The organism is Streptomyces sp. NPDC046939, assembly GCF_040644575.1.
GTDB lineage: Bacteria > Actinomycetota > Actinomycetes > Streptomycetales > Streptomycetaceae > Streptomyces.
Genome location: NZ_JBEYWV010000036.1, coordinates 56,927 through 100,085, shown reverse-complemented (window position 1 = coordinate 100,085; position 43,159 = coordinate 56,927). Strand labels below are relative to the sequence as shown.

At 69.9% G+C, this 43,159-nt stretch carries 40 protein-coding genes and 1 pseudogene (1 of these 41 only partly in view); 13 read left to right on the top strand and 28 right to left on the bottom strand.

The genetic code is table 11. From position 1 onward, the window contains the following. Nucleotides 1-231 (top strand): annotated as a pseudogene (locus tag ABZ877_RS31950) (alkaline phosphatase family protein); the annotation flags it as partial. 15 nt (nucleotides 232-246) lie between these two features. Here ABZ877_RS31950 and ABZ877_RS31945 read toward each other — a convergent pair. Then, entirely contained in the window at nucleotides 247-735 is a 489-nt protein-coding gene (locus ABZ877_RS31945; RefSeq protein WP_361078374.1) for a PhzA/PhzB family protein, read from the bottom strand. A 182-nt stretch (nucleotides 736-917) separates the two neighbouring features. On the opposite strand from ABZ877_RS31945, the gene ABZ877_RS31940 reads away from it, so the two are divergent. After that, on the top strand, nucleotides 918-1,922 hold the full coding sequence (locus tag ABZ877_RS31940) for a methyltransferase (RefSeq protein ID WP_361078372.1): 1,005 nt from the start codon (nucleotides 918-920) through the stop codon (nucleotides 1,920-1,922). Here the strand turns inward: ABZ877_RS31940 and ABZ877_RS31935 are convergent, their stop codons facing one another. The 3 genes from ABZ877_RS31935 to ABZ877_RS31925 are packed head-to-tail and all read right to left on the bottom strand — an operon-like array spanning nucleotide 1,923 to nucleotide 4,713. Then, the gene (locus ABZ877_RS31935; protein ID WP_361078369.1) at nucleotides 1,923-3,860 is read right to left on the bottom strand and encodes an anthranilate synthase family protein; all 1,938 of its coding nucleotides are present in this window, start codon (nucleotides 3,858-3,860) and stop codon (nucleotides 1,923-1,925) included. It abuts the gene before it with no gap. Continuing rightward, nucleotides 3,857-4,480, bottom strand: a complete 624-nt coding sequence (locus ABZ877_RS31930; RefSeq protein WP_361078366.1) for an isochorismatase family protein — start codon at nucleotides 4,478-4,480, stop codon at nucleotides 3,857-3,859. The genes ABZ877_RS31935 and ABZ877_RS31930 overlap by 4 nt, the downstream gene beginning before the upstream one ends. A 35-nt stretch (nucleotides 4,481-4,515) precedes the next feature. Beyond that, entirely contained in the window at nucleotides 4,516-4,713 is a 198-nt protein-coding gene (locus ABZ877_RS31925) for a hypothetical protein (RefSeq protein WP_361078364.1), read from the bottom strand. A 307-nt stretch (nucleotides 4,714-5,020) separates the two neighbouring features. On the opposite strand from ABZ877_RS31925, the gene ABZ877_RS31920 reads away from it, so the two are divergent. Further along, on the top strand, nucleotides 5,021-5,995 hold the full coding sequence (locus tag ABZ877_RS31920; RefSeq protein ID WP_361078362.1) for an AfsR/SARP family transcriptional regulator: 975 nt from the start codon (nucleotides 5,021-5,023) through the stop codon (nucleotides 5,993-5,995). Between the two features lie 6 nt (nucleotides 5,996-6,001). Here the strand turns inward: ABZ877_RS31920 and ABZ877_RS31915 are convergent, their stop codons facing one another. From ABZ877_RS31915 to ABZ877_RS31880, 8 genes are all read right to left on the bottom strand, one after another. Then, a complete protein-coding gene (locus ABZ877_RS31915; protein ID WP_361078359.1) occupies nucleotides 6,002-7,114 on the bottom strand; it encodes a ParB N-terminal domain-containing protein in 1,113 nt (370 codons plus the stop codon). Nucleotides 7,115-7,344: 230 nt separating this feature from the next. Then, nucleotides 7,345-7,749 carry a GNAT family N-acetyltransferase gene (locus tag ABZ877_RS31910; protein ID WP_361078356.1) on the bottom strand — a complete coding sequence of 135 codons (405 nt, stop codon included), beginning with the start codon at nucleotides 7,747-7,749 and terminating at the stop codon, nucleotides 7,345-7,347. Further along, entirely contained in the window at nucleotides 7,733-9,019 is a 1,287-nt protein-coding gene (purB, locus tag ABZ877_RS31905; RefSeq protein WP_361078353.1) for an adenylosuccinate lyase, read from the bottom strand. Before purB ends, ABZ877_RS31910 begins: the two co-directional genes overlap by 17 nt. A gap of 52 nt (nucleotides 9,020-9,071) precedes the next feature. After that, the gene (locus tag ABZ877_RS31900) at nucleotides 9,072-10,571 is read right to left on the bottom strand and encodes a glutamine synthetase family protein (protein WP_361078350.1); all 1,500 of its coding nucleotides are present in this window, start codon (nucleotides 10,569-10,571) and stop codon (nucleotides 9,072-9,074) included. 3 nt (nucleotides 10,572-10,574) lie between these two features. Continuing rightward, entirely contained in the window at nucleotides 10,575-11,978 is a 1,404-nt protein-coding gene (locus ABZ877_RS31895; RefSeq protein ID WP_361078347.1) for an amidase family protein, read from the bottom strand. After that, the gene (locus ABZ877_RS31890) at nucleotides 11,975-13,909 is read right to left on the bottom strand and encodes a hypothetical protein (protein ID WP_361078344.1); all 1,935 of its coding nucleotides are present in this window, start codon (nucleotides 13,907-13,909) and stop codon (nucleotides 11,975-11,977) included. Before ABZ877_RS31890 ends, ABZ877_RS31895 begins: the two co-directional genes overlap by 4 nt. Further along, on the bottom strand, nucleotides 13,909-14,235 hold the full coding sequence (locus ABZ877_RS31885; protein WP_361078341.1) for a 4Fe-4S ferredoxin: 327 nt from the start codon (nucleotides 14,233-14,235) through the stop codon (nucleotides 13,909-13,911). Before ABZ877_RS31885 ends, ABZ877_RS31890 begins: the two co-directional genes overlap by 1 nt. A gap of 210 nt (nucleotides 14,236-14,445) precedes the next feature. After that, nucleotides 14,446-15,267, bottom strand: a complete 822-nt coding sequence (locus ABZ877_RS31880) for an AfsR/SARP family transcriptional regulator (protein WP_361078338.1) — start codon at nucleotides 15,265-15,267, stop codon at nucleotides 14,446-14,448. A gap of 674 nt (nucleotides 15,268-15,941) precedes the next feature. On the opposite strand from ABZ877_RS31880, the gene rfbB reads away from it, so the two are divergent. The 4 genes from rfbB to ABZ877_RS31860 are packed head-to-tail and all read left to right on the top strand — an operon-like array spanning nucleotide 15,942 to nucleotide 20,777. Then, nucleotides 15,942-16,958 carry a dTDP-glucose 4,6-dehydratase gene (rfbB, locus tag ABZ877_RS31875; RefSeq protein ID WP_361078335.1) on the top strand — a complete coding sequence of 339 codons (1,017 nt, stop codon included), beginning with the start codon at nucleotides 15,942-15,944 and terminating at the stop codon, nucleotides 16,956-16,958. Further along, the gene (gene rfbH / locus ABZ877_RS31870) at nucleotides 16,955-18,259 is read left to right on the top strand and encodes a lipopolysaccharide biosynthesis protein RfbH (protein WP_361078332.1); all 1,305 of its coding nucleotides are present in this window, start codon (nucleotides 16,955-16,957) and stop codon (nucleotides 18,257-18,259) included. The genes rfbB and rfbH overlap by 4 nt, the downstream gene beginning before the upstream one ends. Then, a complete protein-coding gene (locus ABZ877_RS31865) occupies nucleotides 18,256-19,635 on the top strand; it encodes an NDP-hexose 2,3-dehydratase family protein (protein WP_361078329.1) in 1,380 nt (459 codons plus the stop codon). Before rfbH ends, ABZ877_RS31865 begins: the two co-directional genes overlap by 4 nt. Nucleotides 19,636-19,691: 56 nt before the next feature. Continuing rightward, entirely contained in the window at nucleotides 19,692-20,777 is a 1,086-nt protein-coding gene (locus ABZ877_RS31860) for a methyltransferase (RefSeq protein ID WP_361078326.1), read from the top strand. A 73-nt stretch (nucleotides 20,778-20,850) separates the two neighbouring features. Here ABZ877_RS31860 and ABZ877_RS31855 read toward each other — a convergent pair whose 3' ends face one another. The 10 genes from ABZ877_RS31855 to ABZ877_RS31810 all read right to left on the bottom strand — a co-directional run bounded on the left by ABZ877_RS31855 (nucleotide 20,851) and on the right by ABZ877_RS31810 (nucleotide 31,316). After that, the gene (locus ABZ877_RS31855) at nucleotides 20,851-22,368 is read right to left on the bottom strand and encodes an FAD-dependent monooxygenase (RefSeq protein ID WP_361078324.1); all 1,518 of its coding nucleotides are present in this window, start codon (nucleotides 22,366-22,368) and stop codon (nucleotides 20,851-20,853) included. Between the two features lie 71 nt (nucleotides 22,369-22,439). Further along, nucleotides 22,440-23,921 (bottom strand): FAD-dependent oxidoreductase, encoded by a 1,482-nt coding sequence (locus ABZ877_RS31850; RefSeq protein ID WP_361078321.1) that lies wholly within the window; start codon nucleotides 23,919-23,921, stop codon nucleotides 22,440-22,442. Nucleotides 23,922-23,923: 2 nt separating this feature from the next. Next, a complete protein-coding gene (locus ABZ877_RS31845; RefSeq protein WP_361078318.1) occupies nucleotides 23,924-24,865 on the bottom strand; it encodes an aromatase/cyclase in 942 nt (313 codons plus the stop codon). Nucleotides 24,866-24,958: 93 nt separating this feature from the next. Next, nucleotides 24,959-25,744 (bottom strand): SDR family NAD(P)-dependent oxidoreductase, encoded by a 786-nt coding sequence (locus tag ABZ877_RS31840; RefSeq protein ID WP_361078315.1) that lies wholly within the window; start codon nucleotides 25,742-25,744, stop codon nucleotides 24,959-24,961. A gap of 11 nt (nucleotides 25,745-25,755) precedes the next feature. Beyond that, nucleotides 25,756-26,025 (bottom strand): acyl carrier protein, encoded by a 270-nt coding sequence (locus ABZ877_RS31835; RefSeq protein WP_361078312.1) that lies wholly within the window; start codon nucleotides 26,023-26,025, stop codon nucleotides 25,756-25,758. A 40-nt stretch (nucleotides 26,026-26,065) separates the two neighbouring features. Beyond that, on the bottom strand, nucleotides 26,066-27,280 hold the full coding sequence (locus tag ABZ877_RS31830; RefSeq protein WP_361078309.1) for a ketosynthase chain-length factor: 1,215 nt from the start codon (nucleotides 27,278-27,280) through the stop codon (nucleotides 26,066-26,068). Next, nucleotides 27,277-28,548, bottom strand: coding sequence for a beta-ketoacyl-[acyl-carrier-protein] synthase family protein (locus ABZ877_RS31825; RefSeq protein WP_361078306.1), 1,272 nt, complete (start codon nucleotides 28,546-28,548; stop codon nucleotides 27,277-27,279). The genes ABZ877_RS31830 and ABZ877_RS31825 overlap by 4 nt, the downstream gene beginning before the upstream one ends. Next, the gene (locus tag ABZ877_RS31820) at nucleotides 28,545-28,874 is read right to left on the bottom strand and encodes a TcmI family type II polyketide cyclase (protein WP_361078304.1); all 330 of its coding nucleotides are present in this window, start codon (nucleotides 28,872-28,874) and stop codon (nucleotides 28,545-28,547) included. The genes ABZ877_RS31825 and ABZ877_RS31820 overlap by 4 nt, the downstream gene beginning before the upstream one ends. 223 nt (nucleotides 28,875-29,097) lie before the next feature. Next, nucleotides 29,098-29,793, bottom strand: coding sequence for an antibiotic biosynthesis monooxygenase family protein (locus ABZ877_RS31815; RefSeq protein WP_361078302.1), 696 nt, complete (start codon nucleotides 29,791-29,793; stop codon nucleotides 29,098-29,100). A gap of 53 nt (nucleotides 29,794-29,846) precedes the next feature. Beyond that, nucleotides 29,847-31,316, bottom strand: a complete 1,470-nt coding sequence (locus ABZ877_RS31810; protein WP_361078299.1) for an FAD-dependent monooxygenase — start codon at nucleotides 31,314-31,316, stop codon at nucleotides 29,847-29,849. 126 nt (nucleotides 31,317-31,442) lie between these two features. Between ABZ877_RS31810 and ABZ877_RS31805 the strand changes: the two genes are divergently transcribed. Then, complete coding sequence (locus tag ABZ877_RS31805) at nucleotides 31,443-31,922, top strand: nuclear transport factor 2 family protein (RefSeq protein ID WP_361078297.1); 480 nt, start codon at nucleotides 31,443-31,445, stop codon at nucleotides 31,920-31,922. Nucleotides 31,923-31,936: 14 nt separating this feature from the next. Here ABZ877_RS31805 and ABZ877_RS31800 read toward each other — a convergent pair whose 3' ends face one another. Then, a complete protein-coding gene (locus ABZ877_RS31800) occupies nucleotides 31,937-32,260 on the bottom strand; it encodes a pyridoxamine 5'-phosphate oxidase family protein (protein WP_361078385.1) in 324 nt (107 codons plus the stop codon). Between the two features lie 541 nt (nucleotides 32,261-32,801). On the opposite strand from ABZ877_RS31800, the gene ABZ877_RS31795 reads away from it, so the two are divergent. Beyond that, nucleotides 32,802-33,680 carry a sigma-70 family RNA polymerase sigma factor gene (locus ABZ877_RS31795; RefSeq protein ID WP_361078294.1) on the top strand — a complete coding sequence of 293 codons (879 nt, stop codon included), beginning with the start codon at nucleotides 32,802-32,804 and terminating at the stop codon, nucleotides 33,678-33,680. A 51-nt stretch (nucleotides 33,681-33,731) separates the two neighbouring features. Here ABZ877_RS31795 and ABZ877_RS31790 read toward each other — a convergent pair whose 3' ends face one another. Continuing rightward, nucleotides 33,732-34,421: a type 1 glutamine amidotransferase gene (locus ABZ877_RS31790; protein WP_361078291.1), complete on the bottom strand. Its 690-nt coding sequence runs from the start codon at nucleotides 34,419-34,421 to the stop codon at nucleotides 33,732-33,734. A 207-nt stretch (nucleotides 34,422-34,628) separates the two neighbouring features. On the opposite strand from ABZ877_RS31790, the gene ABZ877_RS31785 reads away from it, so the two are divergent. After that, nucleotides 34,629-35,786 carry a nucleotide disphospho-sugar-binding domain-containing protein gene (locus ABZ877_RS31785; protein WP_361078288.1) on the top strand — a complete coding sequence of 386 codons (1,158 nt, stop codon included), beginning with the start codon at nucleotides 34,629-34,631 and terminating at the stop codon, nucleotides 35,784-35,786. Nucleotides 35,787-35,830: 44 nt separating this feature from the next. On the opposite strand, the gene ABZ877_RS31780 is transcribed toward ABZ877_RS31785, so the two are convergent. Further along, complete coding sequence (locus ABZ877_RS31780; RefSeq protein WP_361078285.1) at nucleotides 35,831-36,745, bottom strand: alpha/beta hydrolase; 915 nt, start codon at nucleotides 36,743-36,745, stop codon at nucleotides 35,831-35,833. A 179-nt stretch (nucleotides 36,746-36,924) separates the two neighbouring features. Between ABZ877_RS31780 and ABZ877_RS31775 the strand changes: the two genes are divergently transcribed. Beyond that, nucleotides 36,925-37,689 carry an SDR family oxidoreductase gene (locus ABZ877_RS31775; protein WP_361078282.1) on the top strand — a complete coding sequence of 255 codons (765 nt, stop codon included), beginning with the start codon at nucleotides 36,925-36,927 and terminating at the stop codon, nucleotides 37,687-37,689. Between the two features lie 59 nt (nucleotides 37,690-37,748). Here ABZ877_RS31775 and ABZ877_RS31770 read toward each other — a convergent pair whose 3' ends face one another. Both ABZ877_RS31770 and ABZ877_RS31765 read right to left on the bottom strand, forming a co-directional pair. After that, the gene (locus ABZ877_RS31770) at nucleotides 37,749-39,224 is read right to left on the bottom strand and encodes an FAD-dependent monooxygenase (protein WP_361078279.1); all 1,476 of its coding nucleotides are present in this window, start codon (nucleotides 39,222-39,224) and stop codon (nucleotides 37,749-37,751) included. A gap of 76 nt (nucleotides 39,225-39,300) precedes the next feature. Then, complete coding sequence (locus tag ABZ877_RS31765) at nucleotides 39,301-40,791, bottom strand: FAD-dependent monooxygenase (RefSeq protein ID WP_361078276.1); 1,491 nt, start codon at nucleotides 40,789-40,791, stop codon at nucleotides 39,301-39,303. A gap of 282 nt (nucleotides 40,792-41,073) precedes the next feature. Here ABZ877_RS31765 and ABZ877_RS31760 point away from each other — a divergent pair, with 282 nt between their 5' ends. Next, a complete protein-coding gene (locus ABZ877_RS31760; protein ID WP_361078273.1) occupies nucleotides 41,074-41,493 on the top strand; it encodes a TIGR03618 family F420-dependent PPOX class oxidoreductase in 420 nt (139 codons plus the stop codon). A 40-nt stretch (nucleotides 41,494-41,533) separates the two neighbouring features. Next, nucleotides 41,534-42,481, top strand: coding sequence for an aromatase/cyclase (locus ABZ877_RS31755; protein WP_361078270.1), 948 nt, complete (start codon nucleotides 41,534-41,536; stop codon nucleotides 42,479-42,481). A 72-nt stretch (nucleotides 42,482-42,553) separates the two neighbouring features. On the opposite strand, the gene metF is transcribed toward ABZ877_RS31755, so the two are convergent. Then, nucleotides 42,554-43,159: the 3' portion of a methylenetetrahydrofolate reductase [NAD(P)H] gene (gene metF, locus ABZ877_RS31750; protein WP_361078267.1), read on the bottom strand. The gene runs 288 nt beyond the window's last position; only the last 606 of its 894 coding nucleotides appear in the window; its start codon lies beyond the right edge, outside the window — the gene reads right to left on this strand; its stop codon occupies nucleotides 42,554-42,556.

Here is a 43,159-nt window from a genome sequence, read left to right as displayed (position 1 = left end):
TACGTCAAGGTCAAGGCCGCGTCCGCGCTCGCCCGCAAGAAGCTCGGCATGCGCTACCGCATGGCGGTCGTACCGCTCGACCCCTCACCTATTCGAGGCAGCCACGGCCGCCTCCCCACGAGCGACGACGAAGGCCCGGTGCTTCTGTGCTCACGGCCCGGCACGGGCACCGGCCGGATCGCGGCGACCGAAGTGAAGGCTTTGCTGCTGCGACTCGCGGGGGTGGACTGAGGCCGTCCTCTCAAGTCAGGCGGGAATGCCCTCCCGCCTGATCTCCGGGACGGGGATCCCGAGCGCTCGCAACTGCTGGAACGGGTTCATGAACTCGCGGTTCTGAACGATCCTTCCGTCCTCCAGCGCGAAGGAGTGCAGGAAGTGGTTCTCGTACTGCCCCTCGGGATAGCCGGGGAAGAGAATCCTGCCGTGTCCGTCGCACTCCACCCAGAAGAAGTTCGGGTCCTGCGTCTCGAAGACCTGGATGTTGTACCACTCCCAGTCGGGAAACATCTTCAGTGACCAGACGCCGTGCTCGGCCAGCCGGTCGCGGCCCTTGATGACGATGGGTTCCCCGGTGTCACTGGTCCACAGGCCGCCGCTGCCGTGCTCGACGAACAGCTCGTGCCGGCGCAGGCGCGCCGGCCCCTTCGTGTCCGCCAGATACTTCTCGACCGTGGCACGGTTCTTGCGCCGCAGAGCGGCGGCGTCCGTGAATCCGTGCGGTGCGCCGTCGGCCATGGTGTCCCCTCAGCAAAGTGGTCGGGCTGTCCAGCCGCATCGTCGGACGTGCTGCTCGGGGCCGGGTCGAGCAAGGTTCGAGGCCGCCGCGACGGCCCGTGCACACGCTGTCGACGCATGCCGGACCCGTGCATCCTCCGTGCACCATGGGCCTCGTACGGCATGGGAGAGGACCCTTACCGATGGCAGACGTTCACCACGAGGAGTTGCTGGAACTCGCCCTCGGATACGTGTACTCGGCGGCCCTGCACGCCGCGGCGCGCTTCGGCGTGGCCGACCACCTGGAAGGCGGCCCGCGGACGGCCGACGAGGTGGCCGAAGCGGCGGAAGCCGACGGCTCGTACATGTACCGGCTGCTGCGTTTCCTCGCCTCCAGGGGTGTCTTCCGCGAGGACGGGTCGGGCCGCTTCCACCTGACGCCGCTCGCCGAGCCGCTGCGCACACACGCCGAGCGTTCCTTGCGCGACTACATCATGGTGCGCGGTGAGCCCGCGTTCTGGGATTCGGCGGGCCGCCTCCACGAAGCCGTCCGTACGGGCACCACCGCCTTCGAGACCATGCACGGGATTCCGTTCTACGACCATGTCGCGGCGGACACGGGGTTCGGCCGGGCGTTCAACTCGAGCATGGCCGCGTTCTCGGAGGCTCTGAGCAATGATGTCGCCGCGGTCTGCGCGTTCCCCGATGCCAGGAGCGTCGTCGACGTGGGCGGCGGGCGCGGCGGCCTCTTGCGTGCGGTGCTGCGCCGCAATCCGCACCTGACAGGCACGCTGTTCGATCTGGAGAACGTCGTCCGCGGACATGTTCTCGACGTGCCCGACCTGGCCGGCCGGTGGAGCGCCGTGTCCGGTGACTTCTTCGTCACCGTCCCGGCCGGCGCCGACGTCTACCTGCTCAAGCATGTGCTGGCCAGCTGGCCGGACGACCAGTGTGTGCGGCTTTTGCGCACGTGCCGGGCCGCCATGCCCGCCCACGGGCGGCTCCTCGTCATCAACGCGATGATCCCGGCGGGCAACGAGCCGCACCCGGGGAAGACCATCGACATGCTGATGATGACGGTCCTGAACGGCAGGAGCCGTACCCGGGCGGAGTACGAGGCGCTGCTGACGGATGCGGGCTTCGCCGTCGCACGCTTCGTGGAACCGTCGCCGCACGCCTCGCTCCTGGAGGCGGTTGTGGCCGCCTGATCAGGCAGCGGCGCTCGGGGCGGTGGACGCGGTCAGCAGGCCGGACAGGGCCGTCGCGAAGATGCGGGGGCCCTCGCGGGTGAGCACGGACTCGGCGTGGAACTGGACGGACGCGAAGCCGTCGCCGCGCAGCGCGTGCACCTCGCCGGTGGCGGCGTCCCTGCTCACGCGGACCGGGCCGACCGTGTCCGGATGTGCGGGAACCACCAGTTCGTCTTCGCTGACCAGGGCGAAGGTGTTGTAGAAGCCGACCTGTTCGCGAGTTCCGAACAGGTCGATCTCCTTGCGCACGCCCTGGTGCGGCACCGTCCTGCGGCGCAGGGGCAGACCGAGGTGCAGACCCAGGACCTGGTGGCTGAGGCACACGGCGAAGAACGGACGCCGCTCGCGCAGCAAGGTGTCGACGGCGGCGTGCAGGTACCGCATCTTGGGCTGTGTGACCTCTCGCGGGTCCCCCGGCCCCGGCCCCATCACGACCAGGTCATAGGCGTCGACGTCGTACTCCTCGTCGTACCGGCGCACCGTCACCCGCGGTCCCAGGGAGCGCAGTTGGTGGTCGATCATGGAGGTGAAGGTGTCCTCGGCGTCGACGACGAGGACGTGGCGCCCGGACAGTTCGCCGGGCGTGGTGGCACGGGCCGCCGGACCCGACAGCCAGAAGTCGGCGACGGCGTCGTTGCGCCGATCCAGCGCCCGGCGCACGCGCGGATGTCCGCAGAAGCGGCTCGCCGGGTGCTCGGCGGGGCGGTTCGCACCGGCCCCGCCGAGGGCGGTGACGAGCCCTGCGGCCTTGGTCCGGGTCTCCGCGGCCTCGGAGGCCGGATCGGAGTGGCGCACGATCGTGGCGCCGGTGCTGATGCCGAGACGTCCCTCGGGGCTGATGTCGGCGGTGCGGATGAGGATCGTGGAGTCCAGGGTCCTCTGCCCGTCGGCGTCACGCCCGATGAGCGCGGCGACGCCGCTGTAGTAGCCTCGCCCGTCCGGCTCGTACCGCTGGACGGCGCGGCAGGCGCTCTCCAGCGGGCTGCCGGTGACGGTGGGCGCGAACATCGTCTCGCGCAGGATGTCCCGCACATCGTGCCGGGTGTGCCCCTCGATGTAGTACTCGGTGTGAGCGAGCCTGGCCATCTCCTTGAGGTACGGACCGACGACGCGGCCGCCGTCGTGGCAGATGCGGGCCATCATCTTCAGTTCCTCGTCGAGCACCATGTAGAGCTCGTCGGTCTCCTTGCGGTCGCCGAGGAAGCCGAGGACGCCCGACAGGGTGGGGCCTGCGGGCGGGTAGCGGTAGGTGCCGCTGATGGGGTTCATCACGACCGTGCCGCTTTGCAGGCTCACGTGCCGTTCCGGTGAGGCGCCGACCAGGACGCGCGTGCCGGTGTGGATGAGGAAGATCCAGTGGGCCCCGCGCTCGCGCTCCAGCAGCCTGCGGAAGAGGGCCGGGGCGCTGTGCGGCCCGTAGTCGGTGAGGTCGGCGGCGAAGGTCCGCTTGATGACGAGGTTCGCACCCTCCCCGGTGCCGATCATCTCCTTGACGGCGCGGCGCACCAGCTCCGCGTAGGCGGCGTCGTCGATGTCGAACGCTCCACCGGTCATGGAGGCCGGCAGGTCGGGCAGGCGTGCGTGCATCTCGCTCAAGGGCAGTTGTTGCTGCCCGGTCACCGCCATGGCCACCAGCGGCGTCCTGTCGTCGGCGCAGGCGAAGCCGCGCTCGGTGAGCTGCCGGTACGGCAGGACGGCCAGTACGTCATGGCAGGCGCCGGGGTGGCCCGGTTCGGGCAGCGGGATGTCGGCGAGCGTGGCGGGCTGGGACACCGGCCCCGTCAGGACGTCCACGAGCGCCCCGGCCCCGTCCGTGCCGGGCCGGTGCAGCAGGGCGTACGACGTGAACTCTCCCCGCAGCGCCCGCGCCAGCAGATCGGGCCTGCCGGGGCTCACGCGAACACTTCCTTCGCCGTGGTGACACGGGCACAGCGCCCGGCGGCGTACGTCAGGGCAGAACGGTGGTGGGCGTGCGAGAAGTCTGCCGTGGCGTCGGCGACGAGGAACGGCTGGATGTCGTTGGTGAACGCCTCGACCACGGTGGCGAGGACACCGATGTGGGCGTAGACGCCGCAGACGACGAGCTGGTCACGACCCTCGGTGCGCATCCATCGCAACAGATCGGTGCGGAAGAACGCGCTGTAGCGCCACTTGGTGAGGACGTGGTCCTCGGGGCCCGGCGCCAGCTCGTCGACCACGGCGCGGTCCTCGGGGGTCGTGCGCATGCCGGGTCCCCAGAAGTCGTTGAGCAGGCCGCGCTGTTCCTCGCTCATCCCGCCCGGCTGGGCGGTGAAGGCGACCGGGACGCCCAGCGTTGTGCAGCGCTCGCGCAGGAGTGCGGTGTTGTGCACGAGCTCCGTGCGGAGCTGGCCGGGGAACGGTTCGAGGAAGTACCGCTGCATGTCGTGGACGAGAAGGACCGCCCGCTCGGGCTCGGCGGTCCAGTGCACCACGGGTGCCGGGAGGTCGCCCTGTGCGGGCAAAGGGTAGGAACTGATGCGGGGTATGCCGGTCATGGCTCCACTTCCTGGTGGCGCAGCGCGGGGTGCCGTCACGGCGCTGCCGTGCAGGGCGTCCCCGAGTGGGCCGCGTACACCGTGACGAACACCGCGAGCCCCAGGGCGCCGCTGGCGCCGGGGCCCGGAGCGGTGAACGGGACGGGCTGTGTGCGGTTGGCGAGGAGCGCACCGTACGTGCGCAGGGCGGCGGCGACGAGTTCGTACGACGGTCGCGGTGGCTGAATCGGCATGGCGGCGCTCCTCCACCGGCCGGAACGCTAGCTGGGTCCGTCCCGGTCGGACAATCGGTCGTGACGATCAGGCGGCCCCATTCGAGTGGTTGTCGAGGACGCCGCGACCGTCTCTCACCGCGGTCGCGAGGGGCGCGGGCTTCGGTGCCCCCGCAGGCTGCACTCTGGCCGCTCGCGCTCGAAGCGCCCTTGAGCGCGCACCGACGGAGTCACGCATGCCGCTGAGGAAAACGGCGCTGCCGCCGTGGAGTCCCTATCGTCCAGTTCTCCGCGGCACGTTCATCGAAGCTCTCGAAGGGAGGGCGAGATGGAGTTTCGGATCCTTGGTTCTGTGCAGATCTGCGATGACCAGACCGGTATGCGGGTCATGCCGTCGGGCGCCAAACAGCGGGCGCTGCTCGGTGCCCTGGTGGTGTGCGTCGGCCAGGAGGTGCCCTCGGGGCGGCTGGTCGAGGAGTTGTGGGGCGACCGCCCTCCGCTCGGCGCGGCCAACGCCCTGCAGGCGCATGTGGCCCGCCTGCGACGGCTGTTGCTGTCGTCCAGCGGCAGGGGCGCGCACCACGACTGGCTGGTGACGCAGCCGACCGGCTACGCCCTGCGGGCCGACACCTCGGCCACGGATGCCCAGCGCTTCCACCGGCTTGTCTCCGAGGGACGGGAAGCGGCGACGGTGGACCCGGACCGCTCGGTGCGGTTGCTGCGCTCCGCACTCGGTCTGTGGCGTGGCCGGGCCTTCGAGGGCAGCGAGCGCGGGCCCATCTGCGCGACGGAGGCGTCGATACTCGAAGAGGCCCGGATGGTGGCGCTCGAGCTGCTGTACGACGCCAGCTTGCGCGCGGGCCAGCATGAGCGCATCACGGGCGAGCTGGAGGGGCTGACCGTCAGTCATCCGTTGCGGGAACAGTTCCACGAGCTGTTGATGATCGCCCAGTACCGGTGCGGGCGGCGGGCCGAGGCACTGGGGACGTACGAGCGGTTGCACCGCAGGCTGATCCGCGACCTCGGGGTGGAGCCCGGACCTTCCCTGCGTCGCTGCCGGGATGCGATCCTGTACCACTTCGATCCCCACCCCGGCCGGGAGGCAGTGGTGGGTCCGTCCCACGGGTCGGCGGCGCCGCACCCGCCCGCGCTCGGTCACCGGCCCGACGACGAGGTGCGCATGCGTCTGCTGGCACACGAGATCGCCCTGCTGCGCGGCCGGGTAGAGGAGCTGTACCAGGAGCACCGGGCCCTCGCCGTCAGGCTCAGCGGTTCCCGGGCCCTTTCGCTCCCGCCGCCGTGAGCGGTTCTAGGCACCGGTGCGGTACCTGTCCATCTCGGTGCTCCCGGCGCTCTCCTGCTCCTCCTCGTAGGCGCGCAGTTCTTCGGCGAAGACGCGCCACAACTGGGAGTAGCCGCCGGCCAGCGCCGCCATCTGACCGGTGCAGTGAGGCGGGAGACTGGAGATGATCTGGCGCCGCTCCCGCGCCATCAGGGAGCAGGCCTCCAGCATGCGCAGTATGTTGCGGCCGGCCTCCGTCAACCGCAGCGAGGGGTCCCGGCGCAGCGACTCGAAGATGGTGAAGAGTTCTCCGGGTGAGCGGGTCTCGGGGCTCTCCTGCGGTGCGGGCCGTTCGGCCCGGGCGTCCCGCTGGACGGCCTGGCCGCGCTGGCGCGGTGTGACGGGGTCGTCGCCGCGCAGGATCCGCTTGCGCACGTCCGCGACGGTGACCGGGGAGATGCCCGCCCTGCGGGCCACCGCACGCAGCGACGCGTTGGGGTCGGCCCGCAGCAGCTCACCGGCCAGCTCACGGCCGCGCACACTGTTGAGCGGCCGGAGCCGGCCGTCCAGACCTATGCGCCGCTCGCCCCGCGAGGGGTCGACGGAGCGCCGCCGGATCTCGGAGACCTTCTTGGCCGACAGACCGGCGATGACGGCGATGGCCCGGTCCGACCAGTAGGGGTGGGTGGTGACGATCCGTTCCACCGCGGCTGCCCGGTCCGACTGCGTCAGCGGACGCCCCTGGACGATGTTCATCGCCACGGCCAGCAGCGCCGCGTCCTGGACGGAGCCTTCGAAGTAGCGGACCTTGATGTGCTCCCTGCCTTGCAGTTGTGCCGCCCGCAGCCGGTGCAGTCCGTCGATCACACTCATGGTGTCCCGGTGCACGACGATCGGCGGCAGCTCCGTCTCCAGTTCGGCGAGGGTGAGGGCCCACTTCCCGTCGATGCCCTGGGTCCGGGGGGTGTCGCTGACCCGCACATCGGTCAGCCGTACCTGCTCGACGGGCCCTTCGTGCAGCATGGTGTCGCGCAGGGCGAGTAAGGTGTCGGAACTCGTGTCGGACGTGGCGCCGGCCCCCGCACCGTCGAACTCTGTGCGCCCGGGCACGGGCAGGGGCACGACCTGATTGCTTCTCACCGCGACTCCTCGTCATTGGCGGGCGTGGTCCGAGTGACCCGTCCGCAGACCGGACGAGCCGTCGAGGACACTCCCAACCCGAGCTGACAGGGCACTGACGCGGCACTGACACACACCCGCCGACACCGTGCTCGCAGGGCACTGCGTGGCAGCAAGTCACGACAACGCTCCCGGTCGCGGCGGTTCGAGTGGTGCTCCAGCGACCTCACGAGCCGCTTGTGGCCCGGCGGTCAGGGGTTGAGGACCCAGGCCGAGTTGTGCGCCGTGAAGCCGATGTGGGGGTAGTACTCCGTGGCGGCGGGCGCGGACAACAGCACGATCTTCGCCGTGGGCGCCTCCTCGCGCGTGGCGTCGATCAGCGCGCGGCCGACACCCGTGCCCTGGTGGGCCCGGACAACGGCGATGTCCGACAGGTAGGTGACGTAGGAGAAGTCCGAGATGCTGCGCGCGATGCCGATCAATGTGCCTGCTTCGTCCCGCGCGACGACGACGAGATTGGCCTGACGCACCATGTCCGCCATGCGTTGCCGGTCGTCGGCCGGGCGCCGTTCGCCCAGCCCCGAATCCCGGAAGACGGCGAGCACGTCGTCCAGGTCCAGGTCTGCACCCGGGGTACGGTCAATCGTCCAGGACACTGAGTTCCTCCAGTCGGCTACGGATCACGTCGTGGTTGGTGAGGAAACGCCGCGGCTCGAGCCGGTCCAGGGTGACCCCGGCCCCGGCGAGCGAGTCGGCGAAGTGCTCGCCCGTGGCGGTCGTGCGGTTCGCCGCCGCCTGCACGCTGCGGTACGCCTGTTCCCGCGGCACGCCCCGGCCGAGGAGTTCGGCAAGGACCGACGAGCTGTAGACGAGCCCGTCGGTCTGGTCGATGTGGGCCCGCATGCGTTCGGCGTCGACCTCCAGGTGGGTGATGAGGTCGATGGCCGCCTCGGCCTGGAAGTGACCGACGGACAGGGCGTCGGGCAGGATGACCCGTTCGACGGACTGGTGTGCCAGATCGCGTTCGTGCCACAGCGCGACGTCCTCCAGGGCCGCGGTGGCATAGCCGCGCAGCAGCCGGGCCAGACCGCACAGCCGCTCGCTGGTGGTCGGGTTGCGCTTGTGCGGCATGGCGCTGGAGCCCTGGTAGGCGCTGCTGCGCCGCTCCTCGACCTCGCGGACCTCGGTGCGCTGCAGGAGCCTCATCTCCAGCGCGATCTGCTCGACGCAGGCACCGAGAGTGGCGACGGCCTGCAGGAGCTGGGCGTGCCGGTCACGGGCCACGACCTGGCTGGGTGCGGGTTCGACCCCGAGCCCGAGCGCCTCGCACACATGGGTCTCCACGAACGGATCGATCAGGGCGTATGTGCCGACGGAACCCGAGACGGTGCCGACGGCGACGGCGTCGCGCGCCGCTGCCAGACGCGTCGCGCAGCGGTCGATCGCGAAGGCGTGCCCGGCGAGTTTGTGCCCGAACGTGGTGGGTTCGGCATGGACTCCGTGGGTGCGCCCCACCATGACCGACTCCCAGTGCTCCAGCGCCCGCCGTACGAGAACGCGGCGCAGACGCCGGGCCGAGCCGTGCAGCAGTTCTGCCGCCCGGCCGAGCGTGTGGCCGAGTGCGGTGTCGACGAGGTCGTAGCTGGTCATGCCGAGATGCACCCAGACGGCGGAGGTCTCGGGCATCTCCTCGCAGAACGCGGCCAGGAAGGACAACACCTCGTGGTCGCGTTCCTTCTCGATCTCCGCGACCCGCCCCGGCAGCGGCACCTTGGCCCGTCGCATGTCCTCGACGGCCTCCTCGGGGACAATGCCGAGTCGCATCTGCGCCTCGGACGCGAGTATCTCCACGCGGGCCCAGAGCGCGTAGCGGTTCTGGTCGGAGAACAGCTCGGCCATCGCGGGCAGCGTGTAACGAGGAATCATGACACTGCTTTCGTCGGTGAAGGGGCGGGGCCCCGGGGTCGGCGGGCCGGCATCAGTAGGCGCCGAAGTACTCGCGCTGCTCCCACTGCGTCGTCCTGTCCGGCCGGGAGGAGTTCTGCGCGCACCAGGTCTCGTACCGGCTCACTTCGCTTTCCTTGAGCTTGGTCAGGCATGCCGTCAGCGGTGTTCCCAGGAGTTGTGCCGCGCGCCCTGCGCGGAACGCCTCCAGTGACTGCCGCAGCGACTGCGGCACCAGCAGCTCTCCGGGGGCCGGGGCGTCTCCTGCGGCTCCGCCGGCCAGACCCTGGAGGCCGGCGAAGAGCTGCGCCGCGATGTTCAGGTACGGGTTGGCGCACGGTTCGCCCACCCGGTTCTCGATGTGTGCGCCCGCCCCGGTGCCGACTATGCGCAGCATCGCGCTGCGGTCCTCCACGCGCCAGCCGATGCGGGTGGGCGCCAGGGTGTGATGGGCGGCCAGCCGACGGTAGCCGTTGACCGTGGGTACCGACAGCATGAACAGGTCGCGGGCCCAGTCCAGCAGGCTGTCCGCGTATGCCTTCCCCTCGGGGGACATGCTTCCGGAGGGCCCCTCGGCCTCGAACAGGTTGCGCCCCGTGGCGCGTTCGATGACCGACTGGTTCAGGTGCCAGCCGCTGGGGTCCGCGCTGTCGAGGGCGGGGTGGGACATGAAGGACGCGTGGTGGCCCCGTGCGGCACAGAACTGCTTGGTGACGGTCCGGAACAACAGCATCGCGTCGGCCGCGTCCAGCGCGGTCATGGGGCTGAAGGTGGTCTCGACCTGACCGGGGCCGGACTCGTGCTCCATGGAACGCAGTGGCAGGCCGAGCTCGAGCAGGCGCAGCGCCAGCGGGTCCGTGAGGGGGGCGATCGTGTCGTACTGGGCATCGAGGTTGAACTGGTAGCCGGCGTTCATCGCGGCGACACGGGGGGCCTGTCCCTGCAGCCCGAAACCGTTGCCGGTGTTGCCCGGTTCGTCGTCGAGGCGACGGGTGAGGTACCACTCGACCTCCAGGCCCACCGCGGGGGCCAGCCCCCGGCTTTCGTACTCCGCCAGGACGCGGCGCAGCACACCACGCGAGGACAGCGGATGCGGTGTGCCGTCCCGCAGGTACTCATCGGCGAGGACCCATGCCGTGCGCGGTGCACGGTCCGGCAGGATCTGGAAGGTGAGGGGGTCGGGCACCGCGACGAAATTGCCCGCTCCGACGAGCTCGTCGACGCCGACGCCCGGATCGTCGCCGAGGAAGTCCACGGCGACGGCGTGGCCGGTGTCGAAGAGGAAGGGGCCGGGGCTGAAGTTCATGCCGTTGCGCAGCACGGCACGGAAGGCGTCGGCTGTGAGCGTCTTGGAGCGGGCCAGGCCGTGCGGGTCGCCGAACACCAGCCGTACGAGGTCGACGTGTGCGAGTTCGGCCTCGACGCGGTCGGCAGCGGCGAGGCGGTCGTCGTCCCACAGCTCGTGGTCAGCGACGAACGAGGGGCGCCCTACGCTGCCCTGTTCGGACAACGGGGTCCAAGGCCGGATGCGCATGGTTCAGGGCGTCCTTTCGCCGGAGAGCGGAGCAGGTGTGGTCGCGGGCGGGTGGAGCGGGCCGCCCAGTTCCGCCTCGATCTGTCGGGCCGCGGTCAGCACGAGTGCGTCGGCGCCGACGGGACCGACGAGCTGCACGGCGGCCGGCAGGCCGGACCGTGTCAGTCCGGCCGGGAGGGAGAGCGCGGGCTGGCCGGTCATGTTGAACGGGTAGGCCGCCGGCGCCCAGGCCAGCCACTTGAGGTCGCGCGGATCGGCGGCCCAGTCGGGCGCTATGGCGTTCGCCTGAAGCGGCTCGACGGGAACGGTGGTCATGGCGAGCAGGTCGTAGCGGTTCATGACGGCACGCATGCGGGCCCTGAGCGACTGTCGGACGCCCTCGGCGCGCATGACGTCCTCGCCGCTCAGCGTCCGCCCGTGACGGACGATCTCCAACCGGCCTGCATCGCACCACTGTTCGGCCCAGAGCGGGGTGTCGGCGGCCTCGGCCGCCGCGAGGATGTCGATCAGCGCGGGATAGGGGTCCTCATAGGGTGCCGCGATGGACTCCACCTGATGGCCCAAGGCGGTCAGCGCCTCGCGGGCCCGGTCGGTGACCTCCGCGATGCGGGGGCTCGTGACGTCGTGGTCGATCCAGCCCACCCGAAGCCTGCGGCGGTCGCGGGCCCCGTCCAGTGAGCCGAGCGCCGAGTCGGGGTCGTCGACGTGCGGGCCCTCGGCCACCCGGGCGAGCAGGGCGGCCTCGGCGACGGTTCGGGTCAGCGGTCCCTGATGGGCGAGCCGGTCGATGCTGTTGGGCGAGTAGGGCAGCCGACCGTAGCTGGGTTTGTAGCCGACGACACCGCAGAAGGCCGCCGGTATGCGGATGGAGCCGGCCCCGTCGGTCCCGAGGGATGCCTGGCACAGGCCGGCGGCCACGGCGGCGGCGCCGCCGCCGGTGGAGCCACCGGCGGTCAGGGACGGATCGTAGGGGTTGCGGGTGGGTGGGCCGACGCGGCTGACGGTGGAGGCGCTCCAGCCGTACTCGGAGGTGGTGGTCTTGCCGACGATGACGGCGCCCGCGGCGCGCAGCCGGGCCACCGTCGGTGCGTCGCGGGGGGCACGGTTGTTGCGCAGCAGCGAACCGCGCCGGGTGGGCAGATCCTGTGTCTGCAGCAGGTCCTTGACCGAGACGGTGACACCGAGCAACGGCAGGTCCTGCCACGCCTCGGCGCCCATTTCCCGGATCCGGGCGTCCGCCTTCTCGGCGGCGGCGAGGGCGTCGTCGCCCGCGACGGCGACGAAAGCGCCCAGCGTGTCCTCGGCGATGGCGGTGAGCGTGTCCTGGACGTGCTCGGTCACCGTGAGCGCGCCGGTGAGCAGCCGCCGCCGGGTGCCGGCGAATGCGTCGGCGGGGGCAGGGCTCACGACGGGGGCTCCGTCTTGGTGATCTGCCGCCAGTGCCAGGGCGAGTCGAAGGCAGTGACCTCCACCGTTGCGCCGGCCGCGACGAGTTCCGCCGCCGCCGTCGTGGCCCGTGCGACCAGCCGGGAGACCCGGTGTGCCGCCAGCAGGTCCTGCTCGGTGAAGGGCGGGCCCTCGCAGCGCAGCAGCCGCAGGTCGATGAATCCGTTGAAGTGCCGCCCGTCGACCGTGACCGTCTGCGGCGAGCGGATGGAGAAACGGACCTTGTTGTTGACGTGTCCGTGGTGATGCTGGTCGGAGTAGAGGGAGATGTCGGGGATGGTGGGCGGAACGAAGTGGTCGCGGGCGACGACCGCGCGGGCGCGGGGCAGGTTCCCGGGGACGAAGTGCCAGGAGTTGTACTGCATCCGTGAGGACATGGCCCAGGCGGTGTCGGCGACGGCGGCGACCGACCCCCCGAAATGCCGGCCGGCGTCCGGCAGGGGAACGACGCAGCAGAAGTAGCGCGTGATGTCCCACTCGCAGATCTGCTTCCACTGCTCGTCGCGCATCGCCGCGATCAGCGTCGGCAGGGAGCGTATTCCCCGGCTCATGGCGAAGTCCGCGCGCAGTGCGGAGCCGACGGCGGCGACCGCAGAATGGACCAGTGCTTCCAGGCCGGTGCCGAAGTCACCTTGTGGCTCGGCCAGCCAGGCGGGGGCGCGGACGATCGTGTCGCCGAGTTCGGCGAGGGAGGTGCCGGCGAAGGGCAGGTGCGCCCGCAGGTCCTGGCAGATCGTCGCCTCGGCCCCGAGGGCGGCCCCGGTGACGGGCCCGGCGATCCGTTCGATCTTGTGCATCAGCGCGCCGTGGATCTCGCGGTAGAGCTGGGCGCTCGACCCGACCTCGGGCCGCCGGTCGCGCAGCTCCTCGGCCAGGGCGAGGAGGTCCCCCACGCGTGTGGAGGCGGCCGGTGCGACGCCGGGGGCGGGCAGGATCCCGTTGTAGCCGCGGCGGATGCGTTCGAGCATGAAGGCCACGTGTTCGACGGTGAGCTGGGTGCCGTTCGCCTCCTCCACGCGGCCGAACCCGGCCGAGGCGATCAGCAGGGTGAGGCACACCACCAGTTGCACGTCGCCGTCGGACCACAGCTCGAGCGGCACCTCGTGCAGACTGCTGAGGGCGCAGTCGGGGTGTCCGGGCCACAGGGTCTTCCCGGTGAGTGTGTTCTGGTCACGGAAGTTGGTGTACTGGTCGTCCTCCCGGTACAGGACGAAGGGGGCGGTGCGCTGTGCCGCCTCCTTGGCCTGTTCCAGCAGTTCCTCACGGCCTTTGACGCCCTGTTCGGCCAGCCATCGGCGGCAGTCGGCCACGGACTCGGCCTGGCGGTCCGCCGCACGCGTCAGTTCCCGCCGGTAGTCATTCAGGGCTCGCCGCGACCAGGGCACGCGCAGGACTCCGCCGACCAGCCGCTCGCGCCGGAGCGGTGCCTGCGACGGGTTTCGCAGCACGATGCGGCCGCTGGAGCTCAGGGCGATCTCGCCGAGGAAGGTCTGCTGCTCGTCCCCGTCAGCGTCGTCGGCCCCGTCCCCGTGCTGAGCGGCCGGCGAGGTCTCGTCGACCACGGGCGGCCGGTCGTCCGTACGCCAGGTCAGACCGAAGAGAACCCGCAGGGCGGTCTCGTCGCTGCGGCTCAGCGCACGCAGCTGGACGTCGGCCGGCACGTGTCCGTCGAGCGTCAGAAGGATCTCCACCGCGCTGTGCAGATCCTTGGCCTGCTCCGCGTGGTGCCAGACCCGGGCGAGCAACGCGGGGAAGCCGGTGTCGGTGCGGCGCGCGCGGTCGGGTGCGGCGGCGGTGCCGGCCGGACTGCCGAGTCTGCTGGGGCGTCGGCTGATCCGCTTACGGGCGTTGGCTGCGCGGCGGGACTCGCCACGGTCGACAGGAGCGGGCATCAGGCACCTTCGGTGGTGAGTTCGATGTGGTTCCACACGGATTCCTCCGTCGGCGTCCACTCCTCGTCGACGTAGATGCAGTCGACCGGGCACTCCAGGACGCAGGAGGGGCAGCCCGAGCACAGCTCGGGGATGATCACGACGTCCAGCCCCATGTCGAAGATGGCTCCGAACTCCGCCGGGCAGCTGCGCAGGCAGGTGTCACAGGTGATGCACTCGGAGGTCTCGATACGCCGTGGCGGCTTCTTCCACCCCTCGGCGCGGGCACGGTCAGCGATCCGCTGAGCCCGCCCTGAGGGCGCCTGCGGGGCTGCGGGCTCTTTCACATCGGCTTCCACGGGCACTGCCCCCTTGTGAGTCGTCTCGCCTCGGTCGGCGACCGATGCTGCGATTCTCGGCGGGTGGTCTCGACCGGAGCCGCAGCGTCGCTGGAGCGGCGGTCGAACCACCCATCGAGGGGGACGGGCAGGGCTCGCGGCCCCTTTCGGGCCCCGCCCGTTCACCGGTGGCACGCGTAACGCGGCCTCAGACCCCGCCTACGCCGCGTACAGGTCGAACGTGGACGTCCTGCGGGGTCCGGCGGTGATGTCGAGCCGAGGGTCCACCGCGAGCATCGCCTGGTGCAGGCGCTGCAGTTGCGGTGAGGGTTCGACTCCGAGTTCGCTGATCAGCCTCTGCCGGAGCCGGCGGTAGACGTCGAGGGCGGAGGCCTGCCGGCCGGACCGGTAGAGGGCCACCATGGCCTGCGAGTGCAGCCCCTCGTTGCGCGGGTGACGCGCCGTCAACTCCGTCAGCTCGGCGATGAGCTCGACGTGCCGGCCGAGTCTCAGCTCGGCGTCGATGCGCCGCTCGCTGGCGACGAGGCGGCTCTCCTCCAGCCGCATCACCTCGATCTGCAGGATCGGGCCCGCGTGCACATCGACGAGCGCGGGCCCCTCCCACATGTCGAGTGCCTTGCCCAGGCAGTGGGAGGCGCGCTCGTCCTCACCCCGGTCGAAGGCCAGACGCCCCTCAGTGACCAGGCGCTCGTAGGTGTGGACGTCGACGGCGGTGGCCGGGATCTTCAGCATGTAGCCGTCGTAGCGGGTGGCGAGGATCTCCTTGACGGATTCGGCGTGCTCCGGACCGAGCGCCTTCGCGATGAGCCGGCGCAGCTGCAGGATGTAGGTCTGCAGCGTGGTCAGCGAGCTCTGGGGCAGATTGGAGCCCCAGAGCTCCTCCATCAGGGAGGGCACCGGCACCACACGGCCGGGATACAACGCCAGAAAGGCCAGAACCTGGCGCGGCTTTCTGGCGGTCGGGACAATGGATATTCCGTTTATTTCAGCTTCCAGCGCACCCAGGACTCTTACCTGCATGTTTCCCTTCACTCCTTGTCGACCATGAAATGAATCCGAATCAAGGCCCCCTGTATCCCCTCGATAACTCCCCCTAGGATTTCTCTTCACATCGGCGACGAGCCACCTTACCCGCGCTGTCGGACACAGAACAGAAAGCGCATTACGCGGTTCGGGGCGCCCATGCAGGACGTCGGTTCAGTTTTGAAGAACCGTCGGTGATTGTCCAGGCACCGAACCACCTGCAGCCGTTGCGTCGCCACCGGACGCCGGGACGGAAGGGTGTTCAACCACGGAAACGACGCGGTTGAACCAAGCGCGAGCCGGTCGGCAGGACGAATCCGAGACAGTTCAAGTGCGGCCCGACCCTTACACAAGACCCGCAGCCTTCCGCCCGTTACCTTGTAAGCCGAGGTCGGCCTGTTCCCGATGTGATGCGAACGGGCGCGAGACAACCGGTCGCCGACCTTTTGACCGGCCGCGTTCAGAATCGGCACGAGCGGCAATTCACGGTCCATCGTGCCCTGCAACGGCGGTTGGGCCGGCCGCACCAGCAGCTGTTTACGGGAGAACGCGCCCGAACCTCAAGGAGAGAAAGTGAAAGCTCTGGTGTTGTCACGCGGGTCGGAGTCCCCGATCGCCTGCGGGCCCGCCCATGGCATCGGTAGCCCCACATGGATCGAGGTCGTCACCTCATGAAACTCCTGGTCACAGGCGGGGCCGGTTTCATCGGCTCGCATTACGTACGCGCCCTGCTCGCCGGTGAGTACCCCGGGTACGAGCAGGCCCATGTCACCGTGTTCGACGCACTGACGTATGCCGGCCGCAGGGAGAATCTGCCGACCGGTCACCCCCGTATGGATTTCGTGCAGGGCGACATCTGCGACCTGCCCCTGCTCCTCGATGTGCTGCCCGGTCACGACGCCGTCGTGCACTTCGCCGCGGAGTCGCACGTGGATCGTTCCGTGCGCTCCGCCGCGGAGTTCGTACGGACCAATGTGATGGGAACACAGACGCTCCTGGAGGCGTCCCTGCGCCGTGGCATGTCACGGTTCGTGCATGTTTCGACCGACGAGGTGTACGGCTCGACCGATGAAGGGTCATGGACCGAGGACGCGCCGCTGCTGCCGAATTCGCCCTACGCGGCGTCGAAGGCGAGTTCCGACCTGATCGCACGGGCGTACTGGCGCACCCACGGGCTCGACGTGTCCGTCACCCGCTGCTCCAACAATTACGGTCCCTATCAGTTCCCCGAGAAGCTGATCCCGCTCTTCGTGACGCAGTTGATGGAAGGGAAGCCCGTTCCGCTCTATGGCGACGGGCACAACGTCCGCGAGTGGTTGCACGTGGAGGACCACTGCCGGGCCGTGCAGGCCGTCCTCACCTCGGGCGGGCCCGGAGAGATCTACAACGTCGGAGGCGGCACGGAACACACCAATCTGGAGCTGACCGAACGTCTGCTGGCGTTGTGCGGCGCGGACCGCTCAATGATCCGTCACGTCACCGACCGCAAGGGCCACGACCTGCGGTACGCGCTCGACGACAGCAAGATCCGCGAGCAGCTCGGGTACGCCCCGCGCATCACCTTCGCGGAGGGACTGGCCGAGACGGTCGCCTGGTACAGGAACAACCCCGGGTGGTGGAAGACGGGGGAAGGCACCCGCGTCCCCGCCGGGGCGGCCGGCACCACCGGCGGCGGTGGCCTGGCATGAGCGACCGCAAGGCCCTCCTCCTCGACGAGGTCCGCAAGTATCACGCGGACCAGCAGGCCGACACGGGCTTCATCCCCGGCGTCACCGAGATCTGGCCGTCCGGTGCGGTGATCGATGCCGATGACCGGGCCGCTCTGGTGGAAGCCGCCCTTGATCTGCGCATCGCGGTGGGCAAGCGCTCCCGGACGTTCGAGTCCCGCTTCGCCAAGCTGCTCGGGCGGCGCAAGGCGCACCTCACCAACTCCGGTTCCTCGGCCAACCTCCTGGCGCTGACCGCCCTGACCTCACATGTGCGCGGAGACCGCGCGCTGCAACCGGGCGACGAGGTGATCACGGTCGCGGCGGGTTTCCCCACCACCGTGAACCCCATCGTGCAGAACGGCCTCGTCCCCGTCTTCGTGGATGTCGAACTCCCGATCTACAACACCACCGCGGAACGGGTGGCGGCGGCGATCGGACCCAAGACCCGCGCCATCATGATCGCCCACGCCCTGGGCAACCCCTTCGAGGTCGGTGAGATCGCCGCCCTGGCGGAGGAGCACGGCCTGGCCTTCGTCGAGGACAACTGCGACGCCGTGGGCGCCACGTACGACGGGCGTCTGACAGGCACGTTCGGCGATCTGGCGACCGTGAGCTTCTACCCCGCCCACCACCTGACGATGGGTGAGGGTGGCATCGTCGTGACCTCGGACCTGAAACTGGCGCGGGCGGTGGAATCGCTCCGCGACTGGGGCCGGGACTGCTGGTGCGAGCCGGGTGAGAACAACACCTGTCTCAAGCGCTTCACGCAGCAGATGGGCAATCTCCCGCACGGGTATGACCACAAGTACACGTTCTCGCACATCGGCTACAACCTGAAGACGACCGATCTGCAGGCTGGGCTCGGCCTGTCGCAGCTGGACAAGCTCGACAGCTTCGTGGCTGCTCGCCGGCGCAACTGGCAACGGCTCCGTGAGGGGCTGGACGATGTGCCGTTCCTGCTGATGCCCGAGCCGACCCCGCGCAGCGAGCCGAGCTGGTTCGGTTTCACCATCACCGTCGACCGGAAGGCACCGTTCGGCAGAGCGGCGCTGGTGAACTTCCTGGAGAACCGGAAGATCGGTACGCGCCAGCTGTTCGCCGGCAACCTGACCCGGCAGCCGGCCTGGGTGGGGCGCCCGCACCGGGTGGTCGGCGACCTCGCCAACAGCGACCTGATCACCGAGCAGACCTTCTGGGTCGGGGTCTATCCCGGTCTGACCGACGAGATGATCGATTACGTCATCGCGTCGGTCAGAGAGTTCACGAGGAGCTACCGATGACGCTGACGCTGCAGCCACGCCACGACACCGCCTTGTCCGGCCGGCTGTCGAGGTCCGCCGCCGAGCGGTCCGCCGGCTCGGGGGCGCGCACCGCCGAGGTGTCGAAGTGGCTGGCCGGGCGGCGCAACGCACACCGCTTCGCCGTGACCCGGATCCCGTTCGCCGATCTGGAGGGCTGGGCCTTCCAGCCCGAGACCGGGAACCTGGCGCACCACAGTTCGCGCTTCTTCACCGTCGAGGGGCTGCGCGCCGAGATAGGCGGGGAGCCCGCCACACGCTGGACGCAGCCCATCATCAAGCAGCCGGAAGTCGGCATACTCGGCATCCTGGCCAAGGAGTTCGACGGCGTACTGCACTTCCTCATGCAGGCGAAGATGGAGCCGGGCAACCCGAACCTGCTCCAGCTCTCCCCGACCGTTCAAGCGACCCGCTCGAACTACACCAACGTGCACCGCGGCGCGGCGGTGAAGTACATCGAGTACTTCACCCGCGCCGGGCACGGCCGGCGCGTGCTGGCCGACGTGCTCCAGTCCGAGCATGGCTCCTGGTTCTTCCACAAGTCCAACCGGAACATGATCGTGGAGACCGCCGAGGACGTACCGCAGGACCCCGACTTCATCTGGCTGACGCTCGGCCAGATCGGTGAGCTGCTGCACTGCGACAACCTGGTCAACATGGATGCGCGCACGGTCCTGTCCTGCGCACCCGTCGACTTCTCCGAGACGTCGGCGCTGCTGCCGGACACCTCCTTGCGGTCCTGGTTCACCGGCGAGCGGTCACGGCACGAGACACGCATGTCGTGCGTGCCCCTGCGCGACGTGGCCGGATGGGAGCGCGACGCGTGGTCGATCCGGCGGCCGGACGGCCGCTACTTCGAGGTCGTCTCGGTCGGTGTCGAGGCGGGCAGCCGTGAGGTGAGCAACTGGACCCAGCCGCTCTTCGAACCAACCGCGCAGGGGGTGGTCGCTTTCCTAGTCCAGCGGTTCGGCGGGGTACCGCACCTGCTGGTGAACGCCCGCGTGGAGGGCGGCTTCCTCGACACCGTGGAACTGAGCGCGACCGTGCAGTGCACGCCGGACAACTACCGGGGATCCGACGCCGCCGGCCCTCCGCCCTTCCTCGATCTCGTCCTGGCCGCCGGACCGGAGCAGGTGCGCTACGAGGCGGTCCACTCCGAAGAGGGTGGCCGATTCCTGAACGCGGAGGCGCGCTACCTGATCGTGGAGCCGGAGTCACCGATCGAGGGCGGCCTCCCGCCCGGCTTCTGCTGGCTGACACCCGGTCAGCTCTCCGCCCTCACCCGGCACGGGCACTACGTCAATGTGCAGGCGCGCACTCTTCTGTCCTGCATGACGACCGGAGCCGTGACCTGGTGACGGTGAGCCCCTGAGATGTACCGCATTCCATTCCCGTCCCACCGGAGGTTTTCCCCATGCCCGCGTTCCCGCCCCCGTCAGTCGTCCGAGCCGTCGAGAAGAACCGGGCGGACCTGCAGCGCACCTCCCGAGAGTTGGCACCGGCGCCCTTCGCGCTGCTCGAGGTGGTGATGGGCTCCATGGTCACGCAGTCCGTCTACGTGGCCGCGAAGCTCGACATCGCCGAGGTGCTCGCCGGCGGGCCGCTGCAGCCGGCCCAGATCGCCAAGCAGGTCGGTGCGGACGAGGACGCGGTGGGACGTCTGCTGCGCCTGCTGGCCGCCCACCAGATATTCGAGAAGCAGCCGGACGGCGCGTACGCGCTGACCCCGATGGCCGAAGCGCTGCGCGCGAGCCACCCGATGTCCATGCGCGACACGGCGCTTCTGATGGGGCACCCGATCCACTGGGAGGACTGGGGCCACCTCCTGGAGGCCGTCGTCACCGGCGAGCCCAGCCTTCCCAAGCTGCGCGGTATGGGCGCCTTCGAGTACCTGACGCGCAACCCCGAGTACGGCGAGGTGTTCATGAAGGGGATGGGGGCCATCTCGGAGACGGAGACGGGACCGATCCTCGCGGCGTACGACTTCTCGGTCTTCGACACCGTCGTGGACTTCTGCGGTGGCCGCGGCGGTTTGATCGCCGGCATCCTGCGGCAGGCGCCGAACGTGTCCGGGATCCTCTCCGATCCACGCGTCGAGGGGAACGGGGCGGCCGCGTTCCTGGCGGAACAGGGCGTGGACGGGCGCTGCCGCACTGTCGCCGGTGACCTGTTCGATCCGGTGGTCGTCGGCGGGGACGCCTACGTGCTCAAGCACATCGTGCACGACTGGCCCGAGGAGCAGGCCCTGCAGATCCTGCGCAATGTACGTGCCGCCGTGGAACCGGGCGGCACGCTGCTGCTGATGGAGATGGTGCCGCCCGAGACCGGGAACGACCCGCACTCCGGCAAGCTGGTCGACATGTGGCTCATGCTGCTGGTCGGCGGCAAGGAGCGCACCGTCTCGCAGTACTCCGACCTGCTCGGCCGGGCAGGGTTCGAGCTGCAGCGTGTGGTGGAGACGGCCTCCGCCGTGTCCATCGTGGAGGCCGTCGCGGTCTGACCCCCGTGCGCCACACACGATGCGGCCCCGGAGCACTGCGTGCTCCGGGGCCGCATCGTGTCCGCACCCGCGCTCAGCCGGCCGGGCCGAACCAGCGCTCGAGCGCGGCCCGCAGCCGCTTGGTGTCCCCGTCGGCCGGGGCGCCCGCCCAGGCGACGTAGCCGTCGGGGCGTACCAGCACCGCGGTGGCGCCCGCCAGGAAGCCGTGGACGTCCGCCGGCCGCGCCGTCACCGTGGCCACGGTGACCCGGCCCTGCCATGCGTGGGCCTCCTGGCGGACGTCTACGTCGTCCGCCAGGTCCAGCACCACTCCGTGGCCGGGACGGAGCAGCTGGGCGATGCTGACGGTGCCGCCGTCCGAGAGGAACTGCCGGGGCGGCATCCGGCGGCCGGCCAGCGGGTGCGGATCAATCTCACCGAAGTCGTAGCGGAGGTCGACGTGGCTGACCATGCCGGCCAAGTGCCGTTTGACGTCGTCGTACTGGATCAGCTCACCGAAGAGCTCGCGCAGCGGGGCGGATTCGGCGCCACCGAGGTACACGGTGCCTTGAGCGCGTGTGTTCATGAGCAGACGGCGTCCTGCCGCGTGCCGCTCCTCGTGGTAGCTGTCCAGTAGTCCGGGGTCGTTGTCGCCGCGGATCACAGCGGCGAGCTTCCAGCCGAGGTTGGCCGCGTCCTGGACGCCCGTGCTCAGACCCTGACCGCCCGCGGGCAGATGGATGTGGGCCGCGTCACCGGCCAGGAAGACGCGGCCGCGCCGGTACTGCGACGCCTGGCGGGTGGCGTCGGTGAAGGAGCTCACCCAGTCCGCGGTGGCACTAGAGATGTCCTCCCCGGTGATGTCCTGCCAGGCACGCGCCACCTCGTCGAAGGTGACGGTGCGTTCCCGTCCGGGCGCCGGGGCTCCGTCGGGGCAGACGATGATCCGGTCCACCCCCTCGCTCAACGGGGCGGACATGACCATGCCGCCTGCCGTGCGTTCGCCGAGCGGACGGTGGCGCAGTTCCACGCCGCTGACATCGGCCAGGTACATGCCCCGTGTGGCGTCGGTACCGGGGAAGTCGAAGCCTGCCGCCGCCCGTACCCGGCTGGCCCCTCCGTCGCAGCCCACCAGCCACTGTGCATGCAGACGTCGTTCCACACCCTGCGGGTCACGGGCCGTCAGGTGCCCACTGTCGCCGTCGAGGAAGTCGTCGTCGAGCGAGACGAACTCCCACCCTCGCCGGATGTCGGCGCCCAGCGCGCCGGCCCAGTCCTCAAGAACCCGCTCGGTGACGCTCTGCGGGATGCCGCGTGCCCCGAAGTGGGCGTCGGGCAGGACGGTGTAGTCGAACACGGTCCCGCCGAAGTGGCCCATGGGGCTCGTCTCGACCGTCTCGCCCTGGCCGAAGGCGGGGAGCAGTCCGCGTGCGTCGAACACCTCCATGGCGCGGGCCGTGAATCCGAGGCCGCGGGACTGGCCTGTGGGCTCGAGGAGTCTGTCCAGGACGATGACGCGCGCCCCGCCCAGGCACAGTTCGCCGGCGAGCATCAGCCCGGTCGGCCCTGCACCGATGACGATGACGTCGGCGTCGACCGCTGTCGCTGCCATGAGAGTTCCCTTCTGGTGATGGACGAGCCTGGTGAGGGACGAACGTGGCGAAGGCGCTGCCCGGTCCCGAGTCAGCGCGTGGCCGTATCGACGGGCGGCCCGAACCAGCGGGTCAGGGCCGCGGTAAGACCGAACTCTCCCGCGCTCGTCCAGGCCACGTGACCGTCAGGACGGACCAGGACTGCGTCGGGCAGCGCCTGCAGGGCGCTGCCGGGTTCGCCTCGGCCGCTCACCGCGGTGACGCGGCCCCGCCAGCCGGTGAGCCGGGGAGCACGCCCGCGCCCGTCGGCGAGCCGGAGCAGCAGCCCGCCGCCCTGTCGCAGCAGGGCGGCCGTGGTGACGCGGTCCCCGCCGACCCGCAGCGCCGAGGGGGGCAGGCGGGCGCCGAGCAGAGGGTCGTCGCCGCCGACGGGGTAGCGGATGTCCAGTCCGCTGATCATGCCTGCCAGGCGGGCCCGCACCTCGTCGTGGCCGATCAGTTCGGCCAGTACCGACCGCAGCGGCTCGATTTCGGGGCCGCCGAGCAGCATGAGCGCCTGGGCCCGGATGTTGGACAGCACCCTGGCGCCCACCGCGTGCCGCTCGTCGTGGTAGGTGTCCAGCAGTGCCTGACCGTTCGCGCCACGCACCACCGCGGCGAGCTTCCAGCCGAGGTTGAAGGCGTCCTGCAGACCGAGGTTCAGTGCCTGGCCGCCGATCGGCATCTGGCGGTGCGCGGCGTCTCCGGCGAACAGGACCCGGCCGTGCCGGTAGCGGGTGAGTTGCCGGGCGGCGTCACCGAATCTGTTCAGCCACAGCGGCGTACCGGTCGAGATGTCCTCACCGGTGACCTGCTTCCAGGCCGAGGAGACCTCTTCGAACGAGGGATCGCTCTCACCGTCCCGGACGCGGGTGCCGAAGGCGTGGACCATCACGCGCGTCACACCGTCCGCGCGGCGTGCCGCGATGGCGAGGCCGGCGTCCAGTCGCTCGAAACGCCGGTTGCGTACGTCTATGCCGACCACATCGGCCCGCAGGAGTTCACGAACGGCGTCCTGACCGGGAAAACCGGCGCCCACCAGGCGACGAACCGTACTGTCCTCACCGTCGCAGGCCACCACGTAGGACGCGGGGATCACACTCTCGCCGGCCGGGCCTACCGCTTGGACATGGACCCGCGCGGTGTCCTCGCCCAGGCCGACGACCTCCACACCGCGGCGGATGCGGGCGCCGGCGTCGAGCGCCCACCGCTGCAGCACGGACTCGGTGGTCGTCTGCGGCACCTTCCACTGCCCCGGATGGGAGCCCGGCAGCGTCAGGTCCATCGGTATGCCGCCGAAGTGGCCGCGCGGCTCGACCGGCGGTGAGCCGAACCGTGGCAGCAGACCACGGCTGTCGAGGATCTCCATGGTGCGCGCGTGCAGGGTCGACGCACGCGAGGCCGTGGTCGCGGCCTCACGCCGCTCCAGGACCACCACCTCGACGCCCGCGCGGGCCAACTCCCCCGCGAGCATCAGCCCGACGGGTCCGGCCCCGACGACCACGACATCGGTGGGCGGGGGGGTCGTGGCCACAGTCAGGCCTTCTGCTCTGCGAAGGACTTGGCGTGCCCGAGCGTCGCCCTGCTGTTGGTGGACAGTGCCTCGCGCACATAGGCACGGGCGTCGGCGACAGTCGCCTCCGGGCCCAGGACACGGGCGATGTTCTCGGTGTTCAGGGTCACCGTGTGCTGTGAGGACGCCGTGGTGCCTTGCGCGTTCTCCTCGAAGGTCCACCGTCCGGTGTGCAGTGTCAGCAGCGCCGGGAGTGTGACCTGCTTGTAGACGATCGTGTGGTCGGGCAGGACGACCCGGTAGGAGGCGGTGGTATGGACGGAGCCGTCCTTGGCACGGGTGTCCATCTCCAGATGCTGCAGGCCTGGAGTGTCCTCGGTCAGCCGGGCCACGGCCACGTGCGGGAGCCGCTCGGACCAGAACTGGGCCTCGTTGACGAAGTCGAAGGCGTCCTTGGCCCGCCCGTCGATTTGCACGGTATCGGTGAAGGAGAACGTCAGATCGTCGGTGTCGGCCGCGCGCGCCGCTTCGATGTTGGCCTTGAGCGCGGCCAGTTCCGCGGTGCTGTTCTTGTCGACGGCCCGCTCGATCCACAGGAGATCGTGCGGGTCGTCGTCGATCGCGGAGTAGTCGTGCAGCAGTCGCACCCTGGCCCTGTCCGCGGTGAGCGGCTCGATGAGCCAGGCGCCTCCCATGGTCGCCACCGGCGGCGCGGACACCTCCTGCCGGAAGGTGATCCGCAGGTCCTGCGGGTCCAGGGTGCGGCGTGAGGTCCAGGTCTTGGCCGCGCCGTTCGCGGTGGCCCAGATGCGGATGCGCTCCTGCCCGGCGCCGGTCGCCTCACGGTCGACGTGGATGGTCGGGGGGAAGACGCGCGGCCAGTGGACCACGTCCGCGAGCATCCGGTAGATCGCGGTGGCCGGTGCGTCGATGGTGATCTCGTGCTCCACTGCACGCTCCGTCATGACCTGTGCCTCCTTTGCTGTGCTGTCGTCCAGGAAATGGGGCGTCCGGCCGCCGCGCCCACCGGCCGCTGTGGTGGGGCGGCGGTCGGCGCGTCAGAAGTTGCCCAGGCCACCGCAGACGTTCAGGGCCTGGGAGGTGATCGAGGCGGCGGTGTCGGAGGCCAGGTAGCCGACGAGACCGGCGACTTCCTCGGGGCTCGAGTACCGGCCCAGCGGGATCTTCGCCTGGAACTTCTGCAGGATCTCGTCCTCGGAGGCCTGCCAGGCCGCGGCGTACCCCTGCCGCACCCGCTGCGCCATCGGCGTCTCGACGTATCCCGGGCACACGGCGTTCACCGTGATGCCGGTCGGGGCCAGCTCGTTGCCCAGGGCCTTGGTGAAGCCGACCACGCCGTGCTTCGACGCGGAGTACGGGGCGCCCAGCACCACGCCCTGCTTGCCGGCGGTGGAGGCGATGTTGATGATGCGGCCGCGGTCCTTGGTCCGCATGCCGCCGGTGGTGAGCACGGCACGCGTGACCCGGAAGACGCTGTTCAGGTTGGTCTCGATCACGTCCTGCCACAGCTCGTCGTCCAGGTCGGCGGTGACTCCGCCACCGGACCGTCCGGCGTTGTTGACCAGTACGTCGATGGTGCCGAAGCGCTGCACCGCGGCAGCGACGAACGCTTCCACCGAGGCGGTGTCCCGCACGTCGACGGCTGAACCGTCCACCTCGAGTCCCGCGTCGGTGAGGGTCTTGATCGTCAATTGCACATTCTCGGCGGTGCGTGCGCCAATGTAGACACGGTGGTCGGTGGCGAGCAGGCGGGCCGCGGCCAGCCCGATGCCGGAGGTGGCACCGGTCACGATGGCCACCTTGGTCGCAGGGGTCTGCGTCATGTCAGGTCCTTTCAGGCCGCGTTGCTGAGAGCGAGTTGCTCGTTGACGACCTCGATGAAGGTCCTGGGGGTGTGGGCGTCACCGAGGGCCGCCTCGTCCAGGGCGATGCCGTAGCGGCGCTCGACAAGGCCGCCGGCCTCCAACAGCGCGAGGGACTCGTAGCCCAGCGCCTCGAACTCCGTGTCGAGGATGTCGCCGTCCAGGTCGACGTCCTCGGCTTCGCCCGCGGCCTGCCGCAGGATGGTCTTGAGGTCGTCCAGGGAGAACAGGTTGCCGGCCATGGGATCGGCCCTTTCTTTCGTCGTCGAAATGCGCGGCACCTCAGTCGGCGGAGCGCACGATCATTGCTGAGTTGAAGCCGCCTCGCCCGCGGGCCAGGATCAGGGCTGCGCGTACGGGCATGCGCCGGGGCTGTCCGATGACCAGGTCCAGGGCGTAGTCACGGCAGGGGTCGATGTTCATCGTCGGCGGGACGACGCTGTCGCGGATGGCGAGGAACGCGGCCGCGAGGTCCAGGGGGGCCGCACCGGAGTACAGCCGTCCGGTCATCGTCTTCGGCACCGTCACGGGTACGCGACGATCACCGAACACCGCGTTGACCGCCTCCGCCTCGACACGGTCGGCGACGTGATCGGCGGCGCCGTCGGCGAAGACCACGTCGACCTCGGCGGGCTCCATGCCCGCGTCGGCCAGGGCCAGGTCGATCGCCTTCCGCAGTGCCGGCGGCCGGCCGCTGCCCGGGCGCGGGTCCATCGTGGCGCCGTACCCCGCGATCGCGCCGTACACCCTTGCCCCGCGCGCACGTGCGGCGTCGGCGTCCTCGGCGATGAGGATCGCACCGCCCTCGCCCGGCACGTAGCCGCGTGCGTCACGGTCGAAGGGCAGGTAGGCACGCGTCGGTTCGGCGCTGGTCGAGAGCTTTCCGGTGGAGACCTGTGCCACCCATCCCCAAGGACAGATCGAGGCGTCCATGGCCCCCGTGACGACGAGAGGGGTGCCCTTGCGGATCTGACGGCGCGCCTGCGCCACCGCGTCCAGGCCGCCCGCACCCTCACTGACCACCACTCCGGAGGGGCCCTTCATGCCGTTGCGGATGGAGATCTGTCCGCTGTTGACCGCGTAGAACCAGGCGAAAGACTGGTAGGCCGAGACGTACTGGCTGCCCTGGCTCCACAGCTTGCGCAGCTCGCCCTGGCCGAACTCGAAGCCGCCCGCGGACGAGGCGGTGATGACTCCCATGTCGAAGTCCGGTACGTCCTGCGGAGTGACGCCCGCGTCGGCCAGCGCCCGGTCCGCTGCCACCAGCGACAGCCTCGTCACCCGGTCCGTCTGCGGCAGCAGCCTGCTGGACAGATGTTGCTCGGCGTGGAATCCAGGCACCTCCCCGGCCAGTTGCGCCGGATAGGCCGAGGGGTCGAAGCGGGTGATGCGCGCGATGCCGGTTTTTCCGCCGCACGTCGCCGACCACCAGTCGGGCAGGCCAAGACCGTTCGCCGCGGCCACGCTGATACCGGTGACCACCACCTGTCCGGTCACCGCTCACTCCTCTCCGGGGAAGCCAACACCATCGCGCTCTGGAAGCCTCCGAAGCCGCTGCCGACCGTCAGTACCGCGTCGGTACGCTGCGCACGCGCGGTCAGCGGCACGTAGTCCAGGTCGCACTCGGGGTCCCGGTGGTGCAGGTTGGCCGTCGGCGGCACTACGTCGTTCTCCATGGCCAGCGCGGATGCGGCGATCTCGATCGAGCCGATGGCCCCCAGCGAGTGCCCCACCATGGATTTGATGGAGCTCATGGGGGTCCGGTAGGCGTGATCGCCCAGACTCCTCTTGACCGCGGCGGTCTCGTGGCGGTCGTTCTGCTTGGTGCCCGAGCCGTGCGCGTTGACGTAGTCGATCTCGTCGGGGTTGAGCCGTGCCTCGTCCAGGGCCACCTCTATCGCCTCGGCCATCTCCAGACCGTCGGGGCGCAGACCGGTCATGTGGTAGGCGTTGGAGCGGGTCGCGTAACCGGCGATCTCCGCGTAGATGTGCGCACCCCTGGTGCGGGCCGCCGCCAGCTCCTCCAGTACGAAGAAGGCTGCCCCCTCGCCGAGCACGAAGCCGTTCCGTGTCGCGTCGAAGGGCCGCGAGGCGGCTTCCGGGTCGTCGTGTCGCGGCGTGGTGGCCTTGATGGCGTCGAAGCACGCCATCGTGATCGGGGAGATCGGGGCATCGGAGGAGCCGGCCACTGCCACGTCCGCGGACCCCTCACGGATCAGCTCGACGGCGTAACCGACCGAATCGATGCCGGAGGTGCAGCCGGTGGAGACCACGGTGCTCGGCCCCTCCGCACCCACGGCCCACGCCACCTCCGTGGCGAAGGAGCTCGGCACCATGTGGTTGTACAGGTGCGGAACGGCGTAGGTGTGATCGACCATGTCCAGCCGGCCGCCGTCGCTGACCACCCGGTACTCCTGGTCGAGGCCCATCGTGGCGCCGACCGCGCTGCCGACGGTCACCGCGATGCGGTGCGGATCGAGTCCGGCGACCGCGAGGCCGCTGTCCTCGACCGCGTTGCGGGCCGCGACCACGGCGAACTGCGCCGCACGGTCCATCCGCCGGATCTCGTGCGGGGTCAGGCCGTGGTCGTACGGGTCGAAGTCCGCCTCGGCCGCGACGCGCGACCGGAACGGCGACGGGTCGAAGAAGGTGATGCCGCGGGTGGCGGTGCGGCCGCTGCTCAGCAGGGACCAAAAGTCCTTCCTGCCGACCCCACCGGGCGCGATCACCTCGATGCCGGTGAGAACAACGCGTCGCCCTGTCAACGGGAGGCCTCCCAGTGGTAGAAGCGCGTCGCGAGTGCGTCGGCCGGTGACCGCCAGGTCGTGGGGTCGTACGCCTCGATGAACGGCTTGAGGTCGTCGCTGATCCCGACGAACCGGGGGTCCGTCTTCGCCTGCTCGATCCGCTCCGCGCCATCGGTTTCGTCGAAGTCCTGCAGGTGGAAGTAGAGGCCCCGGTAGGAGAACAGCTGGCGGCGGCGCGTCCCCATGCGTTCAGGCATGTCCGTGGCGTCGAAAGCGGAGAACAGATCTGCCACTTCCTTGCCGGCGGCCGGTGTCATCCGGGCGACGATCAGCGTGCTGTGCATTGGGGTTGCCTCCTCGAAACGGCAGCATGGAGTGGCGCGGGGCGGCGGGCCCGCGTGCGGTGGCCGGTGACGAACCGCAGCCTCGACCGTGCGGCCTGGCGGTAGCGCCAGGCACGGGGGCTGCCGGAGTACGGCCTGAGTCGCGCTGGGGAGATACCGGCCGTGTACGGCTCACACCGCCCGAAGGCCGTGCTGCGGGCGGTGCGAGCCGTGCGGAGCCTTCCTAGGCGTCGGCGGAGCGGGTGAGCACCACGCGGTAGGTGTTGGAGTCGACCGACGTGACGAGGTCCCTCACGCGGGCCTCGGCCTTCTGCCGGTCGGGCGACTGCTCGGACTCGGGCAAGCCGCGGTAGGCGTCGTACGCCTCCTTGCTCTCCCACTGCGAGTAGAGCACCACGAACGCCCCTTCCACACCGCGGGCCCGCAGCCCCTTGAAGACCGACAGCGAACGGAACCCGGGAACGGAGGCGATGTCCTCCTGCTTCACGCTGAGGACCTCGATGAGCTCGTCCTGGTCCTCCTGTGCCACTCCGAAGACGGTGATGGCGGTGTAGTCGTCGCGCTGCGGATCGACGTCCACGACGCCGCCCAGCGACGGATGGGTCACCGTGTGGACGATCTCGTTCTGCAGCAGCCGGATCGACGTCGTGATCTCACCGAAGACCGGCAGCGTACGGTGCTTGAACTCCTCGCCGGCGTACCGGTTCTCCAGGTCCACGCTGCTGCGCCACTGAATGAGGTTGGCCGTTCCGGGGCTGTCCACGCCGGAGTGCACCGTGCTCGACATCCAGCCCTCGTACGCCGCGGCCTGAACGATCTTGGTCATTTCCTGGATGAGGGTGTCCTGCTTCTCGGGTGCGTCGGTCGTGAAGAGGTTGAGAACCGTCAGGTGCTTGTCCTGGGTGGTGATGGCAGGCATCGATGCAGTCACTTTCTGTGTGAGACGGAATGGGGCGGAGCAGAGCCGGCCGCTCAGGCCGCGGCCGGTCCGAACCAGCGGGCGAGGGCGTCGGTCAGCGTGTCGGTGCCCTCGTCGGGGCTCCCTGCCCAGGCGACGTAGCCGTCGGGGCGCACCAGCAGTCCGGCGGCCGGTGCGCTGTGGTCGAAGCGCTCCACGGTGACCGTGTCGACCCGGTCCTCCCAGGCGGAGGCGGCTTTGGCCAGCTCCCCCGTGAGGTCGAGCAGAACCCCGCGGCCGGCGTGCAGGAGCGTGAAGACCGTGGTCTCCACGCCGTCGACCACGATCTCCCGGTCGGGCAGACGCCGGCCGAGCAGCGGATGGTCGCCCTCCCCGACGTCATGGCGTATGTCCAGGCCGGTGACCATGCCCGCGAGATGGCGCTGCACGGACTCGTGGGCACCGACCAGCTCGGCGAAGACCTCACGCAGAGGGGTCATCTCGTCGCCGCCCAGGTACAGCAGCCGCTGTGCGAGGGTGTTGGTCAGTATGCGCGCGGCGACGGGGCGCCGCTCGCTGTCGTATGTGTCGAGCAGTCCCTCGGGCGCCAGGCCCTTCACCTGCAGGGCCAGCTTCCAGCCGAGGTTGACGGCGTCCTGGATGCCCGCACTCATCCCCTGCGCGCCGATGGGCAGGTGGGTGTGGGCGGCGTCGCCCGCGACCAGCACCCGGCCCTTGCGGTACGTGGCGGCGAGCCGGCTGACGTCGGTGGTCGAACTGACCCACAGCGGACGCGCCCCTGTCAGGTCGTCGCCCGACAGCCGCTCGAACGCCTCCCGGACCTCCTCGAAGGTGATCGCCTGTCCGGCCGGGCGCAGTGGCGCGGCCGCGTCGAAGTAGATGATGCGGCTGCGCTCGGGACCGATCGGAATGACCATCACCATGCCGCCCGGTACCCGCTCGCCGCTGAAGCGCGGTCGCAGCCGTACCCCTTCGACGTCGGCGAAGCGCAGCTCGATGGCGGGTTCGGTGCCTGGGTAGTCGATCCCCGCGAGGCGGCGGACACTGCTGCGGGCTCCGTCGCAGCCCACCACGTAGCGCGCCGCGATCTCCCGTTCGCCCTGGGCGTCCACGGCCCGCACCCGTACCCCGTCGGCATCGGCCTCGAGCCCCGTCACCTCGGCACCGCGCTGCACCCGGGCGCCCAGTTCAGCCGCCCAGCCGGCCAGCACCGCCTCCGTGCGCGACTGCGGTATGCCCCGCGCACCGTAGGAGCCGCCCTCGATCACCTGGTAATCCAGCGGAACCCCGCCGAAGTGACCTGCCGGAATCACCTGAACATCTCCGAAACGCTTCGTCAGAGCACGCTGGGAGAATTCTTCTATAGTTCGCGCGGAGAACCCCAGGGCGCGCGAGAACTGCATCGGCTCGGCAAGTTTTTCCAGGACCGTTACCGAAACTCCACCGAGCCTCAATTCCCCTGCGAGCATGAGTCCAGTGGGGCCCGCCCCCACAATCAAGACGTCTGTGTCAAAGGAGTTCATCTGCCCTCTCCTCGCTTGAGTCCGACAAGTATTACGACGAGAAACGCGCAGCGTAAACAGTGTTCAGCAGAGCTGCTTCAGTTACGGCGAAGACCGATCGGGGCGGCCGGTGGCATGATTTCCGTTATGACCTTCACCCGCGCAAGCGATGACTCTCCCGCCTATATCGGAGGCTCGGATATCGAGTCCCGGATCCGTGTGGCGGAGCTTTTGGACCGCTATTTGGTCTCGCTCGACCAGCAGGTCCTGGACGCCGACTGGGCCGCCGCCTTGTTCACACCGGATGCGGTCGTTGCCTTTCCGATCAGCCGGCACGAGGGCCTCGCCGGGATGGCCGAGTACCACGCGACGGCTCTGTCGGCGTTCGCCGCCACCATGCATCTCGGCTCGCCCGCCGTTGTCGAGGTCCACGACGACACGGCGACGCTGCTCGCCAACCTGATGTCCACTCATGTTCCGCACGGCGCACAGGAAGACGCCTGTCAGCTCTTCGTCACGGGGACGTCGGTCCACGGCCGGGCCCGGCACACGCCGCTGGGATGGCGACTGTCGGAGCTGGACTTCCGGCTCGTATGGTCCCAGGGCATCCCGCCGGGCAGGGCCTAGCGCGCGGTGCCGCGTCAGACGTTGAGGCTCAGCACCCGGTCCACGGTGATCTCGATGACGACCCGGCCGGGCCGGTCGGGCGGCGCCGACCAATACCGACGCGCATACCTGCTCACCCCTTCGGCCATCCGCCCGGCATCCCGCGTCACGTGTGCGGTGCCTTCCAGCGTGACCCACGAGAAGTTGTCCACCTGGCACAGGGCCACGCGGCCGCCCGGTGCGGCGAGCACGTTGCGTGCCTTGCGCGAGGTGTCCACCGTCAGCACCCGGGCCAGACCCGACCGGGCGTCCCAGGTGAAGCGCACCGGTGCAACGTGGGGTGAGCCGGTGGGCCGCATCGTGGTGAACGCCGCCACGAACCGTGCGTCGTTCAGAAACGCTTCGACCGACTCGGACACCGTCACGGGAGCAGAGTGCGGCAGAGGGAGCGTCATCTCCTGAGCGTCCTAACTCTCGGTGGTGTCCGACTGCTGACGCGCCGCACTTGTCACGGCCGACCGGACTGCCGGCACCGGGCTGGAGGTCACCGGCCGGCCACACGGCTGTGTGTGACCGTACAGCCGTGGACGACCACGCGAAATGGCCGTCCAGCGGGGCTCCACCAGCGTTCGAACGGGGCGCCGGGGCCTTTCGGCCCATGGGTCGAAAGGCCCCGGCCGTGCGGGACGGGCGAGTCGGGGGATGTGCCCGCTCGTCCCACGGCTATGGGGCAGGCCCAGCAGCGAGTGCCTACCCGTGCGGGGTGCAGGAGCGCGGTGTGCACGTCGTGGCGCTTGCCGTGCACACGCGTTTGCCTATGTGCTGTTTCCGCAGTCGGTTACGTGAGCGGGCTCCTGCCCGTCATCACCATGACGGAGCAGAGCCGAGGAAGGTAACAACATGCCTGAGACCAGCCCGACCGACCCCGTGGCCGAGGCGTTCGAATCCCAGCGCGACCGGATGCGTGCGGTCGCCTACCGCATCCTCGGCTCGCACGCGGACGCCGAGGACGTGGTCCAGGAGGCGTGGCTGCGGCTGTCCCGACAGGACAGCGAGACCATCGACAACCTGGCCGGCTGGCTGACCACGGTTGTGGGACGAATCAGCCTCGACATCCTGCGCTCGCGCCAGTCACGCAGGGAGGCCTCGTACGACGACCGCCTGCCCGAACTGGTGATGGCGCTCGACGACGGGCCTGCGCCGGAGGACGATGCCGTGCTCGCCGACTCCGTCGGCCTCGCGCTCCTTGTCGTGCTGGAGTCGCTCGGCCCCAGTGAGCGGCTGGCGTTCGTGCTGCACGACCTCTTCGCCGTGCCGTTCGAGGAGATCGGCACGATCCTTGGCAAGTCCACCGCGGCCTCCAAGATGCTCGCCAGCCGGGCGCGCAAGAAGGTGCAGGCGACGCGTAGTACAGGAGGTGACGAGCGGGAGCAGCGGCAAGTCGTCGAGGCGTTCTTGGCGGCGAGTCGGCACGGTGACTTCGAAGGGCTCCTGCGGGTGCTCGACCCCGAGGTGAAACTGGTCGTCGACACCCCGGTCGGCGTCGTCGTCACCATCGGCGCCGCCGAGGTCGCCGCCGGTGCCCGGCTGGCCTCGAGCGCCGCTACGCGCGGGCGTCCGGTGCTGGTCAACGGGTTGCCCGGGGTCGTCTCGTGGAACGAGGAGGGGCAGCCGCTCTCGGTGCTCGCCTTCACCGTCTCCGATGGCCGGATCACCCGTATCTCGGCCGTGGTCGACCCGGCCAAGCTCGCGCTCGTGGATCTGCCGGACCCGGTGTGACCGCGCGCCGGGAGCACGCCCGGCAGGGCGTCTCCCGGCGGGCGCGTGCGTTCAGCAGGCCGCGTGGACGAACGCCTTGAACAACGCCTCGATCTCGGTGCCGCCCTCCTCGGCGTGCGGCTGGAAACCGACCAGGAAGCGCGCTCCGGGATCCTCCACCGCCTCGATGACACCGTCTTCCCGCGCCCACCCGGTGGCGCGGAGCCCCGTGCCCAGTTCGGCGACGCCCTGGTGGTGGTGGCACTGGCCGGTGGTCGACTCCCCCAGAGCGGCCCCGAGGACGGAGTCCGGTGCGACGGTGATGTCGCGCAGCGTGTGGCGTCCCGGCACGGCCGGACCGTGCGCCGGCAGGTGCTGATGCAGCGTCCCGCCCCTGGAGACCGTGATCACTTGCAGCCCGCGGCAGATGCCGAGGACGGGGATGCCGCGCCGTTCCGCGAGCGTGAGAGCGGCGAAGTCCGAGGTGTCCCGCAACGGGTCGGGCGGAAAGGTGTGCGGGTCCCGCGCGGCCCCGTAGCGCGCGGGGTCGATGTCGGCGCCGCCGGTGATCAGCAATGCGTCGGCCAGTGCCATCACTTCCTCGACGGCCTCGGGGATCGGCGGCAGCAGCAGCGGTGCACCGCCGGCCTCCTTGACCTTGCTGAGATACGCCCAGGGCTGCACCGCGGCCGGGACGGCACCCCAGACACCCCAGTTCGCGGTGGCCGCGTCGGCTGTGACCGCAACAACTGGCCTCTTCACTGACAGGCCCCCTCCATCCGATGCTCCGTGTGCACCGTGACTATCCCGAGAGGGCCGGAGGTGTTCAAGCTTGGCTTTCCGCAGTTGAACACCGGCGCACCTGTACGCCGTTGACTGATTCCGTCCGGGCGCAGGAGTATTGCGCTCCCTGGCGAACGATCCGGTACGTGACCGATTCATCACCTCACGGGAAGACCACGACATTCCATGAAGTTTCTCTTCATTGCCGGTGGCAGCTCGGCAACCGTATTCACCATATCGCCTCTGGTCACAGCGCTCCGGAATTCCGGTCATGAGGTACTGGTGGCCGCCAACGAACCTCTTCCGGACGTTGCTGCCGGAATTGGGCTCCCTTCAGTGTCCATCGTCCCTCAGCCGGTATTCCATTTCATGCGGTTCGACCGCTCGGGCCGGCCGACGGAGCCGCCCAGGGACGCGCGCGAGAACATGCTGCACACCGGCCGGGCCTTCGGCAGGATGGCCGCCGCCGGCCTCGACGCCTTGCGGGACATCGCACGGGACTGGCGTCCCGACGTGGTCGTCGGCGGCTCGATGACCTACGCCGCGGGGCTTCTCGCCGCCCACCTCGGAGTGCCCTACGTGCGCCAAGCCTGGGACGTGGTGCCCACCGACGGCGCCGACCCGGGGGCCGAGGAGGAACTCAGGCCCGAGCTGGCCGAGCTGGGACTGACGGGCCTGCCCGTCCCGGCACTGGCCATCGACGTCTGCCCGCCGTCGCTGCGTCCTTGTCTGCCCGCGTCGGCGACAGCGGGGGAACAGCTCATGCGCTGGGTCCCGGGGAACGGCCAGCGCCGCGTCGAGCGGTGGATGTTCACCCGTCCCGCCGGCCGCCGCCGCGTGGTGATCACTACGGGCACCCGGGCGCTCGCCTTCCAGTCGGCGAACGCCCTGCGCAGTCTCGTGGACCAGCTGGCCCGCACCGGTGCGGAGGTCCTCATCGCCGCGCCCGAACAGGTCAGCGAGAAGTTCGGTGATGAGCTCGAGGACGTCCACATCGGGTGGCTCCCCCTCGACGTGGTCGTCCCGACCTGCGATCTGCTGGTCCATCACGGGGGCGGCGTCACCGCCATGACCGCCATGAACGCGGGAGTGCCGCAGCTGATCGCACCGGAGGCCTCCTACATGGAGATCGTCGCGCGAGCCCTGTCCGACTTCGGTTCCGGGATCGCCCTACCGACGCAGGCGGCGGACCAGGACCAGACCGAGGCGATCATCTCCGGGTGCCAGGAGATCCTCTCCGACAACCGGTACGCGCGCCGGGCGCGCATCCTGTCCGAGGAGATGGCCGCGCTCCCCACCCCCGCAGAGGTGGCACACACCGTGGAGAAGCTCGCTACCGCCTGAACGACGGGGGGAGCGCCCGGACGTCCGGGCGCTCCCCCCGTCGTTCACCGGGCCAGGAAGGCGAGCAGCTCGCGGCCGACCAGATCCGGGTCGTCCTCGGCGAGCCAGTGCAGGGAGTTGTCGACGCGCACCATGCGCACATCCGTCGCGATGCCCGACAGCTGCTCCTTGACCTGGTCGAACTGCGTGGGCGCCGCGAGGGCCAGTACGGGCGTCGTCACCTTGCCGTACCCCTTCAGGTCCTCGATGTCCTGGTGGTACGCCTGGTAGTAGCCGTTGGTCGCTCGGATGCCCTCCGGCGTGTCATAGGCTCGCGCGTACACGGCGCGGTCGAAGGGCGTGACCGCCCCCTGGTCCCTGAGAGAGTTGCTGTACAGCCAGTCGATCAGGTACCAGCCTCGGCCGGCGAGAAGCTGCTCCGGCAGGTCGCGCACCTGGTTGAAAGCCATCCACCACATGTTGAAACCGGTGTTCGGACGGCGCAGCATCGGCCTGCTGTAGTACGTCTCGTCGGGGTGGACCACGTCGAGCAGCACCAGACTCCGGGTCGCCTCGGGGTGGTTCGCGGCGAAGCTGAAGCCGACCATCGCCCCCATGTCGTGTCCCACGATGTGCGCGCTGCCATACCCCAGCGCACGGATGAGTTCATGCACGTCGCGCGCCATGTTCTTCTTGGAGAACCCGTCGGAGGGTTTCAGCTCGTCGGGAATTCCTATGCCCCGGTGGTCCACGGCGATGACCCGGTAGTGCTCGGCGAGCTGCGGCATGATCTTCCGGTAGGCCCACCACGTCTCCGGCCAGCCGTGCAGCAGAACCACGGGATCTCCGCTGCCGCCCACCACATAGTGCAACCGCACGCCGTTCACCTCGGCGTGCTCACTGCGGAAATCACCGCCCAAGGACGAGGCCAGTTCCGCGTCGTCAGGCACGTCGACGGGCCGCGAGGATTGTACCGACATATTCACCACCCACTTTGTGTCGCATTCTTTCGAACGGGTCTCATGGTGGCACCGCTCGACCGCTAACGCGGGCGCACTTGAACACCCGTACACACTCGACGCGTTCACCGGTCATTGTCATGCTGAGGCGCCGGTAAGTGCCGCGAATTGCCTTTCCATCACTTTCGAAGGGAATTTCCATGCAAAGACTCGCAGGCAGAACAGCACTGGTCACCGGAGCAAGCCGGGGCATCGGACGCGGCATCGCACGCCGGCTCGCGCGGGACGGCGCGCTCGTGGCCGTGCATTACGCGTCCGGTGAGGCGGGGGCCAAGGAGACGGTCGCGCAGATCAACGAGGAGGGCGGGCAGGCGTTCACGGTGGGGGGTGATGTCTCGGAGGCCGGGCGGATAGCGGAGCTCTTCACGGCGCTGGAGGAGGAGCTCCGGCAGCACACCGGCTCGGCCACCTTGCACATCCTCGTCAACAATGCGGCGTACGGCGGGCGTCCCACGCTGCCGGAGGATGTCACCCCCGAGCTGCTCGACCGGTACCTCACGGTGAACGCGCGGGCTCCCTTCCTCATCGCCCAACGCGCGCTGGAACTCATGCCGTCCGGTGGCCGGATCGTGAACATCTCCTCCGGGATCACCCGTAGTGCGCAACCGGACATGATCGCCTATGCGCTGTCCAAGAGCGCCGTCGACCAGTTGACCCTGCATCTGGCCCGCCACGTCGCCGGCCGCGGCATCACGGTGAACAGCGTCGCTCCGGGCCGTACCGACAACGGGAGCCCGGTCTTCTCCCAGCCGGCCGTCGTGGAGCGTATGGCCGGCCTCTCGGCGTTCAACCGGGTCGGGCAGGTCGAGGACATCGCCGACGTCGTGGCGTTCATCGCCTCCGACGATGCCCGGTGGATCACGGGCAGCGTCATCGACGCCACCGGTGGCTCGCTCCTCGGATGAGGGAACGGGCCGGGGCCGCAACGGCGTTGGTCGTTGCGGCCCCGGCCCGTTCGCCCGGTTCACGCCGGGGTACCGAACCACCGTTCCAGGGCGGTGCGGAGTTTGCCCTCCCCCGGACCGACCCAGGCCACATGACCGTCCGGGCGCAACAGCACCGCCTCCGGTGCCCCGCCCGCCTCGGCCTGACCCCAGGAGCCGGTGAACAGATCGACCCGGTCGGCCCAGCCACGGACCAGCTCAACAGCCTCCGCTCCGGTCTCCCCCGCCCCGGTGGCGATGAGGACACCGCGCGCGGGATGCAGCAGCTCGGCCACCCGGGTGCGGCTGCCGTCCGCTCCCGTCAGCTCCAGCGCCGGGTCGAGGCGCCGCCCCGCCAGCGGGTGATCGCCGCCCTCCACGTCATAGCGGACGTCTAGGCCGCTGACCTGGCCGGCGAGGTGGCGCGCTGCTTCAGGGATCTCGACGAGCTCGCGCAACACCTCGCGCAGCGGCTCCATCTCCTCGCCGCTGAGGTAGAGCAGCGACTGGGCGAGGGTGTTGCGGATCAGCTCCTCGCCGACGGGGTGCCGTTCGTCGTGGTAGCTGTCCAGCAGACCGTCGGGGGCCCAGCCATGCACGGTGGCGGCGAGCTTCCAGCCGAGGTTCACGGCGTCCTGCAGCCCGACGCTCAGTCCCTGGGCTCCGAGCGGGGCGTGGTCGTGGGCCGCGTCCCCGACGACCAGGACACGTCCACGCCGGTACTGGGCGGCCTGGCCCGTGGCGTTGGTGAGGGCAGTCATCCAGCGGGCGGAAGCGTGGTGGATGGACTCGCCCGTCATGCGTTGCCAGGCATCGGCGACCTCGGTGAACGTGAGGTCACCGACACCGTGACCGGGGCGAATGCCCGGCTCATGGATGACGATCCGGTCGACGCCCGGCTCCAGAGTGACGGACAGCACCATGCCGCCGCCGGGGACCCGTTCGCCGATGGGTCGCATCCGAAGACCGGCCCCGACGACATCGGCGAGGTACATGCCGCGGGTGGCGGCGAGCCCGGGGAAGCCGATGCCGGCGAGGGCGCGCACGGTGGAGCGGGAGCCGTCACAACCCACGAGGTATGCCGCCGAGTCCTGGCCCCGGCCGTCGGGTCCCTCGTAGTCGATCACGACCCGGTCGTCGGTCTCGGTGAAGCCGGTCACCTCGAAGCCGTGGCGGACGGTGGCGCCGAGCCCGGTGCACCACGTCCTCAGCAGCTCCTCGGTACGTGATTGGGGCAGCCCCATGACGCCGAAGTGGTTCTCGGCCAGCTTGCCGAAATCGATCCGTACTCCGCCGAAGTGACCCTGCCTGCCCCATGTGAACTCGCCGAGCCGGGCGAGCAGGCCACGCTGGTCGAGTATCTCGGCGGTCCGTCCGGTGAAGCCCAGCCCTCGGGACTCACCGGTGGGGGCGGGCAGCCTGTCGTAGACGACGACATCCACGCCCGCCAGCCGCAGTTCACCGGCGAGCATCAGTCCGACCGGCCCGGCGCCGACAATGATCACACCCTGGGACATACACACGCTCCTGTCAGATATCTGGGGGCACTTGCCGCGGCCGGGCCTCGCCGGACCGGGACCGCGATGGGCGGGGTCAGGCGGCCCGGACGGCCGCACTAGGCCGGCCGAACCAGCGCTCGAGCGACTCGGTCAGGCTGTCGTCACCCGGCGCGGCCCAGGCGATGTAGCCGTCCGGCCGCAGCAGGACCGCCGGCGGGGGCGTCATGCCGCCGACCTCGTCCTCCCAGGTCCCGACGACCGGGTCCACACGGTCCTTCCAGCCGTCCGCGGAGCGCAGCATCTCCTCACGTGCGGCGCCGGCCCCACCGACGACCAGCACGGGCCTGCCCTCGTGCAGGAGTTCGGCGACGCGCACCCGGCCGCCCCCGGCGCGTCGCAGCACCAGGTCGGGCGAGAGCCGCAGCCCGGCCATCGGGTGGGTCGCGGCGCCCATGTCGTAGCGGACGTCGAGGCCGCTGACGATGCCGGCCAGGTGGCGCGCCACCTCCGGGATGCGTACCAGTTCGCCCATCACCGCACGCAGCGGCTCCATCTCCTCGCCGCTGAGGTACAACCGCGTCTGGGCGCGGGTGTTGCGCATCAGCATGCGGCCCACCGGGTGCCGCTCGCTGTGGTACGTGTCCAGCAGCCCCTCAGGGGCCCAGCCCGCGATGTCGGCGGCGAGCTTCCAGCCGAGGTTCACCGCATCCTGCACTCCGACGCTCATGCCCTGGGCCCCGGCCGGCATGTGGATGTGTGCGGCATCCCCGGCCAGGAACACGCGACCGGCGCGGTACGCGGAAGCCTGCCGGGTGGTGTCGGTGAACGAGCTGATCCAGCGGACCTCGGCCCGGTGGATGGATTCGCCGGTCATACGCTGCCAGGCATCCGCGATGTCGGTGAAGCGCAGCGTGCTGCGGTCCTCGTGGGGGCGCAGGTTTTCGTCGTGGATGACGATCCGGTCCACACCGTTCTGCAGATCGAAGGCCATCACCATGCCGCCCTCGACGCGTTCGCCGATGGGCCTCGGCCGCACCCCGCTGCCCACCAGGTCGGCCATGTACATCCCGCGAGTGGCACCCCATCCGGGGAAGTCGATCCCGGCCAGGTTCCGGACCATGCTGCGGGCACCGTCGCAACCCACCAGGTAGCGCGCGGTCTCCTCGCCGGTGCCGTCGGGGCCGGCGAACCGCACGGTGACGTCGTCCGCGTCCTGACGGAATCCGGTGATCTCGTGGTTCCGGTGCACAGTGACGCCCAGTTCCCGCAACCAGGACTCCAGAATCTCCTCGGTCTGGAACTGCGGAATTCCCCGGACGCTGAAGTGATTGTCCTCGAGTTTCCCGAAATCGATACGGACCCCGCCGAAATGGCCTTGGGCCCACTCGACGTCGCCGAATCGGTCGAGCAGTCGCCGCTGATCGAACACCTCGGCCGCCCGGCGGGTGAACCCCACGCCCCGAGACTCGCCGCTGGGCGCCGGCAGCTTCTCGTACACGGCCACGTCTGCGCCACCGAGCCGTAGTTCACCTGCGAGCATCAGCCCGACCGGCCCGGCGCCGACGACAATCGCGTCCTTGGTCACTTTCCAACTCCTCGTACGGAAAACCTGATGCGGGGCGATGGGGCTGTGTTTGGCAGGAACGATAACCGAACATCCGCGTGTTCAACCGGGTACTGATCCCGGTTGAACATTTCTTGTGCGCAGTTGAACACCCGTCGTGCTGTTGTAGCGTTGGCTCGCTCCATCGACAGCCGGCAGTTTGCGGTCCCGCGTTTATCGGCGGCGCTGCCGCCGGGTCCGATATCGCGAAGGAGAAATTCCCCAGTGGCAGTCAGCAATCGAAGCAAACCCATAGTCGGCCAAATGCCGGAGGGTCATAGGGACACGCAGTCCTGGCCCCTCTCGGCCGAAATCGAGGACTTCCTCACCGAACCCGGCCAGGCCGTTCTCGTCACCTTGCGCCCCAACGGCACCCCCCACGCGGTGCCGGTGAGCTTCACCTGGGACAGCGAAGCGCGCCTCGCTCGAGTCATGACGGGCGGTCGGTCGAAGAAGGCCAGAAACCTGCTCGCGGCGCCCGGCAGCCGGGTCGCCCTGTGCCAGCGCGACAACATCTCCTCGTGGGTCACCCTCGAGGGCACCGGCACTGTCCATGACGACCCCGACCGGCTGGCGGACGGAGCACGCCGCTATGCCGAGCGCTACAAGAAGGAGTGGCTGAACCCGCCTGGCGCTGCGGTCATCGAGATCGCGGTCGACGTCGTCATGGCCCGCAACGTCTGAACCGCCGTCACCACCGGACCCGATGTCAGGAGCAACGACCATGCCTGCCTCTCCCGCCACTTCCACCAGCACAGCGGTCGAGCACGAGATCGTGGTCTCGGCCCCGGCCACCGCCGTCTACCGGCTGCTCGCCAAGGTGGCGAACTGGCCGAGGATCTTCCCCTCGGTCGTCCACGTCGACCAGGTCGAACCGCTGAGCCGCGGGGAACGCATCCGTGTCTGGGAGACCATGGACGGCAAGGTGAAGACCTGGACGACGACCCGGGTGTTCGACCCGTACGGACTGCGCATCGAGTTCCAGGAGGAGGAGCCCGGCCTGCCGGGGACGGTACAGGGTGCCTGGAGCATCGAGCCGAGGTCCGCGACCGAGTCCACGGTGCGTGTGCTGCGTACCTGCCCCACCGCCGGTCCGGCGGAGAGGGCGGGCGCCCTCGCCCGGGCGCATGAGCGGTCGCGCACGGAACTCGCCTCGCTCGGGCCCCGGCTGGAGTCCGCCCACGCCGCGACGACACTCACCTTCTCCTTCACCGACACCGTGCACATCGACGGGGCGGCCGAGGACGTCTACGACTTCATCCACGACGCGGACCGGTGGCAGGAGCGGCTGCCTCACGTGGCACGAGTGCGCCTGGCCGAGGACCCTTCGGGACTGCAGACGCTGGAGATGGACACGAGGTCCGCGGACGGCTCGACGCACACGACCGTCTCGCACCGGGTGACGTTCCCGCACCACAGGATCGCCTACCGGCAGTTCACCCTGCCCGCCCTGATGACTCTGCACACGGGCGTCTGGACGTTCAGGGACGACGACGGCGGAACGGCCGCGTCCTCGCAGCACACCGTGGTGCTCAACACGGACAACATCGCCGGGGTTCTCGGGCCGGACGCCGATGTGGCACGGGCCCGTGACTACGTCCGGACGGCGTTGAGCACGAACAGCACGGCGACGCTGCGCCTCGCGAAGGCGTACGCCGAGAGCCGGCGCTGACCACGACGCATCCGGGCCGCCGGCCGTCGGGCGGATCCCCGGCGGCCGGCGGCCCGGTGCGTCGTCCCGGGTTCAGCCGACGACCTGCGGACAGCGGTTCGTGAGGGCGCGCGGGGCGCGCCTCGTGCCCAGTACGTTGCGGTGGATGTCCAAGGCGGCTGTGGACTTGTTGAGGGTGATGTAGTGCAGGCCGGGAGCCCCCTCGGCCAGCAGCCGTTCGGCCATGGCGGTGGCGTGCTGCACCCCGATCCGGTGGCCCTCGGCCGGGTCGTCACGGGCCGCGTCCAGACGGCGGGCCAGTTCGTCGGGAAAAGCCGCACCGGAGAGCTCGGCGAACCGCGTGAGCTGCCGGACGTCGGTGGCCGGCATGATCTCCGGAATGATCGGGATGTCGCAGCCGGCGGCCACCACCCGGTCGCGCAGCCGCACGTAGTCCGACACGTCGAAGAACATCTGGGTGATCGCGTAGTCGGCGCCCGCCCGGCACTTGGCGACGAAGTGCCGGATGTCGCTGTCCCAGTCCGTTGAGCGCGGGTGCCGTTCGGGGAACGCCGCGACCCCGATCCGGAAGTCACCCAGCGTCCGTACCAGTGACACCAGTTCGTGTGCGTGGGAGAGGCCCTCCGGATGCGGGACCCAGGGTGCGCTGGGGTCACCGGGCGGATCGCCCCGCAGCAC

Bases quoted from the DNA above. Each gene is read 5' to 3' on its own strand.
- ABZ877_RS31900 (WP_361078350.1), bottom strand. From the start codon at position 10,571: ATGCGCATCCGGCCTTGGACCCCGTTGTCCGAACAGGGCAGCGTAGGG.
- ABZ877_RS31880 (WP_361078338.1), bottom strand. From the start codon at position 15,267: ATGCAGGTAAGAGTCCTGGGTGCGCTGGAAGCTGAAATAAACGGAATA.
- ABZ877_RS31820 (WP_361078304.1), bottom strand. From the start codon at position 28,874: ATGCACAGCACGCTGATCGTCGCCCGGATGACACCGGCCGCCGGCAAG.
- ABZ877_RS31920 (WP_361078362.1), top strand. From the start codon at position 5,021: ATGGAGTTTCGGATCCTTGGTTCTGTGCAGATCTGCGATGACCAGACC.
- ABZ877_RS31770 (WP_361078279.1), bottom strand. From the start codon at position 39,224: ATGTCCCAGGGTGTGATCATTGTCGGCGCCGGGCCGGTCGGACTGATG.
- ABZ877_RS31775 (WP_361078282.1), top strand. From the start codon at position 36,925: ATGCAAAGACTCGCAGGCAGAACAGCACTGGTCACCGGAGCAAGCCGG.
- ABZ877_RS31925 (WP_361078364.1), bottom strand. From the start codon at position 4,713: ATGCCGATTCAGCCACCGCGACCGTCGTACGAACTCGTCGCCGCCGCC.
- ABZ877_RS31940 (WP_361078372.1), top strand. From the start codon at position 918: ATGGCAGACGTTCACCACGAGGAGTTGCTGGAACTCGCCCTCGGATAC.
- ABZ877_RS31860 (WP_361078326.1), top strand. From the start codon at position 19,692: ATGCCCGCGTTCCCGCCCCCGTCAGTCGTCCGAGCCGTCGAGAAGAAC.
- ABZ877_RS31835 (WP_361078312.1), bottom strand. From the start codon at position 26,025: ATGGCCGGCAACCTGTTCTCCCTGGACGACCTCAAGACCATCCTGCGG.
- ABZ877_RS31855 (WP_361078324.1), bottom strand. From the start codon at position 22,368: ATGGCAGCGACAGCGGTCGACGCCGACGTCATCGTCATCGGTGCAGGG.
- ABZ877_RS31945 (WP_361078374.1), bottom strand. From the start codon at position 735: ATGGCCGACGGCGCACCGCACGGATTCACGGACGCCGCCGCTCTGCGG.
- ABZ877_RS31800 (WP_361078385.1), bottom strand. From the start codon at position 32,260: ATGCGGCCCACCGGCTCACCCCACGTTGCACCGGTGCGCTTCACCTGG.
- ABZ877_RS31755 (WP_361078270.1), top strand. From the start codon at position 41,534: ATGCCTGCCTCTCCCGCCACTTCCACCAGCACAGCGGTCGAGCACGAG.
- ABZ877_RS31760 (WP_361078273.1), top strand. From the start codon at position 41,074: ATGCCGGAGGGTCATAGGGACACGCAGTCCTGGCCCCTCTCGGCCGAA.
- rfbB (WP_361078335.1), top strand. From the start codon at position 15,942: ATGAAACTCCTGGTCACAGGCGGGGCCGGTTTCATCGGCTCGCATTAC.
- ABZ877_RS31780 (WP_361078285.1), bottom strand. From the start codon at position 36,745: ATGTCGGTACAATCCTCGCGGCCCGTCGACGTGCCTGACGACGCGGAA.
- ABZ877_RS31815 (WP_361078302.1), bottom strand. From the start codon at position 29,793: ATGCCTGCCATCACCACCCAGGACAAGCACCTGACGGTTCTCAACCTC.
- ABZ877_RS31785 (WP_361078288.1), top strand. From the start codon at position 34,629: ATGAAGTTTCTCTTCATTGCCGGTGGCAGCTCGGCAACCGTATTCACC.
- purB (WP_361078353.1), bottom strand. From the start codon at position 9,019: ATGATTCCTCGTTACACGCTGCCCGCGATGGCCGAGCTGTTCTCCGAC.
- ABZ877_RS31890 (WP_361078344.1), bottom strand. From the start codon at position 13,909: ATGCCCGCTCCTGTCGACCGTGGCGAGTCCCGCCGCGCAGCCAACGCC.
- ABZ877_RS31805 (WP_361078297.1), top strand. From the start codon at position 31,443: ATGACCTTCACCCGCGCAAGCGATGACTCTCCCGCCTATATCGGAGGC.
- ABZ877_RS31840 (WP_361078315.1), bottom strand. From the start codon at position 25,744: ATGACGCAGACCCCTGCGACCAAGGTGGCCATCGTGACCGGTGCCACC.
- ABZ877_RS31930 (WP_361078366.1), bottom strand. From the start codon at position 4,480: ATGACCGGCATACCCCGCATCAGTTCCTACCCTTTGCCCGCACAGGGC.
- ABZ877_RS31845 (WP_361078318.1), bottom strand. From the start codon at position 24,865: ATGACGGAGCGTGCAGTGGAGCACGAGATCACCATCGACGCACCGGCC.
- ABZ877_RS31865 (WP_361078329.1), top strand. From the start codon at position 18,256: ATGACGCTGACGCTGCAGCCACGCCACGACACCGCCTTGTCCGGCCGG.
- ABZ877_RS31810 (WP_361078299.1), bottom strand. From the start codon at position 31,316: ATGAACTCCTTTGACACAGACGTCTTGATTGTGGGGGCGGGCCCCACT.
- rfbH (WP_361078332.1), top strand. From the start codon at position 16,955: ATGAGCGACCGCAAGGCCCTCCTCCTCGACGAGGTCCGCAAGTATCAC.
- ABZ877_RS31795 (WP_361078294.1), top strand. From the start codon at position 32,802: ATGCCTGAGACCAGCCCGACCGACCCCGTGGCCGAGGCGTTCGAATCC.